At 68.5% G+C, this 57671-nt stretch carries 50 protein-coding genes and 3 pseudogenes (2 of these 53 cut by a window edge); 40 read left to right on the top strand and 13 right to left on the bottom strand.

Annotation, left to right across the window (positions count from 1 at the left end; genetic code table 11):
- The 16 genes and pseudogenes from NGB36_RS09850 to NGB36_RS09775 form a co-directional block, all read left to right on the top strand.
- On the top strand, positions 1-302 hold the 3' portion of the coding sequence (locus tag NGB36_RS09850; RefSeq protein ID WP_255919787.1) for a CoA-transferase. Its footprint begins 1330 nt before the window's first position; only the last 302 of its 1632 coding nucleotides appear in the window; the start codon falls outside the window, past its left edge; its stop codon occupies positions 300-302.
- A 45-nt stretch (positions 303-347) separates the two neighbouring features.
- Positions 348-1505, top strand: coding sequence for an acyl-CoA dehydrogenase family protein (locus NGB36_RS09845; protein ID WP_255919786.1), 1158 nt, complete (start codon positions 348-350; stop codon positions 1503-1505).
- Positions 1506-1815: 310 nt separating this feature from the next.
- On the top strand, positions 1816-2601 hold the full coding sequence (locus NGB36_RS09840; protein ID WP_255919785.1) for an electron transfer flavoprotein subunit beta/FixA family protein: 786 nt from the start codon (positions 1816-1818) through the stop codon (positions 2599-2601).
- A 36-nt stretch (positions 2602-2637) separates the two neighbouring features.
- Positions 2638-3609 carry an electron transfer flavoprotein subunit alpha/FixB family protein gene (locus tag NGB36_RS09835; RefSeq protein WP_255919784.1) on the top strand — a complete coding sequence of 324 codons (972 nt, stop codon included), beginning with the start codon at positions 2638-2640 and terminating at the stop codon, positions 3607-3609.
- Between the two features lie 96 nt (positions 3610-3705).
- Positions 3706-4764: a 2,3-butanediol dehydrogenase gene (locus tag NGB36_RS09830; RefSeq protein ID WP_255919783.1), complete on the top strand. Its 1059-nt coding sequence runs from the start codon at positions 3706-3708 to the stop codon at positions 4762-4764.
- 109 nt (positions 4765-4873) lie between these two features.
- A complete protein-coding gene (locus NGB36_RS09825) occupies positions 4874-5656 on the top strand; it encodes an enoyl-CoA hydratase/isomerase family protein (protein WP_255919782.1) in 783 nt (260 codons plus the stop codon).
- A gap of 32 nt (positions 5657-5688) precedes the next feature.
- Positions 5689-6165, top strand: a pseudogene (locus tag NGB36_RS09820) (DUF993 family protein); the annotation flags it as partial.
- 85 nt (positions 6166-6250) lie between these two features.
- Positions 6251-7606 (top strand): FAD-dependent oxidoreductase, encoded by a 1356-nt coding sequence (locus tag NGB36_RS09815; RefSeq protein ID WP_255919873.1) that lies wholly within the window; start codon positions 6251-6253, stop codon positions 7604-7606.
- Positions 7603-8607 (top strand): zinc-dependent alcohol dehydrogenase, encoded by a 1005-nt coding sequence (locus NGB36_RS09810; protein WP_255919781.1) that lies wholly within the window; start codon positions 7603-7605, stop codon positions 8605-8607. Before NGB36_RS09815 ends, NGB36_RS09810 begins: the two co-directional genes overlap by 4 nt.
- 71 nt (positions 8608-8678) lie before the next feature.
- A complete protein-coding gene (locus NGB36_RS09805) occupies positions 8679-10037 on the top strand; it encodes an MFS transporter (protein ID WP_255919780.1) in 1359 nt (452 codons plus the stop codon).
- Positions 10034-11158 (top strand): Gfo/Idh/MocA family protein, encoded by a 1125-nt coding sequence (locus NGB36_RS09800; protein WP_255919779.1) that lies wholly within the window; start codon positions 10034-10036, stop codon positions 11156-11158. The genes NGB36_RS09805 and NGB36_RS09800 overlap by 4 nt, the downstream gene beginning before the upstream one ends.
- The gene (locus tag NGB36_RS09795; RefSeq protein WP_255919778.1) at positions 11155-12018 is read left to right on the top strand and encodes a sugar phosphate isomerase/epimerase family protein; all 864 of its coding nucleotides are present in this window, start codon (positions 11155-11157) and stop codon (positions 12016-12018) included. The genes NGB36_RS09800 and NGB36_RS09795 overlap by 4 nt, the downstream gene beginning before the upstream one ends.
- Positions 12015-13172, top strand: coding sequence for a DUF993 family protein (locus tag NGB36_RS09790; protein WP_255919777.1), 1158 nt, complete (start codon positions 12015-12017; stop codon positions 13170-13172). The genes NGB36_RS09795 and NGB36_RS09790 overlap by 4 nt, the downstream gene beginning before the upstream one ends.
- Positions 13173-13880 (top strand): SDR family NAD(P)-dependent oxidoreductase, encoded by a 708-nt coding sequence (locus NGB36_RS09785; RefSeq protein ID WP_255919776.1) that lies wholly within the window; start codon positions 13173-13175, stop codon positions 13878-13880. It abuts the gene before it with no gap.
- A gap of 32 nt (positions 13881-13912) precedes the next feature.
- Positions 13913-14340 (top strand): annotated as a pseudogene (locus tag NGB36_RS09780) (transposase); the annotation flags it as partial.
- Between the two features lie 366 nt (positions 14341-14706).
- Complete coding sequence (locus tag NGB36_RS09775; RefSeq protein ID WP_255919872.1) at positions 14707-15171, top strand: MarR family winged helix-turn-helix transcriptional regulator; 465 nt, start codon at positions 14707-14709, stop codon at positions 15169-15171.
- A 188-nt stretch (positions 15172-15359) separates the two neighbouring features.
- Here the strand turns inward: NGB36_RS09775 and NGB36_RS09770 are convergent, their stop codons facing one another.
- The gene (locus tag NGB36_RS09770; protein WP_255919871.1) at positions 15360-15578 is read right to left on the bottom strand and encodes a helix-turn-helix domain-containing protein; all 219 of its coding nucleotides are present in this window, start codon (positions 15576-15578) and stop codon (positions 15360-15362) included.
- A gap of 74 nt (positions 15579-15652) precedes the next feature.
- A complete protein-coding gene (locus NGB36_RS09765; RefSeq protein ID WP_255919775.1) occupies positions 15653-16234 on the bottom strand; it encodes a TetR/AcrR family transcriptional regulator in 582 nt (193 codons plus the stop codon).
- Between NGB36_RS09765 and NGB36_RS09760 the strand changes: the two genes are divergently transcribed.
- The 3 genes from NGB36_RS09760 to NGB36_RS09750 all read left to right on the top strand — a co-directional run bounded on the left by NGB36_RS09760 (position 16233) and on the right by NGB36_RS09750 (position 18394).
- Positions 16233-16577 (top strand): SDR family oxidoreductase, encoded by a 345-nt coding sequence (locus NGB36_RS09760; RefSeq protein ID WP_255919774.1) that lies wholly within the window; start codon positions 16233-16235, stop codon positions 16575-16577. The genes NGB36_RS09765 and NGB36_RS09760 overlap by 2 nt on opposite strands.
- A 197-nt stretch (positions 16578-16774) precedes the next feature.
- Positions 16775-16948 carry a hypothetical protein gene (locus NGB36_RS09755; protein WP_255919773.1) on the top strand — a complete coding sequence of 58 codons (174 nt, stop codon included), beginning with the start codon at positions 16775-16777 and terminating at the stop codon, positions 16946-16948.
- Between the two features lie 243 nt (positions 16949-17191).
- Entirely contained in the window at positions 17192-18394 is a 1203-nt protein-coding gene (locus NGB36_RS09750; protein ID WP_255919772.1) for an MFS transporter, read from the top strand.
- 235 nt (positions 18395-18629) lie between these two features.
- On the opposite strand, the gene NGB36_RS09745 is transcribed toward NGB36_RS09750, so the two are convergent.
- Positions 18630-21497 (bottom strand): SpoIIE family protein phosphatase, encoded by a 2868-nt coding sequence (locus NGB36_RS09745; protein WP_255919771.1) that lies wholly within the window; start codon positions 21495-21497, stop codon positions 18630-18632.
- Positions 21498-22112: 615 nt separating this feature from the next.
- Here NGB36_RS09745 and NGB36_RS09740 point away from each other — a divergent pair.
- The gene (locus NGB36_RS09740) at positions 22113-22505 is read left to right on the top strand and encodes a hypothetical protein (RefSeq protein WP_255919770.1); all 393 of its coding nucleotides are present in this window, start codon (positions 22113-22115) and stop codon (positions 22503-22505) included.
- Positions 22506-23000: 495 nt separating this feature from the next.
- Here NGB36_RS09740 and NGB36_RS09730 read toward each other — a convergent pair whose 3' ends face one another.
- Complete coding sequence (locus NGB36_RS09730) at positions 23001-24293, bottom strand: DUF1479 domain-containing protein (RefSeq protein ID WP_255919769.1); 1293 nt, start codon at positions 24291-24293, stop codon at positions 23001-23003.
- Positions 24294-24384: 91 nt separating this feature from the next.
- On the opposite strand from NGB36_RS09730, the gene NGB36_RS09725 reads away from it, so the two are divergent.
- Positions 24385-25527 carry an ROK family transcriptional regulator gene (locus tag NGB36_RS09725; protein ID WP_255919768.1) on the top strand — a complete coding sequence of 381 codons (1143 nt, stop codon included), beginning with the start codon at positions 24385-24387 and terminating at the stop codon, positions 25525-25527.
- A gap of 43 nt (positions 25528-25570) precedes the next feature.
- Positions 25571-26104 (top strand): annotated as a pseudogene (locus NGB36_RS09720) (HAD hydrolase family protein); the annotation flags it as partial.
- Positions 26105-26263: 159 nt separating this feature from the next.
- Here the strand turns inward: NGB36_RS09720 and NGB36_RS09715 are convergent.
- Both NGB36_RS09715 and NGB36_RS09710 read right to left on the bottom strand, forming a co-directional pair.
- Positions 26264-27256: a LacI family DNA-binding transcriptional regulator gene (locus tag NGB36_RS09715; RefSeq protein ID WP_255919767.1), complete on the bottom strand. Its 993-nt coding sequence runs from the start codon at positions 27254-27256 to the stop codon at positions 26264-26266.
- Between the two features lie 91 nt (positions 27257-27347).
- Positions 27348-28607, bottom strand: coding sequence for an MFS transporter (locus NGB36_RS09710; RefSeq protein WP_255919766.1), 1260 nt, complete (start codon positions 28605-28607; stop codon positions 27348-27350).
- Positions 28608-28984: 377 nt separating this feature from the next.
- Between NGB36_RS09710 and NGB36_RS09705 the strand changes: the two genes are divergently transcribed.
- The 6 genes from NGB36_RS09705 (at position 28985) to NGB36_RS09680 (ending at position 34955) form a co-directional block, all read left to right on the top strand.
- Positions 28985-29746 (top strand): SDR family oxidoreductase, encoded by a 762-nt coding sequence (locus tag NGB36_RS09705; RefSeq protein WP_255919765.1) that lies wholly within the window; start codon positions 28985-28987, stop codon positions 29744-29746.
- The gene (locus NGB36_RS09700) at positions 29743-31317 is read left to right on the top strand and encodes a CoA-transferase (RefSeq protein WP_255919764.1); all 1575 of its coding nucleotides are present in this window, start codon (positions 29743-29745) and stop codon (positions 31315-31317) included. Before NGB36_RS09705 ends, NGB36_RS09700 begins: the two co-directional genes overlap by 4 nt.
- 18 nt (positions 31318-31335) lie before the next feature.
- Positions 31336-32118, top strand: coding sequence for an enoyl-CoA hydratase/isomerase family protein (locus NGB36_RS09695; RefSeq protein ID WP_255919763.1), 783 nt, complete (start codon positions 31336-31338; stop codon positions 32116-32118).
- A gap of 32 nt (positions 32119-32150) precedes the next feature.
- Positions 32151-33314 (top strand): dihydrodipicolinate synthase family protein, encoded by a 1164-nt coding sequence (locus tag NGB36_RS09690; protein ID WP_255919762.1) that lies wholly within the window; start codon positions 32151-32153, stop codon positions 33312-33314.
- On the top strand, positions 33311-34135 hold the full coding sequence (locus NGB36_RS09685) for a sugar phosphate isomerase/epimerase family protein (RefSeq protein ID WP_255919761.1): 825 nt from the start codon (positions 33311-33313) through the stop codon (positions 34133-34135). The genes NGB36_RS09690 and NGB36_RS09685 overlap by 4 nt, the downstream gene beginning before the upstream one ends.
- Before the next feature lie 355 nt (positions 34136-34490).
- On the top strand, positions 34491-34955 hold the full coding sequence (locus NGB36_RS09680) for an ATP-binding protein (RefSeq protein WP_255919760.1): 465 nt from the start codon (positions 34491-34493) through the stop codon (positions 34953-34955).
- 89 nt (positions 34956-35044) lie between these two features.
- Here the strand turns inward: NGB36_RS09680 and NGB36_RS09675 are convergent, their stop codons facing one another.
- Positions 35045-36250: an ROK family transcriptional regulator gene (locus NGB36_RS09675; protein ID WP_255919759.1), complete on the bottom strand. Its 1206-nt coding sequence runs from the start codon at positions 36248-36250 to the stop codon at positions 35045-35047.
- A gap of 98 nt (positions 36251-36348) precedes the next feature.
- Between NGB36_RS09675 and NGB36_RS09670 the strand changes: the two genes are divergently transcribed.
- The 5 genes from NGB36_RS09670 to NGB36_RS09650 all read left to right on the top strand — a co-directional run bounded on the left by NGB36_RS09670 (position 36349) and on the right by NGB36_RS09650 (position 42759).
- Complete coding sequence (locus NGB36_RS09670; RefSeq protein ID WP_255919758.1) at positions 36349-37875, top strand: aldehyde dehydrogenase family protein; 1527 nt, start codon at positions 36349-36351, stop codon at positions 37873-37875.
- 44 nt (positions 37876-37919) lie between these two features.
- On the top strand, positions 37920-39527 hold the full coding sequence (locus NGB36_RS09665; protein WP_255919757.1) for a GMC family oxidoreductase: 1608 nt from the start codon (positions 37920-37922) through the stop codon (positions 39525-39527).
- A gap of 164 nt (positions 39528-39691) precedes the next feature.
- Positions 39692-41401, top strand: a complete 1710-nt coding sequence (locus NGB36_RS09660) for a sodium:solute symporter family protein (RefSeq protein WP_255919756.1) — start codon at positions 39692-39694, stop codon at positions 41399-41401.
- 14 nt (positions 41402-41415) lie between these two features.
- Positions 41416-41718 carry a hypothetical protein gene (locus tag NGB36_RS09655; RefSeq protein WP_255919755.1) on the top strand — a complete coding sequence of 101 codons (303 nt, stop codon included), beginning with the start codon at positions 41416-41418 and terminating at the stop codon, positions 41716-41718.
- A gap of 210 nt (positions 41719-41928) precedes the next feature.
- On the top strand, positions 41929-42759 hold the full coding sequence (locus NGB36_RS09650; RefSeq protein ID WP_255919754.1) for an aldo/keto reductase: 831 nt from the start codon (positions 41929-41931) through the stop codon (positions 42757-42759).
- Positions 42760-43119: 360 nt separating this feature from the next.
- On the opposite strand, the gene NGB36_RS09640 is transcribed toward NGB36_RS09650, so the two are convergent.
- Positions 43120-43965 carry a class I SAM-dependent methyltransferase gene (locus NGB36_RS09640; protein WP_255919753.1) on the bottom strand — a complete coding sequence of 282 codons (846 nt, stop codon included), beginning with the start codon at positions 43963-43965 and terminating at the stop codon, positions 43120-43122.
- Here NGB36_RS09640 and NGB36_RS09635 point away from each other — a divergent pair.
- The 3 genes from NGB36_RS09635 to NGB36_RS09625 all read left to right on the top strand — a co-directional run bounded on the left by NGB36_RS09635 (position 43900) and on the right by NGB36_RS09625 (position 49144).
- The gene (locus NGB36_RS09635) at positions 43900-45420 is read left to right on the top strand and encodes an ISL3 family transposase (protein ID WP_443741213.1); all 1521 of its coding nucleotides are present in this window, start codon (positions 43900-43902) and stop codon (positions 45418-45420) included. The genes NGB36_RS09640 and NGB36_RS09635 overlap by 66 nt on opposite strands.
- 563 nt (positions 45421-45983) lie before the next feature.
- Positions 45984-46685: a tyrosine-type recombinase/integrase gene (locus NGB36_RS09630; protein ID WP_255919752.1), complete on the top strand. Its 702-nt coding sequence runs from the start codon at positions 45984-45986 to the stop codon at positions 46683-46685.
- Positions 46682-49144, top strand: a complete 2463-nt coding sequence (locus NGB36_RS09625) for a site-specific integrase (protein ID WP_255919751.1) — start codon at positions 46682-46684, stop codon at positions 49142-49144. Before NGB36_RS09630 ends, NGB36_RS09625 begins: the two co-directional genes overlap by 4 nt.
- 362 nt (positions 49145-49506) lie before the next feature.
- On the opposite strand, the gene NGB36_RS33395 is transcribed toward NGB36_RS09625, so the two are convergent.
- Both NGB36_RS33395 and NGB36_RS09615 read right to left on the bottom strand, forming a co-directional pair.
- On the bottom strand, positions 49507-49692 hold the full coding sequence (locus NGB36_RS33395; protein WP_255919869.1) for a carboxymuconolactone decarboxylase family protein: 186 nt from the start codon (positions 49690-49692) through the stop codon (positions 49507-49509).
- 9 nt (positions 49693-49701) lie between these two features.
- On the bottom strand, positions 49702-50322 hold the full coding sequence (locus tag NGB36_RS09615; RefSeq protein WP_255919750.1) for a winged helix-turn-helix domain-containing protein: 621 nt from the start codon (positions 50320-50322) through the stop codon (positions 49702-49704).
- A 455-nt stretch (positions 50323-50777) separates the two neighbouring features.
- Between NGB36_RS09615 and NGB36_RS09610 the strand changes: the two genes are divergently transcribed.
- The 4 genes from NGB36_RS09610 to NGB36_RS09595 all read left to right on the top strand — a co-directional run bounded on the left by NGB36_RS09610 (position 50778) and on the right by NGB36_RS09595 (position 53862).
- Positions 50778-51236: an RrF2 family transcriptional regulator gene (locus NGB36_RS09610; protein ID WP_255919749.1), complete on the top strand. Its 459-nt coding sequence runs from the start codon at positions 50778-50780 to the stop codon at positions 51234-51236.
- 188 nt (positions 51237-51424) lie between these two features.
- On the top strand, positions 51425-52663 hold the full coding sequence (locus NGB36_RS09605) for an acyl-CoA dehydrogenase family protein (protein ID WP_255919748.1): 1239 nt from the start codon (positions 51425-51427) through the stop codon (positions 52661-52663).
- Positions 52664-52981: 318 nt separating this feature from the next.
- Positions 52982-53488, top strand: coding sequence for a cysteine dioxygenase (locus tag NGB36_RS09600; protein WP_255919747.1), 507 nt, complete (start codon positions 52982-52984; stop codon positions 53486-53488).
- The gene (locus NGB36_RS09595; protein ID WP_255919746.1) at positions 53485-53862 is read left to right on the top strand and encodes a rhodanese-like domain-containing protein; all 378 of its coding nucleotides are present in this window, start codon (positions 53485-53487) and stop codon (positions 53860-53862) included. Before NGB36_RS09600 ends, NGB36_RS09595 begins: the two co-directional genes overlap by 4 nt.
- A 1672-nt stretch (positions 53863-55534) precedes the next feature.
- Here NGB36_RS09595 and NGB36_RS09590 read toward each other — a convergent pair.
- The 3 genes in view from NGB36_RS09590 to NGB36_RS09580 are tightly spaced (at most 43 nt apart) and all read right to left on the bottom strand, a layout consistent with a single transcriptional unit that may run on beyond the window.
- Positions 55535-56767 carry an NAD(P)/FAD-dependent oxidoreductase gene (locus NGB36_RS09590; RefSeq protein ID WP_255919745.1) on the bottom strand — a complete coding sequence of 411 codons (1233 nt, stop codon included), beginning with the start codon at positions 56765-56767 and terminating at the stop codon, positions 55535-55537.
- Positions 56764-57111 (bottom strand): ferredoxin, encoded by a 348-nt coding sequence (gene fdxA / locus NGB36_RS09585; RefSeq protein WP_255919744.1) that lies wholly within the window; start codon positions 57109-57111, stop codon positions 56764-56766. Before fdxA ends, NGB36_RS09590 begins: the two co-directional genes overlap by 4 nt.
- A 43-nt stretch (positions 57112-57154) precedes the next feature.
- Positions 57155-57671: the end of an aldehyde dehydrogenase family protein gene (locus NGB36_RS09580; RefSeq protein ID WP_372509400.1), read on the bottom strand. Its footprint extends 905 nt past the window's final position; the window shows 517 of its 1422 coding nt (coding positions 906-1422); the start codon falls outside the window, past its right edge — the gene reads right to left on this strand; it ends in the stop codon at positions 57155-57157.

Below are 57671 nucleotides of genomic sequence, written 5' to 3'. Positions count from 1 at the left end.
TCGGCAAGGTCGACGAAGTGACCTTCTCCGCGAGGACGGCCCGCGAGGAAGGCCAGCAGGTGCTGTACGTGACCGAGCGCGCTGTCTTCGAACTCGGCGAAAACGGCCCGGTGCTCACCGAGGTCGCGGAAGGCCTGGACGTCGAGCGGGACGTGCTGGCACACATGGACTTCGCTCCCGAGATCGGAGCCCTGCGTCCCATGCCCCCGGCCGTCTTCAGCAACGGGCCACTGTGGCCTGCCATGCACGACCGCAGCGAACCCTCCCGGTCCACGGTGGGCGCAACGCCCGGCTCTGCGTGACCCCACCTCAAGACCGGACAACCGTCAAGGAACCAGGGAAAAACCATGACCACGATCGCCCTCGCCACGGGCAGCGGAAGCGACCATCACGATGAGCTCACCATGATGGTACGCGAGTTCGCGACCAAGAGAATTCGCCCCGTCACCGAAGACCTGGACGCCACCGAGCGATTCCCGAGTGAGATCTACGAGCACATGGGGCAGCTCGGGCTCTTCGGCATCACCATACCCGAGACCGACGGCGGATCCGGTGGCACGGTCACCGACTACGTCAGCGTCATGGAAGAGCTCTCCTACGGCTACGCGAGCGTCGCCGACCAGTGCGGACTGGTCGAGCTTGTCGGCTCCCTGCTGGCCACCTTCGGCAGCGAACAGCAAAAGGCCACCTACCTCCCTGGCCTGCTCGCGGGAACGACACGCTGCTCCTATGCGTTGACCGAGCCTGGAGCGGGCTCCGACCTGGGCGGGCTGAAGACCACCGCACGCAAGGACGGCAATGACTGGATCCTGAACGGGGAAAAGATATTCATCCACAACGCCCCGGTCGCGGACTTCGCCATGGTGCTCGCCGTCACCGACCCGGACAAGGGCAAGCGCGGCGGCATGTCCATGTTCCTGGTCGAGGCCGACCTGCCCGGAGTGCAGCGCGCCTACCACGAGAAGAAGATGGGCCAGAAGGCATCGCCGGTCGGGGGCTTCATCTTCTCGGACGTACGGCTTCCAGCGGACGCGCTGCTGGGCGCAGAGGGTGCGGGGTTCTCGGCGGTACTCCAGGTACTGGAGAAGGGCCGACTGGGCATCGGCGCGCTGGCCAACGGGATCTCCCGGGCGGCGTTGGACACCGCGCGCGAACACGCGCAGTCCCGCACGCAGTTCGGGCAGCCGATCGGCCAGTTCCAGGCGGTTGCCTTCACTCTCGCCGACATGGCCACCGACTACGAGGCAGCGAGGCTGCTCCTGCGCCGCGGCGCCGAACTCCTTGACCGTGGCGAGCCTGCCGGAATGGCCTGCTCCATGGCCAAGCTGTTCGCCTCGGAGGCCAGCATCCGCACCACCTCACGGGCCGTACAGATCCTGGGCGGCAGCGGTTACATCCGGGGCGTCGAGGCAGAACGCCTTTACCGCGACGCCCGCATCACCACCATTTACGAGGGCACCAGTGAGGTCCAGCGACTTATCATCAGCAGGTCTCTCCTGCGTTGATCGTGCATGCTATATGTCGATTCATCGTGGCAGGCGAGAATTCGCCGTTGGGGCCAGGTGCGCAGACGCGGCGGAGCAATCATAGCGAAGAACCGTTCCTCTTGAGTTTCACTTTGAGTGAGAGCGGATCACGAACCGGCGCACCAAAGCGGGCTTCGGCAGGGTGCCATGCCTGGCACCTAAATCGGCACTGCTGATAAGACTCTTAACTGTGCGCGCTACATGCGCGCGGCGCCACGCGCATTACGAATAGCGTTCCTGCGAAACCGTCGCATATGGCGAAGAAGACTGCTGGAAGGTGAAGACAACCGTGAGTTTGAGGATCGTTGTCTGTGTGAAGTACGTGCCCGACGCGAGCGGCGATCGTCGCTTCGCGGAGGATTACACCACCGACCGGGAAGCCGTGGACGGGCTGCTGTCCGAGCTGGATGAGTACGGCCTGGAGCAGGCGCTGCGCATCGCCGAGGTCTCTGGCGACGCGGAGATTACCGTGCTGACGGTGGGCCCGGACGGCGCCAATGACGCGCTGCACAAGGCTTTGTCGATGGGCGCCGACCAGGCCATCCACGTAAAGGACGAGGCGATCCACGGCTCCGATGTCCTCGGCACCTCGCTGATCCTGGCCAAGGCGCTCGCCAAGGCCGGGTTTGACCTGGTGATGTGCGGCATGGCTTCCACCGACGCCGCCACGGGGATCCTTCCCGCGCTGTTGGCCGAACGCCTGGGCATTCCGCAAGTGACGCTCCTGTCGGAGGTGGCGGTCGATGGCGGCACCGTCACCGCTCGCCGGGACGGGGATGCCGCGACCGAGCAGCTCCAGGCCGCCGTGCCGGCGGTGGTGTCGGTGACCGACCAGTCCGGCGAGGCGCGCTACCCCTCCTTCAAGGGCATCATGGCCGCCAAGAAGAAGGTGATCCAAACCTGGGACCTGTCGGACCTGGACATCGAGGCCGAGCAGGTGGGCCTGGCCGGGGCGTGCACGGCCGTCGAGGCGGTGGCCGCCCGCCCTGCCCGCAGTGCTGGCACGGTGGTCAAGGACGAGGGCGAGGGCGGTAAGCAGCTCGCCGCGTTTCTCGCCGAGCAGAAGTTCATCTAACCCTTACCCACCCGCACCCCTTTGGAGACATCCAACATGGCTGAAGTCCTCGTCTTGGTCGACCACGCGGACGGGGCGGTCCGCAAGCCGACCCTGGAGCTACTGACCCTCGCCAGCCGCCTCGGCGAGGCCTCCGCGGTCGTCCTCGGCGCCGGTGAGACCGCCGCCGACATCGCCGCGAGGCTCGGCGAGTACGGCGCAGTGAAGGTATACGTCGCCGACGCGCCGGAGTTCGCCGGGTACTTGGTGGTGCCCAAAGTGGACGCCCTAACCCAGATCGCCCAGCAGGCCAACCCGGCGGCGGTGCTAGTCACCGCCTCAGGGGAGGGCAAGGAGGTAGCGGCACGGACCGCGCTGCGGCTGGGCTCGGGCCTGCTCACCGACGCCGTGGACGTCACCGCCGGTGAGGACGGGTCGCCGGTGGCGACCCAGTCGGCCTTCGCCGCCTCTTTCACTGTCACCTCTATCGTCACCCGCGGCATCCCGGTGATTGCGATCAAGCCCAACGCCACCAGCCCCGAGCCAGCCGCAGCCCCGGGTGCGGTCGAGCACGTCACGGTGGCCTTCTCGCCCACCGTCACTGGCACCAAGGTGGTCTCCCGCGCCCCGCGCGTCTCCAGTGGCCGGCCAGAGCTGACCGAGGCCGCGATCGTGGTCTCCGGCGGCCGCGGGGTGGGCGGCCCGGAGGGCTTTGCGGTGGTCGAGGGGTTGGCCGACGCCCTGGGAGCGGCGGTGGGCGCCTCCCGGGCGGCAGTGGACGCCGGCTGGTACCCGCACGCCCAACAAGTGGGTCAGACCGGCAAGCAGGTCTCGCCACAGCTGTACGTAGCCGCCGGGATCTCCGGAGCGATCCAGCACCGGGCCGGGATGCAGACCTCCAAGACCATCGTGGCGGTCAACAAGGACCCGGAGGCGCCGATCTTCGAGCTGGCCGACTTCGGCGTGGTCGGAGACCTGTTCGTTGTCCTACCCCAGGCCACGCAAGAGATCGGTGGCCGCACGAGTTGACGCCACACGTGTTCCGCTACTCAGCACGAACCGGTGCCCGTGCCAGCCCTGGTCCGGCATCCCTACCCAAAGCCCCTGTGATCAGAAAGGATGGGCATGAAGGCGGCTCGATTCCACCAACGAGGCGACGTACGCATCGAGGACGTCCCGGAACCGTCCATACGACCGGGCGCCGTGAAGATCAAGATCGAGTGGTGCGGCATCTGCGGAACCGACTTGCACGAGTACCTGCACGGCCCGATTTTCTGTCCGACGCCCCACGAGCCGCATCCGCTGACCCAGGAGACCTCCCCGGTCGTCCTGGGCCACGAGTTCGTCGGGACACTCGTCGAGCTGGGGGCCGACGTCAAAGGCCTCAACCTTGGCGAGCGCGTCACCGTGGAACCCAGGATCGTGTGCGGGACGTGCCCCCCGTGTACGGCTGGCCACCACAACAGCTGTCAGCAGGCCGCGACCATCGGGTTGGCAGGCGGGGGCGGCGGCCTGGCCGAGTACGTCGTCGTCGACCGCCATCTGGTGTACTCCCTGGGGGATCTGCCGAGCCAAGTCGGTGCGCTGGTCGAGCCGCTTTCCGTCGCGCACCATGCCGTCGGCAGGGCAGGGATGGCCCCGGGTGACAACGCGGTTGTATTCGGCGCCGGTCCGATCGGGCTATTGATCACCGCCGTGCTCAAGGCGACCGGCGCTGCTCACGTCACCGTCGTCGAACCGTCCGCAGCACGTCGGCAACGAGCGCTCGGTGCGGGAGCTGACGTCATCCTTGACCCCCGTAATGAGAACGTGGACGAGCGCATCCAAGAGCTGACCGGCGGCACCGGGGCCGACGTCGCCTTTGAGTGCGCCGGGGCCAATGCCGCGCTGGCCAGCTGCGTCAACGCCGTCAAAGCGCGGGGCACGGTCGTCAACGTCGCCATCTGGGGGCACCCCGCGACTCTCGACATGCTCCCCATCGTCCTCAAGGAGGTGCGACTGGTAGGCACCATCTGCTACGCCGGTGACCACCAGCCAGTTATCGACCTCCTACGCAAAGGCAAGCTGTCGGTCGAGCAGTTCATCACCAAGCGCATCGACTTGGACGACTTGATTGCGGAAGGCTTCCAAGCCCTCGTCGACGGCACCGGAGACCAGGTGAAGATCCTGGTGCGGCCGCGATGACGACGCTGCCAGAACCGGTGCTCACGCCGCCTTTGCCACCGCGTGGAAGGCCCGGCGTGCTCACCACCTTTGGCCACTAACTCTCGCCGAGCACCACCTGGAGGGAACGATGGACCTGCGCAGACAGGGGCCGGTCGCCCGTATCACGTTCGGCCGGCCGGAGAAGCTGCATGCGATGGACGCCGCCGGGTGGAGATCCTTGGCCGCTCTGTTGCAGGAGGCGGGTGCCGACCGACAGGTTCGGGCGGTTGTGCTGCACGGTTCGCCGCGGGCGTTTTGTGCTGGCAATGACATCGGCGAGTTCTTCCGGCTGGCCACCCCGCAGGAGGCTCGGGAGTACTTCCTCGGCTTCGTGCTGCCGGCGATGGAGGCCATTGTGAACTGCGAGGTGCCGGTGATCAGTGCGGTTCGCGGCCGGGCCGTCGGCGGCGGTACGGAGATCGTGCTCGTCAGTGACCTCGCCATCGCGGGCACGAAGGCGGCCTTCCGGCTACCGGAGGCCCGGATCGGGGTCTGGCCCACTGTGTTCGCGGCCGCCGCTCCCTACACTCTGGCGCACAAGCCGGCCGGTCTGCTGGCCCTGACCGCTCAGGAACTCGATTCCCACACGGCGCTGCGGTGTGGGTTGGTGCATCAGGTCGTCGACGACGACCTGGTCGGCGATGCCGCGCACGCCCTGGCAGCCACCATCGCCGAGGGCAGCCGGGACGCGATCCGCCGCACCAAGCGCTTCACCACTGCCCGACTGCGTACCGACGGGATGGCCGCCGTCCGAGACGCGCTGACCGAGCTGTCCGACGAGACGCTCGGCAGTCCCGACGCGGTGGAAGGTACCCGCGCCTTCCGTGAGAAGCGCACCCCCGCCTTCGCCGTCACCACCACGTCCGACTGATCCCCATTGATTCTGATCTCCAGGAGCTGCTTGTGCCCCATACCCTCCCCCTTCCGGTTCCCGGCGGTGGGACCGAGCCGTACACCCTCGGCGTCCCGGGGGAGTTCGCCCCGCCAGCGTCCGGCTTCCACAGCCGCATTGCCTACGCGGCGGCGCATGTGGTCGCCGATCCGTACGCGGAGAACACCCCTGGGTCGCCTGCTGTCCTGGATTGGGAGCGCACCCTCGCCTTCCGGCACGAGCTGTGGCGATGGGGCTTCGGCGTCGCTGAGGCCATGGACACCGCCCAGCGTGGAATGGGCCTGGACTGGCCCACCGCTGCGGAGTTGATCCGGCGCTCCGCGGCCGAGGCCCGCTCGGTCGGCGGCAGGATCGTCGCCGGTGTCGCCACCGACCAGCTGACCGCGCCGGCCCCGACGCTTGACCAGGTGACGGTCGCCTACCTCGAGCAGCTGTCCGTTGCCGAGGACGCCGCCGCAACACCGGTGATCATGGCCAGCCGCGCACTGCACGGCAAACGTTTACCTCCACTCTTGCACGCTCATTTTGTTTTGCGGCAAACGTTGTCCGGATTCAACGAAGAGGGTGGCCAGTATGACAGAAGACCGGTTCGATCTCGTCGTCGTCGGAGGCGGAGCGTCTGGGCTCGCCACGGCAAACCGCGCCGTCGATCTCGGTGCGCGGGTGCTGGTGCTTGAGAAAGCGGTGCAGGTCGGAGGCTCCGCTGCGCTGTCGGCGGGCATCCTTTGGACAGCGCCGGATCTCGAGGTCCTGCGGCGCATTCAGCCGGACGGCGATCCCGTGCTCGGCCCGCTGGTGGTCGAAGGCTATGAGCAGGCCGTCGCGGATGTACGCGACGCGGGCGTCTCGGTGAGTCAGGAGTGGACAGACCATCTGGAATGGGGGCGGGCCTGCAAGATCGACGTGAAGGCTCTGTTCGAGGTCTGGGCCTCCAAGGTCGTCGCCTCGGGCGGAGCGGTGCGCACGCAGGTGTCCGACGTGACCTTGACTCGGCGCGATGGGCGCATCTCGGGCATGGGGTACGTCCAGGCAGGGCAGCGAGCGCAGATTGAGTCGGACGCCGTGGTGCTGGCAACGGGCGGATTCCAGGGTGACCCCGAACTCAAGCAGACCTTCATCGGCTTCGGTGCGGACAGCATAGGCGTGCGTAGCAATCCGGAATCCGTCGGTGACGGATTCCGCCTCGGCGCCTCGGTGGGCGCGGCGGCCAGCCGGCATCTGTCGGCCTTCTATGGACACACGCTGCCGAGCCCGCTGCCGGTCGATCCCGAGGTCTTCCTGCGGTTGACGCTCTACTTCTCGGCGTACGGCATCCTGGTCAACCGCGAGGGACGTCGATTCACCGACGAGTCCCTCGGCGATGAGGTCTCCAACCAGCGGCTGCTGCGGCAGACCGCGCACCGCGGCGTGCTTATCTGGGACGACTCGGTGCAGCGGGAACGGGCGCTCGCCGCGCCGTATCCGAGCGGGATCGTCCTAGACCGATACGCGGAGGGCGCGAAGCTCGGAGCCCGTGCGGCTGAGGCGGCGACCTTGGAAGAACTCGTCGGCATCGTCGCTGGCTGGGGCGTGGATCAGGCGGCGCTTGCGCAGACGCTGGAGGGCTACCGGTTGGCCGCCTCGGGCGGCGGGACTGCAGCGCTCGACGCGCCGCTGCCGGAGCGTCCCAGTCCGCTGGCGTCGGCGCCGTTTCAGGCGCTTGAGGTGCAGCCGTGCATCACGATCCCGTTCGGTGGGCTTCGCGTCGACGGCGACGCCCGTGTGCTCGACCGGGACAACCGGACCATCCCCGGCCTGTTCTCCGTGGGAGCCGACGCCGGCGGCGCGCAGGACCTGCGTTACGTCGGCGGCATCGTCTTCGGGCTGGTTTTCGGCCGCCGTGCCGCCGATGCAGCGGTCGGAGCCCGGGACCTGGGTGCTCTGCGATGACCGCGACTGCGACCGCCGCGGTCCGCGCAGTCGAATGGCACGGTGCAGGCATGCTCCGGCTGAGCGAGCGGCACTGCCCGCAGCCGGGCGCCGGCCAGTTGCTCGTCGAGGTCTCCGCGATCGGTATCTGCGGGACCGACCTCGGACAGTGGCGCGGCAACGACGGCAGGACCCGCCCGGGAGTGGTGATCGGTCACGAATTCGGCGGCGTCGTCACCGGCGTCGGCCCGGGCGCGTCCGGCTGGCGACCGGGAGATCTCGTCGCGGTAGACCCGAACGTCAGCTGCGGAACGTGCGAGCACTGCCGATCAGGCGAACGGGCGTCGTGCGCGCAGCGCCAACTGCTGGGTTTCGAGCGGGACGGGGGAATGCAGACCAGCGTCGTCATGCCATCGACTCAGGCGATCCGGGTGGGAGCGGGCACAGACCCGCGGGCGCTCGCACTTGTCGAGCCCGTCGCCGTCGCCATTCGAGCCTGCCGGCGAGCGGGCGTCTCGCATGGCCGACGAGTCGGGGTGATCGGCGGCGGCCCGATCGGGGCGGCCTGCGCGCGGGTGGTCCTCGAGGCCGGCGCGCAGCCCGTTGTCATCGAACGCGACGATGCGCGGCGACAGGCTCTGCTCGAGCTCGGCGCCGAGCTCGAATCGCCGGCAGACGCTGACACCGCGCCGTGGGACCTGGGTATCGACACTGTCGGCTCCTTGCAGACGGCCGAGCTCGCGTTCGCACGGCTGAGGCGTGGCGGCACGCTGTGCACGGTCGGGCTGGCTTCGAGCGGGTCGCTCCCGGCCTCCTCGACGCTCGTGCGTCGGGAGCTGACGGCCCGCGGCTCATTCTGCTATTCGACCGCTGAACTGCACGAAGCGGCGCTTCTCGTGGCCGCGCACGGACTCGCCACAATTCCCACGGAACTCGTGACTGATCTCGATCGGGCGCCCGAGGTGCTGCGCGCGCTCGCATCCGGCGTTCTGCCCCCCGGCAAGGTTCTGATCCTGCCCTGAACATCACTGTCCGCTTTGACACCTCCGGTCAATCTGAATCTGCGACGAAGGAGACTTCAGTGACTTCGACCATGACATCCACTCCAACCCTCGCGCGCAGAGCGACACCGCGGCGCGCGGCCATCGCAAGCTGGGCAGGCGGCACCCTCGAGTACTACGACAACTACGTGTACGCGCTGGCGTCGGCGCTCGTGTTCACGCGGGTGTTCTTCCCGAACTCTGGCCATCTCGGCACTGTCGCCTCACTCGCGACGTTCGCCGTCTCGTACCTCGCGCGGCCCATCGGTGCAGTCCTGCTGGGCCACTTCGGCGACCGGATCGGACGCAAGGCCGTCCTCGTGTTGATCCTCGTACTTATGGGCACGTTCAGCCTGCTGATCGGTTTTCTGCCCGGATACGCCCAGATCGGCGTGTGGGCGCCGATCCTGCTCGTCTTCCTCCGGATCATGCAAGGCATCTCGGTGGGTGGGGAGACCGCGGCGGCGACGACGTTGACCGTCGAGGTAGCGCAGGACAGCCGGCGGGGCTTCTACACCGCGTTCACCTCCAACGGCATCGTCTCGGGCTTCGTGCTGGCCACGGCCGTGTTTGTGCCGATCTCCAGCTTGGCGCAGGATCAACTCGACTCCTGGGGATGGCGGATCCCGTTCTGGCTGAGCATCGTGGTTACGATCGCCGGTCTCCTCATCCGGGTGAACCTCGGCGAGTCCGATGCGTTCGTGGAGGCGAAGCGGGACGACGATCTTACGAAGGTGCCGATCGTTGAAGCGGTCAAGTCCCACTGGGGCGCGATTGTGCGCGTGGTCGTCTGCTCCCTCGCATTCGCCGTCGACACGGTCATCAAGGTGTTCGCCCTTTCGCTCGCCACGAACGTCTACGGCATCTCACACACCACGATGCTGTGGGTGCTGCTCGTCAGCCACCTCGTCGCCCTGGGCACGCAGCCGCTGGTCGGCGCGTTGTCAGATCGCATCGGGCGCAGGCCGGTGTTCGTCGCGGGCAACCTCGGCTGCGCGGTCATGCTCTTCGCCTTCTTCGCTGCGATTCAGGCGAAGAACCTGCCGCTGATGTTCATCACGGGCGTCGTCTCGGTTGCCGGGGCGTATGCGTGCATTAACGCGAGCTACCCGTCGATGTTCGCGGAGATGTTCGCGTTGAAGGTGCGCCAGTCCGGCATGGCGCTCGGGCTGCAGGTCGGGCTGATCGCTGCCGGCTTCGCGCCGAGCGTGTACAGCGCCTTGACCGCCGGCGACCCCGGCAACTGGATGCCCGTCGCCGTCGTCTCCGCCGTGATCTGCGTGATCGCCGCCGGCGGCGTGCTGAACGCGAAGGAGACCGCGCGCACGCCGCTGGACGAGCTCGGCGCGCTCCGGCAAGCGGACGCGGGGACGCGTCCGGCCGCCAGCGAGGTCGAAGCAGGGAACGTATGAGCACCGAGAACGTCAGAGTCGGCATTGTCGGATGCGGCAACATCGCTGACAACCACTACCAGGCCTACCAGCAGATCCATGGCGTCGACATCGTCGCAGTGTGCGACGTCGACCTGGACCGTGCGCGAGCGTTCGCCGCCGAGCGTTGTATCCCTCACGCTGTCGCCTCGGTCGCAGAGCTCGTCGAGCTCGATCTCAACGCGATCAGTGTCTGCACGCCGCACCCGACCCACGAGGCTGTGGTAACCGCCGCTGCCCGCGCGAAGGTGAACGTGCTGTGCGAAAAGCCCATCGCCGCCGATGTCGCAGCGGCCGAGCGGATGGTCGCCGCCGCGCGAGAGGCGGGGATCACCCTCGGCGTGGTGTTCCAGCGCCGGTACTGGCCAAGCATGCAGCGCCTGCGCCGGGCGATCGACGACGGCCGTTTCGGGCTCCCCATGCTCGCCCACTGCCAGGTCCTGCTCCACCGAGGATCCGAGTACTACGGCGCTGCACCCTGGCGTGGCACCTGGGTCGCGGATGGCGGCGGCGTGCTGATGACCCAGGCGATCCACAACATCGACCTCCTGCAATGGTTCCTCGGCGATCCCGTCGAGGTGAGCGCGAAGGCTGGCACCTTCGTCCACCGAGGCATCATCGAAGTCGAGGACACGGCCGCCGCGCTCGTCACCTTCGCGTCGGGTGCGATCGCCACCGTGACTGCGACGGTGGCGGCCCGCCCGAATCTCGGGACTCGACTGACCGTCACCAGCGACCGCGGCGCAACGGTCGTGCTCACCGAGTACCCCGAGGGCGCCGATGCGCTCGAAGAGGTCTGGACGGTCCGCGGCGAGCAAGCGCTCACGCCGTCACTGGCCGGTGCCCTCCAGCCGGACATGCCGGTCAGCGAGGTCAACGCCCGTCTCCTGCGGCTGCACAGGCGGCACGTCGCGGACTTCATCGACGCGCTGCGCACCGGCCGGGAACCGTTCGTCACCGGCGAGGAGGCGCTGAAATCGCTGCGCATCGTGCAGGCGGTCTACCAGTCCACCAGAACCGGCCTTCCGGTCGCCATCGGCGAGTGCTCCGTCAATCCCGCATTCCGGCACCTCGACGCCGCCGCCCAGGAGACCCTCGCGTGAGCCTGCCCGAGCTGAGCCTCAACCAGGCAACGACGCGACCGTACGCACTGCCGGAGACCGCCGCGGCGCTTGTCGAGTCGGGCATCGGCTGGATCGGACTGTGGGTCGACCCCATACAGGAACTCGGTGTCGGGCCGACTCGTGCGCTCCTCGCGGAGAGCGGATTGTCGGTCAGCTCACTGTGCCGCGTCGGCTTCGTCGCCGACAAGCAGGGCGCCGACCTGCGAACCGCACTCGACGACACCCGCCGCGCCCTCGAACTCGCCCACGAACTCGGCGCGCTTCAGCTCACGTTCATGGCTGGAGCCTTGCCCGCATGGGACCGTGATCTCCGCGCAGCCGAGCACCGTGTTCGCGACGCGCTGGAGAAACTGGCCCCAGAGGCGCAATCGGCAGGAGTCCGCCTCGCGCTTGAACCGCTGCACCCCTTGTTCGTCAACAGCCGCAGCGCGGTGACCACAGTCGCACAGGCGCTGCGCGTCATCGAACCGCTCCCACACGATGCCGTCGGCCTGCTCGTCGACGCCTACGCCGTCTCCTGGGATTCGGAGCTTCGTACATCTCTGCAGGCGGCAGGGCCCCGAATCGCCGGGTTCCAGGTCAGCGACTTCGCACTCCCGCTTCCGTTGCCGGAGAACATGAACGGCCGTCTCCTGCCCGGCGACGGCGAACTCGACCTCGCCCGCCTCACCGCGGACGTCGTGGACGCCGGCTACCTCGGCCCCGTGGAGGTCGAGGTGTTCAACGACGCGGTGTGGGCGCTGCCCCTCAAGGAGATAGTGACGCGCACCCGATCCGGATTCGACGCCGCCGTCACACACCGACTCACACTCGCGCAGAAGAAGGAGACCGGCGCATGATCACCGCCAGCACGGTGCGCATCCCCTCAGCCGAAGGGACCCGAACGATCACCCTGGCCGAACCAGCCGCCCTGCAGACCGCATTCGCCCCAACGTCCAGCCGCATCGCCTTCGCAGCGGGCCACGTCGTGCCCGATGCGCGCACCGCGAGCGCCGGCGCCGCGACCAGGATCGACTGGGAACAGACCCTGCGCGTGCGGCACCGGCTGTGGGAGCTCGGACTCGGCGTCGCCGAGAGCATGGACACCGCCCAACGCGGCATGGGACTGGGCGCCGTCGCAGCCCTCGAACTCGGCAAGCGGACGTTGACGGAAGCAGCCGCCGTCGGCGGACGCGTCGTCGTCGGCATCACCACCGACCAACTCCCGCCAGGTCCAGCACCGCTGACGGCGATCGCACAGGCCTATCTCGAACAGCTCGACGTCATCGAGTCGATGGGCGGATCCGTCGTCCTCATGGCCAGCCGCAACCTCGCGCATTCCGCAAAGCACGCACAGGAGTACGTGACCGTGTACGACACGGTCCTTCAAGCAGCGACCCGCCCGGTCATCCTGCATTGGCTCGGTGCGATGTTCGACCCCGAGCTGGAGGGCTACTGGGGCAGCGCCGACCTCGATATCGCGGTGGGCACCGTGCTCGAGTTGATCGGACGGCACGCGGAGTCGGTCGCCGGCATCAAGGTCTCGTTGCTGGACGCAGAACGGGAGATCGCGCTGCGCCGCCGGCTGCCCGACGGCGTCCGGCTCTTCACCGGCGATGACTTCAACTACGCCGAGTTGATAGCGGGCGACAGCCAGGGCCACTCCGACGCGCTGCTCGGCGCGTTCGCCGCGATACCACGCTTCGCCTCCGCGGCCCTGGCAAGGTTGGACGCAGGCGACGAGGCGGGCTTCCGCTCGATCCTCGACCCGACCGTGCCCCTGAGCCGGCGCATCTTCAAGGCACCGACGCAGTACTACAAGGCGGGGGTCGCTTGGCTGAGCTTCCTCTCCGGTGCGCAGGAGCAGTTCAGGATGCTCCGGGGTTTCGAGAGTGGGCGCAGCGTCCTGCACCTGTCCGATGTCTTCGCCGAGGCGATCTCGATCGGCCTGTTCGAAGACCCGCAGGCGGCAGCGGATCGGGCCTCGCGGTACTTCACGGGACTGGGGTTCTAAATGCATGCATTGCGTTGTCTCGTCATCGGTGCTGCCTCGGGGATCGGCCAGTCGACCGCGGCGAGGCTCCTCGCCGACGGCCTGCACGTGGTCGCCGCGGACCTGCCGTCCGCGACCTGGGACACTGACAAGGACGGATGCCTGGCCATCGACGTCGGCGACGAGGACTCGGTTCGCGTCGCCCTCGAACGCGCCGAAGCGCTCACCAGCGGCATCGACGCGGTCGTCAACTGTGCCGGGCTTCTCGGGCCGGTACAACCGGCCGCGGAGCACTCCGTCGCCGACTTCGAGCGCATCCTGCGCGTCAATCTCACCGGCGCCTTCATCGTCTCGCGCGCGGCACTGCCGCCCATGGCCTCCCGGGGCTACGGTCGGCTCGTCCATTTCGCCTCGACGGCCGGCAAGGAGGGCGTCGCAGGGATGACCGCCTACTCGGCGAGCAAGGCGGGCGTGATGGGGCTCGTCAAGGCGCTCGCGAAGGAGTACGCCGACTCCGGCGTCACCGTCAACGCCATCGCGCCGGGCAAGATCGCCACGCCCCTCACCGCAGGACTTCCCCCCACCGAAGAGGAACTCGCCCGCATCCCGCTGCGTCGCTACGGCACCCCGCAGGAGGCAGCGGCGCTGGTGCGGTGGATCATCTCGCGCGAGTCGTCCTACACCACCGGCTCCGTCTTCGATCTCTCCGGAGGGAGGGCCAGCTATTAACGGTAGTTTTGACGGCGGAACGTGTCGGCGCTATCACTGTTTGTAGCGGTGAGTCATGGCCGGTCGTCTACCGGTGTCCGCCAGCTCGGGTTCCGCTGGAACACTACGCCACTTGCTTCGACGACTTGTTCGGCACGCTGGCCCAGCGCAGGCTCTTTCGGGAGTGCCTGACGAGGTTGTCGCGCTGCGGGATCGAAACAAGACACTGACATGTCTGGCAGGCGCCGAACCGGTCGTCGGAGCACAACACCGGGCGGTGCAGCGGCTGCAGTTCTTCTTGTCCGAGTCATGTTGGGACGACGAACGCATCAACGCCCGACGTCTGGAGCTGTTGATGGCAGACCCGGCGACCGCACCGCACGAGGGCGGTGTGCTGGTCATCGATGACTCCGGTGACCGCAAGGACGGTAAAGCGACCGCGCATGTGGGCCGCCGGTGGCTGGGCCGCTACGGCAAGACGATCTCCTCCAGGGTGAGCCCAGATTCCATCCCGCCCATGATGGCTTTCGTCCGCCTCATCGCCAGGGTCGGTCAGATGCCGGCCATGGTCGGGCGTCGGTGCTGCGCCTGCACAGCGGCTGCAGGGAGGACAGACATAACGAAGCGCATAGGGTCAGCCGCAACGTCCGTGGAGCCACGCGACCGCAAGGCGCCGGGCGGCCAGCAGTACGGCCGCGGTGGATTCCTCCGGGCAGGCAGCACTTCTCCGCGAGCCACCGCTCAGCTCACCTCATTACGTAGCCTACTAATTGCATGCGCGGTATGTTGTCGTGTGTACGGTGTTGGGTTGCACGGGAGTGCTCAGCTGTCACGGAGGAGGGAAACGATGACCGCCACGCACGTCGCCGCGACCGGCCTTGTCCACGGCTGGTATGCCCTCTCCCTCTTGCATGGCCGGATCGAGGCGCACATTGAGCGCGCCCTGCAGAGTGGGCATGACCTCAGTGTGCGGGAGTACTCCCTGCTCGATGTCCTCAGCCATCAGCACGGCGGTGAGGGCGGTCACCTGCGCATGAACCAGGTCGCCGACGCGGTGGTGCTCAGTCAGAGTGCGACCACTCGGCTCGTCACGCGTCTGGAGGATCGCGGGCTGCTGACCCGCTACCTGTGCGTGACCGACCGCCGGGGTATCTACACGGACGTCACCGAGGCCGGGCTCGCCCTGCTCGCCGCGGCGCGTCCCACCCATGATGCGGCACTGCGCGAGGCCCTTGACCGTGCCAGTCAAGATCCCCGGCTGACGCCTCTCGTGGACGCTGTCGAGACGCTGGACGGTCCCGCGGCTTCCTGACGCCGCCTCGGCCGGCAGGCCGGGTATCTCGGGCCCGCCGCGGTGGGGTTGAGCCTTCGCCTCGCGGGTCGGGCTGCTTTGCGAGGAGCCGCCCGACGTCCATTGCGCCGGACGCCGGAAGCACCTCCCTCTGCCGGGGCCGTCCCGCAAGGGTTCCGGCGGTGCCCCTGAGCTGCGACGGTGCTGGGCTACGCGGGTGCTTGGGTCTGGCTGGGGACCCTGCTGAGGTGGCGGTCGATGGTGGGGCGGGTGACGCCGAACTCGTCGGCGATCTGCTGGATGGTGTAGTCGACGGAGTCGTACATCTCCCGGGCGAGCTGCACCACCTGGCGGGGTCCGAGCTTGAGCTTCTGGCCGCCGGTGCGGCCCCGGGGGCGGGGGTCCCTGGTCCGCTCAGGTCTTCGTATATCACGAACGAGCGTTATCGGACGATCCGGGGAGTGTTGCGTGGCTCTCGCGGCCAGCGTGGCTCGGGGTCGCGTCAGCCGACGGGCGCGGGGAGTGTCGCGGCGAGGACTTGCTCGGCCAACTCAGTCATGTGCTGGGCCGGGTCGGCGCTTCCCAAGGCGGTCGCCAGGACTTGCGCACCGTCGAGGATGATCACGAGCTTGCTGGCGGTGTCCTCTGCTTCCGTGGCGCCGGCTTCGCGTAGTTGGTCGCACATCCACGCATGTACGTCGGCCTTGTGGGCGACGGCGGCGACGTGGGCGGGATGGTCCGTGTCGGGGAACTCGCTGGTGATGTTCAGGGTCGCGCAGCCCCGGAAGCCCGGGGTGGCCATCTCCTGGGTGGTGAAGTCGAACAGCATCCGGATCCTGGCGCGGGCGTCGGGCGCGGCGGCAGTGGCCTCGCGCAGGCGCTCCCACCAGTGTTCGTTGCGGTCGACGAGGTAGGCGGTGACCAGCTCGTCTTTGGTCGCGAAGTGGCGGTAGAGCGTGGCGTTGGCCACCCCAGCCGTGCCGATCACCAGGTCCATGCCCACCGCGCGGACGCCGCGCGCGTAGAACAAGTCCCCGGCGACCTCCAAGTCCAGCGAGACCGCCATCGACACCCCGCTGGACATGGTCCACTACGGCATGACCAAGACCGCCCTGCTCTCGGTTGCCAAGGGCCTGGCCACGGCCGCCGCCGGCACCGGCGTCACCGTCAACTCCGTCCTGCCCGGCCCCACCCACACCGAGGGCATTGAGGAGTACATCACCGCCATGTTCCCCCAGGCCGAGTCCTTCGACGCCGCCCAGCGCGAGTTCATGTCCCGGGTGAAGCCCACCTCGCTGCTCAAGCGGCTGATCGAGCCCGCAGAGGTCGCCAACCTCATCCTCTACACCAGCTCCGACCTGGCCTCCGCCACCACCGGTGCTGCCCTCAAGGTCGAGGGTGGCACCATCACCTCGCTCCTGCCCTGACCATTCCGGGCCCTCGCGCGGCAGCCTGTCGTCGCCCGCATGCCGCTACGGAGATCACAATGCCCGTCATGCATAGCGGCTGGGCCAAGAGGGGGGTGTCACGAATCCATTCGTGACACCCCCTCGGGATGCCGTGCTTCGGCGGTGGACAGTCAGGTAGGGCGAATGCCGCTGGCGGTCACCGTGACCGAGGAGGCATGCCGCCTGCGGTTCTTTCCTCAGTGCGCGGCGCAGGTCAGGCACCACGCCTGCCCGTTCTGCTGCTCGGGCTGGCAGCGCCGCACGGCGCCTTCGCGGGCGTAGTGGAGCTGGCGCCGCAGGGAGTGAAGGGACTCGCCTTGTTCAGCTGCCGCGCGATCTTCCGCCTGTAGCTCTCGTCCGACAGGGACTTACTACGAGGAGCGTTCCCCAAGTCCGGTCCGCTGCACGGCCTCCCCTCCGGCCGCGAGACGTGGCCCCGGGCGCCGGGAACCCGCTGTGGCGAGTCCTGCCCGGGATGCTCTTCCTTCGGACTTCAAGAGCTCATCTAGCCCGCGCTTGCAAGTATGTGGCGCTTGCAATTATTGTCGAAGCTCGTTAGGCGCTCGCTCAAGCAACACGGAAGGGTTGAGCCCATGCCTCTCGCGCTTCTCGCACTCGCCATCGGTGCCTTCGGCATCGGAACCACGGAATTTGTCGTCATGGGGCTGCTGCCCCAGGTTGCTGCGGACTTCCACGTCACCATCCCCACCGCCGGACTGCTGGTCACCGGCTACGCCCTCGGCGTCCTGTTTGGCGCGCCGCTGATGACCGCACTCGGCACGAAGATCCCCCGCAAGCGGATGCTGATGCTGCTGATGGGCCTATTCGTCCTCGGCAACCTGCTGTCCGCGCTCGCCCCCAGCTTCGGGCTGATGCTGGTCGGACGCATCGTCACCTCGCTCGCGCACGGCGCCTTCTTCGGCATCGGGTCGGTCGTCGCCGCCGAGCTGGTCGCCCCGGAGAAGAAGGCCGGCGCCATCGCCACCATGTTCACAGGCCTGACCGTCGCTAACGTCGTGGGCGTCCCGCTCGGCACCTACATCGGCCAGGCCGCCGGCTGGCGCACCACCTTCGCCCTCGTCGCCGGCCTCGGCGTGGTCGGCCTGCTCGGCATAGCCAAGCTCGTCCCCGCCCTTCCCCGCCCCGAAGGCCTCCACCTGCGGCACGAGCTCGCCGCCCTGCGCAACCCGCAGGTTCTGCTCGCCATGGCGATGACCGTGCTCGGCTTCGGCGGCGTCTTCGCCGCGATCACCTACATCGCCCCGATGATGACCCACGTCGCGGGCTTCTCTGACAGCGCGGTGACCTGGCTGCTGGTCCTGTTCGGCGTCGGCATGGTCATCGGCAACCTCGTCGGCGGCAGGTTCGCCGACCGTACGCTGATGCCGATGCTCTACACCACGCTCGGCGGACTGGCCGTGGTGCTGGGCGTGTTCACCCTCACCGCACACAGTGAGATGCTCGCGGCGATCACCGTCCTGCTGGTCGGCGCGCTCGGCTTCGCCACCGTGCCGCCGCTGCAGAAGCGCGTTCTCGACCAGGCCCACGGTGCCCCCACCCTGGCCTCCGCCGTCAACATCGGCGCCTTCAACCTCGGCAACGCTCTGTCCGCGTGGCTCGGCGGCCTCGTCATCGCCGTCGGCTTCGGCTACACCTCCCCGAACTGGGTCGGCGCACTCCTGGCCGCCTCCGCCCTCGGGCTCGCCTTGTGGTCCGCAGCCCTGGAACGCCGCGACCAGCGCACCGCCGTGAATGCTGCCCCCGGCCTGGTGCACAGCGAGCTCAACAGCCGCTGAGCCGCCCTCCGCCCCTGGCAGCCTCTCTTCCCTCACCTGTCCACCACCTGGCTTGGGGGTCACCGTGAACGCCCACACCCCGCTCACCACCAGCGACGCCGAGGCCCTGATCGATGATCGATTCGGCGCTCGCTCCGAATCGGGCGACAGTGATCCCACACTGCTGGCGGTCCCGGTCCCGGTCCCGGCGGCGACGACCGCGCTGGCCGACCGTGTCGGGTGCCGCCAGCTGTGCTCAATTCGCGATGGGGAGGTCCTGTTCGGCCCAGATGGTCTTGCCGTGCCGGGTGTGCCGAGTGCCCCACCGCTGGGTGAACTGGGCGACCAGGAGCAGGCCGCGTCCGCCCTCATCGAAGACACGGGCTCGACGCAGGTGCGGGGCCGTGCTGCTGCCGTCGGAAACCTCGCAGATAAGGCTGCGGTTGTGGATCAACCGCAGCTGGATCGGAGGCTGACCGTAGCGGATGGCGTTCGTGACCAGCTCGCTGACCACCAGTTCGGTGGTGAACGCAGCCTCCTCCAGTCCCCATGCAGCCAACTGGTCGGAGGCGCACTCCCGCATCCGACCGACGACCGCAGGGTCGGATGGGACATCCCACGTGGCAACCTGGTCCGCCCCCAGGGCGTGGGTACGGACGAGAAGCAATGCGATGTCGTCGTTTGCGCGGGCAGGGAGTAGCGCGTTGAGTGTGGTGTCACAGATGGCATCCAGGGATGGAGCCGGTTGAGCGAGTGTGTGGCACAGGACGTCGAGACTCTCATCGATGGTGCGCTCGCGGCTACCGATCAAACCGTCGGTGTAGAGGGCCAGCAGGCTGTCCTCGGGCAGTGCGACCTCAGCGGTTTCGAAGGGGAGGCCGCCCAGGCCGAGAGGGGGGCCGGCGGGGAGGTCGAGGATTTCCGCGCCGCGGTCCGGGGTGACCACGGCGGGTAGGGGGTGGCCTGCGCGGGCGAGAGTGCATCGACGGGAGACCGGGTCGTAGACGGCGTAGAGGCAGGTCGCGCCGATGGCTCCCGTGGTTTCGGTGTCAGCCCCGATGGTGGCTTCGGTCGACAGTCGGATGACGATGTCGTCCAGGTGGGTGAGCAGTTCGTCGGGTGGGAGGTCGATGTCGGCCAAGGTGCGGACCGCGGTGCGCAGTCGGCCCATGGTGACGGACGCCTGGAGCCCATGACCGACCACGTCACCGACGATGAGGGCGACGCGGGCACCGGAGAGCGGGATGACATCGAACCAGTCGCCACCCACGTCGGCTTGGGCGCTTGCGGGCAGGTATCGAGAGGCGATCTCAAGCGCCGCCTGCTCCGTCAGCCCCTGTGGCAGCAGGCTGCGTTGGAGCGTCACCGCGGTGGTGCGCTCTCGCGTGTAGCGGCGAGCATTGTCGATGCAGACAGCAGCGCGGGTGACGAGCTCTTGGGCGAGGAGCAGGTCGTCGTCCTCGAAGGGTGTCGGTGTTGCGGAGCGGTAGAAGCTGGCCACGCCCAGCACGACTCCACGGGCAGTCACGGGAACCGCGATGAGGGAGTGGACTCCTTGCTGGAGGATCAGCTCGGCGCGGGCGGGGTCTTGGGCCGACCAGCCGCCTGCGGCCTTCAAGTCCGGCTCCAGCGCTGGCCATCCACTGACAAGGCACCTGGCCTGTGGTGTGGTGGGGGCGAAGCTGACCAGCTCATGCTCTGCGTAGAAGGGACATCCCTCTTGGATGCCGCGCACCGCGGTGCGGCGCATCGGTGCGCTGGCGGCGACAGGCTCCTCGCCGCGGAACACGGGGTCGTGCAGGTCGACGGTGACAAAGTCGGCGAAGGCGGGGACCGCGGTCTCGGCGAGTTCTCCGGCGGTTCGGGGGACGTCCAACGTGGTGCCGATGCGGAGGCTGGCTTCCCACAGCAACTGCAGGCGGTTCCGTGCCTCGACGGCGAACTTCCCCACGCTCGACTCGCCGACCATCAGTGGAAAGCGGTGAATCAGTGCTCTGGTCGTATCCGCATGCAAGATCTCTTCGACGCCTCCCGGCGGACAGGCCGTCTCGCCTGTCGTAGCTCCGGCCCGGCTCGAAGCGGCCTCGGGAGCTTGGCCCTGCTCGGGAAGGGCATGCCTCCAAGGGAGGATCACGGCGCCCTGCGCCGGGGAAGCAGCGACAGAGTCGTGGGCCTGCGGGGGGCCGTCAGGAAGGAACATCTCGACGACGACGCCCTCGAACGGATCCGACACCGGCTGAGCCACGAGTGTGCCCTGCCGACCGTGGGAAAGGGGCACTTCGATGACAGCCTTGCGGCCTGCGGCGATCATTCTCGCGGCCATCTCCTGCAGGAGGTCTTGGTCCCTGGAGTCCACAGCGCTGCCTGGCGGCACACGGAAATCGTCCGGATCCACCCTCACGGGGATCCCAGGTATCCCGGGGTGCTGTCTGGCATGCAGGTATGCCTGGAGCAATGCCTGCTCGCGCTGCGAGCTCTGCTCCAGCAGACGCCCTTCGACAGCGCGGGCCGCTTTATGCACCAGTGAGGCCATCGCCGGGTTCATCTTGGTGTGCGAACAAGAATAGTCGAGGACGCCGACGATGCGTCCGCTAAGAGGGTCTGTGATGGGCACAGACACGCATGCCTCTGCGTGCAGGTTTCCCACGAAATGCTCGTGGCCGAAGACGTGACAGGGGCGCCTTTCCACCAGGGCCATTCCGATGGCATTGGTGCCGACGAATCGTTCGGCGAGACTGAAGCCGGCGGCAGTTTGGAGTGCCTCGAGATATCCGGTCAGCGGGCGTTCACCGACCAGGCGCCGGAGCACCCGGCCCTGTGCGTCGGCGAGGGCCACGCTTGCCCAGGTCCCGGCGATTCTGGCTCCCAGCCGGTCGAGCACCGGGTCGGCCGCGCATACCAGGGCACTGTCCAGTTCGAGATCCTCCTCGTAGGGGACATCCAAGCGATCTGGGGAGAGCCCCAGGTCCTGGCACCGCCGCCACGAGGACAGGATCGCGCCGCGCGGGCCTCCTTCGACAGGCTTGCCCGCCAAGACGCGTTCACGGCTGCTGGCGGTGAGCCAGCCGTCCTCCATGTGATCACTTCCCTCGGCCGGGGCGGCGTCTTCAAGGGCCAACGCCATCGAACCAATAATCATAGTATTAGGTGTATTTAGCTTTATGAATGCTTAAATATTTAACATAGAGTATATATATGTAGTGCCCTTGGGGCGCGAGGTCCACGACGGATCCGGTGACCGAGCTATCGCGGAGCACCTGGACTCTCCATTCCCGCGGGACCGCGAAGGCGATCAGGTCATGAACGGCGAGAAACGGAGGGGGTGGTACAACTCCAGTGCGTTGCCGGTCAGGCTCACGCGACGATGCGGCACAACTTCCCCGTCAGCACCTCCCGTGCACCTGGGTCCCAGGGTGAATCTGCGGATCGCGCGGAAAGGCCGGTAGGCGCGCTGCGGACGACAGCGGCGGCGGACGACCCCCGGGTATGGTGCCTTGTCCAGGGCGACGTGAACCCCTGACTGAAACTGGTAACTCGGGCCCGCCGGCCTTCTACGTGCCGGAGGCAGCCGGACTCGAGACCTGGCTGGTCAGCGCTCGGGACGTCGAGCACCTGCCGGGTCGGCCCAAGAGACCGACAAGCTCGACGTGGTGTGGCTGTGCAAGGTCGCCGAGCGGCAGATGATCCGTCCGAGTTTCGTGCTGCCCGCTCCCGGCCAGTTCGCCGGCGGTACGCGACCGTGACCGCGCCGACAGCCGCATCGCTGCGCGGGAGGAAGGCCAAGTGGGCCCAGGTCAAGGCCAATAAGGCGCGCGCTGCCGCGGACCTCGCTGCGGTCTGTGCCTCGCATACGCGTCCCTGGCAGCGTTCCGACTTCAGCTCCGGCGGTATCGTCGCCGTCCGTACCCACCGCACGTGCACGGACGTAGGCGTCCGTGCCCTTACAGCCGGTTTGATGCACCACCACTCGTCCAGCCGCGGAGCCCTGTTGCCAGCCCGACGCCGCGGAGCGCTGATCGTTGAGCGCGGAGCGCTCGTGGTCGTCACCGGAGACTTCTTCGACGCGGTGCCAGCCGGGTCGGGCGTGTATCTGCTCAAGAGCGTCGTCCACGCCTGGGACGGCAACCGGTGACCACGATCTTCGGCTACGTGCGGGCGTGATCCCGCCCGAGGGCCGGCTGCTGGTCGTCGAGCCGGTGCTGCCGCAGAGCGTCGACGGGTCGCTGCCTCGCTGATGTACCTCGGCGCCCTTACACGCTGGTCAACGTCGGTGGTCGCGAGCGGACCGAGGCCTGGCCGTCGCGGCTGGCTCGTACCGCTCCCACAGCGAGGCGTGCGCCAGGCGCAGCGGCACGCGGCGCCGCGCGGCCTCGCGTCCGCCGCCCACGCCGCGGCCCGCCTACTCGGCTCCGAGCTGTCCACCGCGGCCACCACGTCAGCCATCGCGCCGCAGCCCTCCACTCGCTGGGATCCTCAGTCCACCGCGCGCCGGCCACCCGCACCAGGGGCCGTCTGGTCCGGTCTCTGTGGGCCGTCACATAGCCCGCTCCATGCCCGAGCAGGGGGAAGCCAGAAGGTGCACCTGCGTCGGCGGCCGCATCCGGTCGCCGACGCAGGCCCAGCCGGATCAATCCAGGCCCATACCGCGGCGGCCGGTGTCGTTGAGTTCGTCGAGGCCGAAGCGGTCTGCCCAGGCGCGTTCGTAGTGCTCCTCGGGGAAGTCGCTGGGGCTGGAGCCGGTGACGAAGGCTTCGCGGACGTTGGCCGCGTACTGCTCGTTGCGGCGGCACCAGGGAGCGGCTGGGATGTACATGACGTTGCCCCAGCCCTTCTGGGCGGTGACCGGTGCGACGCTGTGGATCATGTCGCAGTGCCACCAGACCGAGTCGCCGGCCTTGACGTCGGGGATGCCGGTGAGGGCTTCCAGGAGCAGCGGGTGCCACTTCGTGCTGGCCGGGAAGACCTGGTTGGTGGTGACGCCGCACATGTCGTCTTCGGGGACGTCGGGCAGCAGCGGGCGGAGCATCAGGTAGGCCATGGCCTCAGGGATGGGCACCGTGTGCAGGACGCCCTGGTCGTGGTCCATGTCGGACAGGGCGGTCCAGCCTTGGAAGGTGCGGAAGGCCGAGCACATGGTGGAGCCGGGGTACTGCGGGCCGGTGGTCCGGTAGGCGGCGTCCCACGGGTCGTAGTGCTCGATGCTTCCGTCGAAGAGGTGGCGGAAGGCTTGCTGGTTCTCTCGGGTCATCCACAAATCGAGCGTGCCGGGGTCGCAGTGCGTGCCCAGGCCACCGGAGTTGGTGCCGGGCGGGCGGCGTCGAATGCGGTCCGGGTACATAGCATCGCGCTCCGGGTCGAACCACTGAACCCCCTCGGACTGGTGCTTCCACAGCGAGTTGAGGAACGACTGGACCCGCGCCATCCGGTCGCTTTGTCGGGCCTCCATTTGGGCATGGGACCAGTAGATGGGGTAGATCTCCGGCTTGGAGCCGACACTGCCGAAGAAGTCATCACCGGGACCGGTATAGCTTTCGAAGAACTTGTTCCGCTCGACGTAGTCGACGATGTCCGCGTCCCACCCGAGAGCCTGCTCGCGCTCGAAGTGGCCGCGCACGACCAGGCAGCCGCGCCGCTTGAGCTTGTCGAGCTGCTCGGCGGCCACCGTGCCGGCCTCGATGTCCGCGTAATCGATGACCGGCCAGACCTCCTCGCCGCGCTTGTTGTCCGCGTTGATCTCGGCGATGCGGGCCGCGATCTGCTTCTCCACCACGGCGAAGACCTCTTCGACACTGCGGCCGGATGCCTCGATCCGGGCGCGCAGCGCCGCCTTGATCCGGCGGATCGCCACAGGCAGGTCCTCTGGGACGCTCTGCCACTGCGGCAGAGAGGGGAGAGCTTGCTGGTCGGTTGTGGTGGACATGAGACACCCGCTTTGGTCAGGACTCCTGATTTATTCGTAACCGTAACCAGTGCCTCAGTCTTTAGGCAAGACTCCTGACTAAACTGGTGGCATGCCAGTGGAGAAGCCCTCCCTCGACCTGCTGCGCTCGATCACCGACGAGCACGTGCTGCGTGCGCTCATGGAGCACGGTCGGCTGACCCGGGCGGACATCGCGGCCCGGACCGGTATTTCCAAGCCGACGATCTACGACAGCGTGCGGCGCCTCGCAGAAGCCGGAGTGCTGGCGGACACCGGGGAGCGGACCACTGGCCGGGGCCGGGTCGGCTTCTACTACTCTCTTGCCCCGGACACCGGGGCCGCGCTGGTGGCGAGCATCAGCCCCCGCGGCCTGGTGGCCGAGGCGGTGAACGCCTTCGGGGAGCTCGTCGCCCGCGAAGAGACCGTGTTGGGCAGGTCCGCCAGCCAGGAGGAGGTGGCGCAGGCGCTCGCCCGCGCGGCCGGAACCCTGCGCGCACATATCCCGGGCGGGCTTCGGATCGCCGTGATCAGCGCGGCCGACCCGGTCGACCGCGGGACGGGCAGGCTCGTGCAGCTGCCAGATGCGCCGTTCCTGGTAGGCGACCTGCACCCGGTCGCGATTCTTGAGCCCCTCATCGCCGGACAGGTGCTCGTGGACAACGACGTCAACTGGGCCGCCCGTGCTGAACGCGGTAGCGGGTGCGCTGTCGGCATCGACGACTTCGTGTACGTGCACCTGGGCGAGGGCCTGGGCTGCGCGGTGGTCAACGATGGCAGGGTCCGGCGGGGGCATCGCGGTCTGGCCGGCGAGATCGCCCACCTGCACACCGCGGGCCCGGACGGCACCGCGATGCCACTGACCGAGGTGTTCGCCACACTGGGACTGCGCCGACAGGAGTCCACCGCCATCGACGTCGAAGCGCTGCGCGCGGTGACAAGCGGAGCCGACGAGGCCGCGGCCCGCACCCGCACCATCCTGGCCCGCGCGGTGTGCGGCGTCCTGGCAGCCGCCGTCGCCCTCGCCGACCCCCAACTCGTAGTGATCGGAGGCACATGGGGCGCCGACCCCGCCATGATCGAGACGATCCGCGAGCAGTTCGCGCGGAGCCCGCGCCACGTGCCGATCGCCACAGCGCTGGTCCAGGCGCCCGAACTCGCCGGCGCCCGCGCTCGGGCCGCGGACGAACTGCGCTCCGCCATCATCACCACTGCGCGCTCAGGCCACGCCCGCTGACGCAAAGGACCTGTCCCTCTACCGGCCTCTGCTGCCCTCAGCCGCGCATCGTGCGGACATCGGCACGGTCGTGTGCGGGAAGCGTTCCGCCTACGTCGAGCGGACCGATCCGGCGTTCATCGCCGAGGCCGCCACGTACTACGCCAAGCTCACCACCGTTGAAGACCTCACCGCGGTCAACGACGAGATCTTCAAGATCGCGCTGTTCGACTTCGGCTCCGCCGAGCACAGCACCGCCCCCGCGCTCAAGGAGTTCGCCGCCACGCACCAGGTCGTCGTTCCCGGCATGCACTGGATCGACATCATGAACACCACCGCGAACAAGGGCGCCGCAGTCCACCGACTCCAACGCGACCTGGGCATCACACCGGGGCAGACCATGGCCTTCGGGGACTACCTCAATGATCTGGAGATGCTGGACGCCGCCGCATGGTCCTTCGCGGTGGCCAACGCCCACCCGGAGGTACTGCGCCGAGCCCGTTACCGAGCCGCGTCCACTCACGACCTTGGAGTCATCCGCACCATCAGCAAGCTCCTCCCATGCCTGGGCAGTTCGGGCAACGCCGTCAGCGGGTGAACGCAATCGTGGCCTCTCGGCCATCATTGTGCTGTGGTTGGTGACGGCCGCGCCGGGTCGGCGCCCCGGGCACCATCGCTTCTCTCGGCTGCGGTCGAGGTGGCATCTTCCGTATGCCGCAGTCCGGTACACCGCGCAAGATGCAGGCGGCCGCGTTCGCTAACGTTCTGGAGACGGAGCGACGGTTTCGCGGTGCTGTACTTCCGCACTGATGGTCTGAAAACCCACTGGTGTCTCACCGGCGAGCAGCGAACTGAGAACCTGCCAGGCCAGCGTGCCGAGCTCGGGTTGCGGGCTGCGCACGGAGGTCAGCGCGGGGACGGCGAGCCGCGCGTAAGGGATGTCATCGAATCCCGTAACGGATACGTCTTCGGGGACCTTGATCCCCAGCTCGCGCAGGCGTGCGAGGGCAGCGAAGGCGACCAGATCATTGAAGGCGAGCAGAGCTGTGGGACGGGCGGCCAGGGCCTCGTCCACGGCTCGCACGACGTCCTCCGCGGTGGCCCCGGCGGACACCACGGTGACCTCGGCACCGAAGTGACGTGCCGCGTCCAGCGCACGGCGGCGTTCCTGGTCCGACCATGCCTGCTCGGGTCCGGCCAGGTAGGCGAGCCTGCGATGGCCGAGGTTCATCAGGTGCCCGGTGAGTTCGAGCATGGCGCTATGCGAGTCGACCGCGACCTGGGGAGCGGGCACGGCGGGGGCGCAGCGGTTGACCAGGACGGCAGGGGTCAGCCGGGCGACGGCCTCGGCGAGGACCTCGTCGGGGGCGTAGGGAGAGCAGATAATGATGCCGTCGCAGCGCTGGCGCACCGCGCGCCATACGTCCAGTTCGGGTGCGATTCCGCTGTCGCCGACGAGCAGGTGGTATCCGGCGCTCTGGGCTTCGTGCCCGATGCCTTTGAGGATCCCGGTGAAATAGGGGTTCTCGAGGTCCGGTACGGCGACCCCGATGGTGCGGGTCCTGCCCTGCGCGAGATCCTGCGCGATGACGTTGGGCCGGAATCCGAGCTCTTCGACCACGGCGCGGACGCGCTCGGCGAGCTCGGGCCGTACCGTCTTGCCCGCCAGGAATCGGGAGACGGTCGCGGGGGAGACCTGCGCAGCCTCGGCCACGGCGCGGATCGTCACCGTCCCCCTGGTCCTCGCCACTTTCCTCGGGCTCCTTTCCCCGGTGAGAGCGCTGTCCCGGCCCTCGCGCAATCCCGTGTGCGGCTGACGATCGGCCGCACACGGGTTCACCTTAACCGGCCGTGAGATCGCGTCCCTTCGTCTCCGGGACGGTGAAGGTCGAGGCGAACGAGATCCCTCCGAGTACGACGATGTACGCGGCCAGGGCCCAGCCTCCGGCCCACAGCAGCAGGGCCGCGCCCAGTACGGGCGCCAGGCCGCCGCCGAGCACCGCGCCGATCTCCTTGGAGATGGCCAGGGCGGAGTAGCGGTGCCGTGCACGGAACAGTTCCGGGAAGTACGCCGCCTCCACGCTGTACATGCCCCACACGCCGACGGTCATGGCGAGGGTGAAGGCGGAGTAGACCAGCCAAGGCACGCGGGTGTCCAGCAGCCAGACGAACGGGAAGGCGAACAGCGCGAGAAACAGCGCGGTGTACCGGAACACCGGCCGACGTCCGACCAGGTCGGACAGCCACCCCCAGAAGGGGAGCAGCACCAGGCCCACCGCGGAGGAGACCACCAGCGCCTGCGCGCCGACCGGCCCGCCCATGCGGAGGGTGTGTGCGACGTAGCTAAGCGCGAGCACGCTCACCAGGTAGGACGTGCCGTTCTCGCCGATCCGCAGCCCGAGCACGCTGAGGATGCGACGTCCCTCGGACCGGACGGCGTCGCCGATGGGATTGGAGGCGACGTCATCGGCCTCCTTGACGTGTTCGAATGCCGGGCTCTCGCGCAGCCCCACGCGGATGTAGATGCCGATGGCGATCACCACAGCGCTGAGCAGGAAGGGGACGCACCAGCCCCATGCGTAGAGCGTGCCCTGGGGAAGGTTGGCGACCCATGAGAAGACCAGGGCGGCAAGCAGGGTGCCCAGGATGATGCCCGCGAAGGCCAGCGAGGCGATCAGACCCCGGCGCTTCGCGGGTGCGAACTCGGCGCACACCAGCGAGGCGCCGGCCTGTTCGGCGCCGCCCCCGAAACCCTGCAGGATCCGGAGCACCAGGAGGAGCACCGGCGCCCAGAAGCCGATCTGCCGATAGGTGGGCAGCACGCCGATGGCGAAGGTCGCTGCTCCCATCAAGACGATCGTGGCCAGCAGTACCCCTTTCCGTCCGTAGCGGTCACCGAGATGACCGAAGAACACAGCTCCGATCGGGCGGGCGCAAAAGCCGATCGCGTACGTCCCCACCGCCGCGAGCAGTCCCAGCTTGGCGTCCACCTTTGGGAAGAACAGGTCACTGAACACCAGCGCCGACGCGGTGCCGTAGATCGAGAAGTCATACCACTCCAGCGCGCTGCCGATGAAGGCAGCGGCGACTACACGGCGCAACCCACGTGGCTGTATCTGTCGTGCATGGTCCGCGGCGACGCCTGGTGCGGATGTCTGCATGCGGGTCTCCAGATCGGAATCAGATTGGGGAAGGCCGTCTCCGGCCCCAGTCCACGTCGTCGGCGTGGTGCCTGCACGACCACTGACGCGATGCTTGCCGAGGACGGTACGTCAACGATTCTGAAACCGGTATCTCCACCGTCGAGATTTTTAACCAGCTGCAGACCCTGGGGAGCCCTAGGGGTCGCGGTGAATTTTATGCCCGCATATGCAGCTATTTATGCCGATTCTGAGTGGTCGAACGTCTTGCGGAAGGCGGCTCGGGCATGCTCCACTGGGGCATTAACTGAAACCGCAATCAGCAGATCGGAGGCGGCATGAGACTCGGCGGGAAGACTGCCGTGGTGACCGGCGGGGCTTCAGGGATCGGGCGCGCCGTCGTGGAAGCGTTCGTCCGGGAAGGGGCGCGCGTCGCCGTCGTCGACCGGGCGGCGGAAGCGGCCGGGCAGTGTGCCGGCCAGCTGCGCGTGTCCGGCGGCGAGGCGTTCGCGGTCGCCGGGGATGTCGGCTCTCAGGACACGTGGCAGGAGGTGAGCGGTCGGGTCATGGAGCGCTGGGGGCGCCTTGATGTGCTGGTCAACAACGCTGGATACGGGATCCGGGCGACCGTGACCGACACCTCGTGGGAAGACTGGCAGGCGATCGTTTCCACCAACGTCAGCAGCGTCTTCCTCGGCTGCCGCACCGCGATCCCGCTGATGCGCAAGGCCGGTGCCGGCAGTGTGGTCAATATGGCCTCGGTCGCCGGGCAGATCGGCATGGCCGAGCGTGCCGCGTACTGCGCGACCAAGGCCGCGGTCGTGGGCTTGTCCAAGGCGATGGCTGTGGACCACGCATCCGAGGGGATACGCGTCAACTGCGTGGCGCCCGGCACGACGGATACCCCGTACTTCGCGAAGATCTCCCGGCATCTGCCCGACGAGCAGGCCTACCGGGCCGACCTGGCCGCGCGACAGCCGCTGGGGCGGCTCGGCCGACCTGAGGAGATCGCCGCCGCAGTGGTGTTCCTCGCCTCCGACGAGTCGTCATTCGCGACCGGCTCGGTGCTGACCGTCGACGGCGGAATGAGCGTGTGGTGAGCGAACCGTCACAAACCCTGGAGACGACCACCGTGGCCCCTCGTATCTGCGAACCGGATGAGCTCGCCCGGCTCGTACCCGACGGCGCGACGATCGCCATCACCGGCACCGGCGGCGGCGTCCTCGAGCCGGACGCGGTCTTCGCCGCGCTGGAGGAGCGTTTCCTCGCCGAGGCCACCCCGCACGATCTGACGCTGGTCCATGCTCTCGGGGTAGGCGACCGGGACCGGCGCGGCACCTGTGCCTTCGCCCATGCCGGGATGGTGCGCCGGGTCATCGGCGGGCACTGGACCTGGTCCCCGCAGATGGCCCGGCTGGCGGCAGACGAGGCGATCGAGGCCTATGTCCTGCCCGGAGGCGTGATCAGCCTGCTGCTGCGCGAAATCGGGGCCCGGCGCCCGGGGTTGATCACCGCCACTGGTCTCGGTACCTTCGTCGACCCCCGGCAGACCGGCGGGCGGGCGAATTCCCGCGCCAAGGACACTCTGGTCGAACTCGTCGAGTTCGACGGCCAGGAGTTCCTGCGCTACCGGCCGCTGCGGGTGGATGTGGGCATTGTGCGGGGCACGGCGATCGACCCGAACGGCAACATCACCTTGGCTGGTGAGGCGGCTCAGCTCGACGCGTTCGCCGTCGCCCAGGCCGCCAAGGCATCCGGCGGAATCGTCCTCGCCCAGGTCCAGCGGAAGCTCGACACCCCGCTCAACCCCAGGGACGTGCACCTGCCGCGCTTCCTGCTCGACGCAGTGACGGTCGTGCCCGGACAGCAGCAGACGTACCTCGGCGCACACGACCCGGCGCTGTGCGGCGACGCCCCTGCGCCGCCCTTCGAGCCCGCTCCTCCCGCGTCGCCCGTGCGACGACTGATCGCCCGCCGCGCCGCGGCCCAGGTGCGCCGCGGAGATGTGATGAACCTGGGTTTCGGCATCTCCAGCGAGGTCGCCGACGTCCTGGCCGAGCAGGGCCGGCTGGGCGAGGTCACGATCTGCATCGAGCAAGGACACACCGGCGGAGTCCCGCTGTCCGGGGACATGTTCGGAGTCTGCGCCGGGCCGGAGATCACACTGCCCTCGACCACCCAGTTCGACCTGTTCGGCGGCGGCCTGCTGGACGCGACGTACCTGGGCATGGCCGAGGTGGACGCCACCGGGTCGGTGAACGTCAGCCGCATCGGCGGCGGCATCATCGGCCCCGGGGGATTCATCGACATCTCGCAGTCGGCTCGACGAGTGGTCTTCTGCGGCCAGTTCACCGCCAAGGGCACCCGCCTGCAGGTAGCCGACGGCGCACTGCGCATCGAACGCGAAGGCAGCGTGGGCAAGTTCGTACAAGCCGTCGACGAGGTGACCTTCTCCGGACCCCAGGCACTCGCCCGCGGCCAGGACGTCCTCTACGTCACCGAACGCGCCGTCTTCCGCCTCACCACTGCAGGTGTCGAACTCACCGAGATCGCACCCGGCGTCTCGGTGGAACGCGACGTGCTTCCGCACATGGGCTTCACCCCGATCGTCCGCGCCCCCCGGCTGATGGACCCGCCCCTGTTCACCGCGGTCACCGCCGGCGCCCGCTGAACCACCCCAGGAGAAGAAATGGACCTGCGCAGACAGGGGCCGGTCGCCCGTATCACGTTCGGCCGGCCGGAGAAGCTGCATGCGATGGACGCCGCCGGGTGGAGATCCTTGGCCGCTCTGTTGCAGGAGGCGGGTGCCGACCGACAGGTTCGGGCGGTTGTGCTGCACGGTTCGCCGCGGGCGTTTTGTGCTGGCAATGACATCGGCGAGTTCTTCCGGCTGGCCACCCCGCAGGAGGCTCGGGAGTACTTCCTCGGCTTCGTGCTGCCGGCGATGGAGGCCATTGTGAACTGCGAGGTGCCGGTGATCAGTGCGGTTCGCGGCCGGGCCGTCGGCGGCGGTACGGAGATCGTGCTCGTCAGTGACCTCGCCATCGCGGGCACGAAGGCGGCCTTCCGGCTACCGGAGGCCCGGATCGGGGTCTGGCCGACCGTGTTCGCGGCCGCCGCTCCCTACACTCTGGCGCACAAGCCGGCCGGTCTGCTGGCCCTGACCGCTCAGGAACTCGATTCCCACACGGCGCTGCGGTGTGGGTTGGTGCATCAGGTCGTCGACGACGACCTGGTCGGCGATGCCGCGCACGCCCTGGCAGCCACCATCGCCGAGGGCAGCCGGGACGCGATCCGCCGCACCAAGCGCTTCACCACTGCCCGACTGCGTACCGACGGGATGGCCGCCGTCCGAGACGCGCTGACCGAGCTGTCCGACGAGACGCTCGGCAGTCCCGACGCGGTGGAAGGTACCCGCGCCTTCCGTGAGAAGCGCACCCCCGCCTTCGCCGTCACCACCACGTCCGAGTGATCCCCATTGATTCTGATCTCCAGGAGCTGCTTGTGCCCCATACCCTCCCCCTTCCGGTTCCCGGCGGTGGGACCGAGCCGTACACCCTCGGCGTCCCGGGGGAGTTCGCCCCGCCAGCGTCCGGCTTCCACAGCCGCATTGCCTACGCGGCGGCGCATGTGGTCGCCGATCCGTACGCGGAGAACACCCCTGGGTCGCCTGCTGTCCTGGATTGGGAGCGCACCCTCGCCTTCCGGCACGAGCTGTGGCGATGGGGCTTCGGCGTCGCTGAGGCCATGGACACCGCCCAGCGTGGAATGGGCCTGGACTGGCCCACCGCTGCGGAGTTGATCCGGCGCTCCGCGGCCGAGGCCCGCTCGGTCGGCGGCAGGATCGTCGCCGGTGTCGCCACCGACCAGCTGACCGCGCCGGCCCCGACGCTTGACCAGGTGACGGTCGCCTACCTCGAGCAGCTGTCCGTTGCCGAGGACGCCGGCGCAACACCGGTGATCATGGCCAGCCGCGCACTCGCCGCGGCAGCGCGCACGCCCGAGGACTACCTCGCCGTCTACGACACGGTCCTCAGCCAGGCCTCAGGGCCCGTGGTGCTGCACTGGCTCGGCGAGATGTTCGACCCCCAACTCAAGGGCTACTGGGGCTCCGACGACCTCGATTCCGCGACCGAGACCGTACTCGCACTCCTTCGCACACATGCGACCCGTGTCGACGGCATCAAACTCTCGCTCCTGGAGGCCGACCGTGAGCGCGCGCTGCGTAGTCGGCTCCCGCACGGTGTCCGCCTGTACACCGGCGACGACTTCCACTACTGCGATCTCATCCGCGGCGACGGCCAAGGCCATAGCGATGCCCTGCTCGGTGTCTTCGCCGCCATCGCCCCGGCGGCCTCTCAGGCACTGCAGGGGCTCGACGCCGGAGACCACGACGCCTTCCAGGCCGCGATGGAGCCGACCGTCCCCCTAGGGCGGCACTTGTTCGCCGCGCCCACCTTCCACTACAAGACCGGCGTTGTCTTCCTCGCTTGGCTGAACGGTCACCAGGACCACTTCACCATGGTCGGCGGAGGGCACAGCGCACGCTCGCTGATCCACCTGGGCGAGCTGTTTCGGCTGGCCGACCGCGCTGGAGTACTGCGCGACCCCGACCTGGCCGCCGCCCGCATGCACATATTCCTCCAGATCAACGGAGTGCAGTCTTGAGCGACTTGAGCCGTTTTTCCTTCAACTCCGAAACTGCCAGACACTGGCCGCTTCCCGAACTCATCGACGCCGCCGCCCGCAGCGGACTCGGTGGCGTCGGGCTGTGGCGCGAGCCGGTCCAGGAGACCGGAATCGACCGCATCGCCCGCCTCGTGCGCGCGGTGGGTGTGGTGGTGACCAGCCTGTGCCGGGGCGGATTCTTCACCGCCGCGGACGCTGCCGCCCGCCGGGACCGTATCGACGACAACCGCCGAGCCGTCGAAGAAGCAGCCCGGCTCGGCGCCCGAACCCTCGTCCTGGTCTGCGGGGGACTGCCGCCGGGCAGCCGGGACCTGGCAGGGGCGCGTCGCATGGTCGCCGACGCCATCGCCGAGCTCGCCCCGTTCGCGGGCGAACACGGCGTCGTGCTCGCCATCGAGCCGATGCACCCCATGTACTGCTCCGACCGCAGCGTGATCTCCTCGCTGCGCCAGGCCCGGCTGCTGGCCGAGCAGTTCCCGGCCGACCAGGTCGGGGTGCTTGTTGACGCCTACCACGTCTGGTGGGACCCCGGCCTCTTCGACGAACTCGCACTGCTTGGACAGCGAACCGCCGGATTCCAGGTCTGCGACTGGATAACCCCGCTGCCCGCCGGCGTGCTGACCGGCCGCGGCATGATGGGCACCGGCTGCATCGACCTGCGCACCCTGCGGCAGGCGGTGGAACGCAGCGGCTACCGCGGACTTACCGAAGTGGAGATCTTCAACGCCTACCTGTGGGAGCTGCCCGGCCACGAGGTCCTCGCCCAGGCATGCCGAAGGTACCTCGCCCACGTGGTATGACCGCCGGCCCTGACGTTTGCTGCAGCACTCCCGTGTCTGCCTTCTCCCTGCTGTGGACGGGGAGGGGCTGCGGCCCATTCCCTGTGACTTCTCGCTGATCACGTCCAAGACCGCCCTGGGCCGCTAGGAGTCGCGCCCGGCACCAGGGCAGGCACCGGTCCTGCAGCTTCCTAGCGCAGGGCCGGTGCCACCCACACCATGCAGCTCATGAAATGGCGCTGGTCGGTGGTGTCCAGTCGTCGGCCCGCATTCGTGCAAAAAATCATGGTTTATCTTCCTCTTCCCTCTTGCCGGGGCGAGCGTCCGAATGGATTATTTAGTCAGGACTCCTCCCTTACTAAAGGAGGGTCGGACGATGACCTCCACGACAGCGAAGCGGGCAGAGATTCGAGAGCGAGAAAACCCCCCCACGTCGACCTACGAAGACAACGGGATGCGCTACCGGCGCCTGCAGGTCCGCGTGCGCCGCGACGACCCTGCTGCCCTGAGTGGCGCTCGAGCAACGCTGTGTGAGTGGCTGCGCGGCTGGGCGCTGGATTCGGTGCGCGACACCGCGGCGCTGCTCGCTTCCGAGCTCATCACCAACACGCTCCAGCACTCCGGCGGGTCTGCCGTGCTGGCGGCCTTGCCACTGGTGGATGTAGTGCGTCTGGAGGTCTACGACTCTTCGACTAGGACACCGCGCAAGCGCGAGGCGGACGAGGAGGCCACCTCGGGGCGTGGGCTGATGCTCATCGAGGCTCTCGCCGAGTCGTGGGGCGTCGATCCCAGCAGTGACGGCAAGTGTGTGTGGTGCGAGATCCCCATCGAGCCCCGCTGACGCCCTCGGCTCGTGCCCCCGTCCCGCGCCAGCCCGGCACGGCTCCCGGGACTGTCACCGAGGTGATGTTGACCTGGCTACACGGGTGGTCACGACGGCTGTCGACTGACCCCGGCCCACAGGTCGGCACGAGCCCGCCGCAGGGCGAGGGCGAGGGCGCCATGGAGAACAGCCGCGTCGCCGAGCGTGCCGACTTCGATGGCAGGCGGCAGGGGCGCAAGATCCTGGACCGTGGCGCGAACCGGCTCCAGAAGAGCCGGATGCAGCCCGATGGGACCACCGAGCAGGACAAGTTCGGGGTCGACGACTGCGCAGACCGCGGCGATGGCTTCGCCGATGGTGCGACCCTCCTCTTCCACCACGGCCTTGGCCTCGGCGTTGCCCTTCGCGGCGCGGTCGAAGACCTGGCGGGCGACGTCGACGGCGACCTGGTCGCTGCCCGGCTCGCGGGAAGGGTGGAAGCCCGCAGCGGCGATGGCTCGGGCGAAGCCGTGTCGGCCGTGCAGCGGTCCCGGGGGCTGGGAACTGACGCTGAGGTAGCCGATCTCGCCGGCGACTCCCCGTGCTCCGCGGATCAGTTGGTCGCCGATCAGCAGGCCCATGCCCATGCCGGCGCCGATGTAGACGTAGGCGAAGCTGTCGGCGGTGCGTGCCGCGCCGTGCCAGCGCTCGGCGATGGCGGCGAGGTTGACGTCGTTCTCGACCAGGATCGGCGCGTCGATCAGACCGTCGAGTGCTTCCTGAGGCTGGATCAGGCCCTCCGGGTAGGGGGTGTCGGCCAACGGGATGACCCGCGAGGTTGCCGGGTCGACCGGGTTGGCCACCGATACCGCCACCGCCAGGGGTCGCCCACGGCCGGGATTGCCCTCGGCGATGGCCTTGCTCACCAGCTCCCGCAGCTGCTCGGCGACACGGGCTGGTTCGCGGGGCTGTACAGGCGGGTGCGCGCTCTCCAGGAACGGCTGGCCAAACAGGTCGGCTGCGCACAGCCGGATCTGGGTCGGGTTGAGATCGACGGCTACGACGAAGCCGGCCGTCGAGGCGACCTTGTAGTAGGTCCCCACCCGTCCCTGCCTGCCGCGTTGTTCCCCAGCCGGCAGCAGCAGGCCTGCACCCTCCAGACGGCGTACCGCCTCGGAGACGGTGGTCTTGGAGATGCCCGTCTGCTGCGCGATCTCCGCCCGCGTGATGGGGGCCTGCTCGAACACGGTGTCCAGCACGATCTGGTCGGTCAGCTCGCGCAGCAGCGTCATGCTCGGCAAGGCCTGCAGGCCGAGCCCCTTGCGGATTTCCATCTCACCCCTTGTGGCCGGATGTCGCTGCTGTTACGTTAACGCGAAATCTTTGGTCAGGACTCCTTCCTAACTAGACCCGGCATCAGGACTTGATACCCATGAGCACAGCTCACGACCACATCCCAACCAATTCCGAGGATGCGAAGGTCCGCGCGTACGGCCAGTACCTGGACGGGCAGTGGACGCCTGCGCCCGGCCCGGGAGAGGGCATCGAGCGCATCGCCCCCGGCAGCAACGGTCGCGTGGTCGCCAGGTTCGCCGCAGGCGCGCCGGACGATGTCGCCGCCGCGGTCGGTGCTGCCCGCCGGGCGTTTGACACCGGGCCGTGGCCGCGGCTGACCGGTATGGAGCGCGGCCGGGCACTGCTGCGCCTGGCCGGTCTGCTGCGGGAGGAGGCCGAGCGCTTCGCACGTCTGGAGGCCGAAGAGGTGGGCAAGCCGGTGCGGCTGGCCCGCGGGGACGTCGCGGCCAGCATCGACATCATCGAGTACGCGGCCGGGCTGGCGATGGCCGCTCACGGAGACGTCTACACCAACCTCGGCGAGGACTTCACCGCGTGGACGGTACGTGAACCCGCCGGGGTCGTCGGGATGATCACACCGTGGAACTTCCCGCTCCTCCAGGTGGCGCAGAAGCTCCCCTTCGCCCTCGGCGCGGGCTGCACGTCGGTGATCAAACCGTCCGAGCTGACCTCGGGCACCACACTTGAACTCGTCCGCCTGGCCGAGCAGGCCGGTATCCCGGCCGGGGTGGTCAACGTCGTCACCGGCTACGGCAAGCAAGTCGGCCAGCCACTGGCCGAAAGCGGCGCGATCGACCTGCTCTCCTTCACCGGCAGCACCACCACAGGACGTGCCGTCATCTCCGCCTCCGCGGCCCACGCCACCCGGCTCTCCCTCGAACTCGGCGGCAAGGCAGCCAGCGTCGTCTTCGCGGATGCCGACCTCGACGACGCCGTCGAGGGTGTGCTGTTCGGGATCTACTTCAACCAGGGCGAATGCTGTGTCTCCGGTGCGCGCCTGCTGGTCGAGGAGAGCATCGCCGACGCCTTCGTGGCCCGGCTGGTCGAGCGCGCCGGGCGTATCCGGGTCGGTGACCCGCTGGACGAGGCCACCGAAGTGGGGGCGCTGATCAGCCCGTCCCACGTTGCCAAGGTGCTGGGCTACCTGGCCGACGACGTCCTGGACGGTGCGAAGATCGTCGCAGGGGGAGCGGTTCTGCCCGATGCCGCGCACCCCGGCGGCGACTACCTGCCCCCGACCATCGTCGACGGTGTCGGGTCCGACAGCCGTCTGTTCCGCGAGGAGATCTTCGGCCCGGTCCTGACCGTCACCCGCTTCAACGACTTCGAGCAGGCCATGAGCCTGGCCAACGCGGTCGAGTACGGATTGGCGAACACGGTGTGGACCAAGGACGTCGACAAGGCCATGCGCGCGGCACGCCGACTGCGCAGCGGCCGCGTGTGGGTCAACACGACCATCGACGGATCGCCGCAACTGCCCGCAGGCGGCATGGGCGCCAGTGGCTACGGCCGCGAGCTGGGCCAGGCGGGATTCGACGAGTTCACCGAACTGAAGTCCGTCCAGCTGCGCACCGGGTCCCGCCCCCCCTTCTTCGCCCGATAACGATCCCACCCGACACCGATCCGATCCCGATGGAGCACCCGTTCATGTTCACTGACGACGAGTACGACTACGTCATCGCAGGTGGTGGCACCGCCGGTTGCGTCCTGGCCAACCGGCTCTCGGCCGATCCCGCCGTCCGGGTGCTGCTGCTCGAAGCCGGACGAAGCGACCGCAACCCGCTCATCCACGTCCCGGCCGGATTCGCGAAACTCACCGCCGGCCCCTACGAATGGGGATGGCGCAGCCAGCCTCAAAGGCACTGCAATGACCGCGTCATCCCACTCGCCCAGGGCAAGGTGATCGGCGGAGGCGGATCCATCAACGCTCAGGTCTTCACCCGCGGAGCCCACGAGGACTACGACGAGTGGGACAAGAAATACGGCTGCACCGGCTGGAGCTTCAACGACATCCTCCGGTACTTCCTGCGTTCGGAGGACAACGACCGCCTCTCCGCCCCCTGGCACGGCAACGGCGGCCCGCTGGGAGTCTCCGACCCCGTCAACCCGCACCCGCTGTCGAAAGCGTTCGTGCGAGCAGGCCAAGAATTCGGACTCCCCTACAACGGCGACTTCAACGGCGAATCACAGTACGGCGTCGGCCTCTACCAGAACACCACACGCGGCAGCCGCCGCTGCAGCGCCGCCGTCGGCTACCTCCACCCAGCCAAGAAACGGCCCAACCTCACCGCGAAGCCGGGCCACCTGATCGCCCGCGTCATCCTGGACGGAAAGCGGGCGGTCGGAATAGAGACCACCACCGGCAAGAGCAGGCACCGCTACCGGGCCCGGCGCGAGGTCATCGTCTCCGCCGGCACCATCGGTTCGCCGAAGATCCTTCAGCTGTCGGGCATCGGCGACCCGGCCGATCTGCGCGAGGCCGGCGTCGACGTGCGGCATGCCCTGCCCGGTGTGGGCAAGAACCTGCACGACCACTGCGACCTCGACATCATCTACGAGCTCAACACCTACCAGAGCATGGACCGATTCGCCCGGCCCCGCCCGGCAACGGTGGCCGCCGGCATCGAATATGCCGCCTTCCGCAAGGGACCGCTGGCCTCGACGGTCGTCGAGGGCGGCGCCTTCTCCTACGGCAACCGCGAAGAAGCCACACCGGATCTGCAGTTCCACTTCCTGCCCGCCGCCGGAGTGGAGGCCGGAATCGCGGGCGTACGACCCGGTTACGGCTGCACCCTCAACTCCTACTTCGTGCGCCCCCGCAGCCGCGGCACCGTCCGAATCGCCTCCGCCGACCCCGCACAGCCACCGCTGATCGACCCCAACTACCTCGCCGACGACTACGACCTCGAAATGAGCATGGAAGGCGTCCGGCAGAGCCGCGAAATCATGGCGCAACCCTCCATGGCACGGCACGTCAAGGCCGAACACCTGGCCGGGGGACAGGCACTGAAGTCCAAAGACGACCACATCCGCTTCGTCCGCGGCCACGGACGCACCTCGTACCACCACGTCGGCACCTGCGCGATGGGGGACGCCGACTCCTCCGTCGTCTCCCCGGACCTGACAGTCCACGGCCTGGACGGGCTCCGCGTGGTCGACGCATCCGTCATGCCCAGGATCGTCAGCTCCAACACACAAGCACCCACGGTCATGATCGCCGAAAAGGCATCCGACCTCATCCTCGGAAACACCTGAGCCCCCACATGGTCACGTGGACCTCACCCCAGAAAGTAGGGACAGAACCATGATCAAGGCCGCGCAGGCCCAGCCGCCATGGGCCCCAGCCGGACCACCGCCCACACAGGCGGCGCCGGCTGCAGTGGAGTCGACCATCCTCCGTCAGCCGGGAGGTGCCACCGGTGTATGCGCTCGCTGACACCAACCTCCGGCTGAATGCCCAGCCGATCGACTACGTGCTGATCGCCGTGTACTTCACCTTCGTGCTGGGCATCGGATTCCTCGCCCGCCGGAAGGTCGCCTCCAGCATGGACTTCTTCCTCTCCGGCCGCTCCATGCCGGCGTGGGTGACAGGACTTGCGTTCATCTCGGCCAACCTGGCCGCCGTCGAAATCCTCGGCATGACCGCCGACGGAGCCCAGTACGGCGTACCGGAGGTCCACTACTACTGGATCGGCGCCATCCCGGCCATGGTGTTCCTGGGCCTGGTGATGATGCCCTTCTACTACGGCTCCAAAGTCCGCAGCGTCCCGGAGTTCCTGCTACGGCGCTTCGGCCGCTTCGCCCACCTGGTCAACTCCATCAGCTTCGGACTCGCCCAGGTGCTCATCGCAGGCGTGAACCTGTACGCCCTGTCGACTGTGGTGAATCTGCTGCTGGGCTGGCCGACATGGGTCTCGATCCTCGCCGCCGGCGCGATCGTGCTCGTCTACACCCTCCTCGGCGGGCTGTCCGCGGCGATCTACAACGAGGTCATGCAGTTCTTCGTGGTCCTCGCCTTGCTGATCCCGCTGACCCTCGTCGGACTGCACAAGGTCGGCGGCTGGAGCGGTCTGGTCGCCAAAATCAACCACGCGGGCGCCCATGGCGCGCTGCAGACACACTCCTGGCCAGGCACCAACCTCACCGGCATCGGCAACTCCACGCTCTCGGTACTGGGCATCGTCTTCGGCCTCGGCTTCGTGCTCTCCTTCGGATACTGGACGACCAACTTCACCGAGGTGCAGCGCGCCCTGTCGGCCAAGAGCATGTCCGCCGCCCGCCGCACCCCGCTGATCGGCGCCTACCCCAAGACGCTGGTCATCCTGGTGATCATGATCCCCGGAATGCTCGCAGCCGTACTCTCCCCACAACTGGCCGAACTCAAGGCCGCCAACGCCGCCAATCCCGGCGTGCAGAGCCTGGGCGGCGTGTCGTTCAACAACTCCCTCGAACTACTCATGCGCGACCTGCTGCCCAACGGCATGCTCGGGATCGCCATCGCCGGCCTGCTCGCCGCGTTCATGGCCGGCATGGCCGCCAACGTCAGCTCCTTCAACACCGTCGTCACCTACGACATCTGGCAGACGTATGTGAAGAAGGGCAAGCCGGACGGCTACTACCTGCGGGCCGGCCGCATCCTGACCGTCATCGGATGCCTGGTGGCCATCGGCACCGCGTTCATCGCCGGGAACTTCGGCAACATCATGGACTACCTCCAGACGCTGTTCGGGTTCTTCAACGCGCCGCTGTTCGCCACCTTCATCCTGGGCATGTTCTGGAAGCGCATGACCCCGGCAGCCGGCGGGATCGGCCTGATCGCCGGCACCATCGCGGCGGTCAGCGTCGACATGCTCAACCGCACCGGTGTGCTGCACGTCTCCGGCCAAGGTGCCAGCTTCCTCGGAGCCATCGCGGCCTTCGTAGTCGATGTCCTGCTGAGCATCGCCGTCTCGCTGCTCACCAAGCCCAAGCCTGACGCCGAACTGACCGGCCTTGTCTGGTCGCTGACTCCGCGCAGCCAACGCACGCACACTGCGACGGGCGACGATGCCGGCTGGTACCGCAAGCCCGCGGTACTCGGCGCGGGCGTCCTGCTCCTGGCCACCGCCCTCAACATCGCCTTCTGGTGAGAAAGGCAGAACCGATGCACGAGAACACCCACCAGCAGCCCTCGAATGGAAAAGGCATAAACCTGCTCCTCGACCTGCGCAGCATCATCGCGGCGCTGTTCGGGATCTACGGAGTCGTGCTCACCACCATGGGTGCAGCTGGCACATCCAAGACAGAGCTGCACAAGGCCGCCGGCTGGAACGTCAACCTGTGGTGCGGGATCGCCATGCTCGCCGTTACGGCCATCTTCACGGGCTGGGCGCTGCTGCGGCCGGTGCGGCTGCCGACCGAATCCGCGCCTGACGAGCTCCTTGATGCGCTTGCGCAAACAGCCTGAGTCTTGCGGTCACAGCTCCGCCCGGCGGCTCCCCCGCCGGGCGGAGGGCCGATCACCCAGCCGCCGCTCCGCCTTCGGATCCCCTCCGGTGAACGCCGAGGAGGCCAATCGCCGCGGGTCCTTCGACGTTGCCTGTCACCGCCGCAACGCATTTCCAACCCATAGAGTCCAAGTCCATACGTCGCATTCACTTCGAGACTGAGAGTCCCCATGAGCATGGTGCCGTCACGTGTTCTTTCGGACGGTGTGTCGATCCCCGTCATCGGCTTTGGGACATACCCGCTGGCCGGTTCCCAGGCGGAGACAGCGGTACGAGGCGCGCTTGAGGCCGGCTACCGCCTGATCGACACCGCAGCCAGCTACGGAAACGAGAATTCGGTCGGCCGGGCCGTCGCTGCAAGCGGCCTGCCACGTGAGGAGGTATTCCTCACGACCAAGCTGCGCGGCAGAGACCACGGCTACGACCAGACCCTGGCTGCCTTTGCCGATTCCGCCAAACGCCTCGGCGTGGACTACGTCGACCTCTACTTGATCCACTGGCCCCTTCCCCGTCTCGACGCATACGTCGACTCCTGGCGCGCCATGATCAAACTTCGCGAGCAAGGCCTGGTCCGGTCGATCGGCGTCAGCAACTTCACCGCCCGGCAGATCGACCGGCTGTACGACGAGACCGGTGTCCTGCCCTCGGTCAACCAGATCGAGATGCACCCCTACTTCCCCCAGCCGCAGCAGCGCGCGGTGCATGCAGCCCGGAACATCACCACTCAGAGCTGGAGCCCCCTGGGCCGCGGCAGCGACCTCCTCGCCGAGCCCGCCGTCGTCGAGACGGCCCGACGGCACGGCGTGTCCCCCGCTCAAGTGGTCCTGCGCTGGCACCTCCAACTCGATGCGCTGCCGATCCCCAAGTCCGCCTCCCCGGCCCGCCAGCGCGCCAACGTGGACCTCTTCGGTTTCACCCTGACCGAGGCCGAAGTCGCGTCCCTGTCAGCCCTGATGCGGAGCAGGACCGGCGGGGATCCGGAGAAGCACGAGGAGTTCTGATAGCGCACCAGTCAGCTCCAGCAGCCGCGGCAGGCAGCCACTGCGCCAGCCCGACGGTGGGGTAGCAGTGACGCGGGCTCAGCTCCTCGACCTGCTCGACGAACGTCATCCGCCGACACCTACGCGGTCGCGGAAGAAGCGCCGCACCCGCAGTCGGACCAACAACTCCTGCCCGTGGCGGCCGCGACGACAGGGGGAGGCTCAGGTGGCCAGTGCGGGCCAGTGCTCTGGCTGACAGCAGCAGTGCGAGGGTGGGGACGAAGGCCCCGATCAGCAGGAGAGACTCGGTGAGGACGGCCACGGCCAGCAGCGCGTACGCGGCCGCGGCAAGGAAATGGCCGAGGGCGCCGGACGGGCCAGTCACCGGCCTGTCCCGCTCTGGGCGTGCTGTGGATCCGGGCTGAGGGATGACGGCTGTGCGGGGCTTTGCAGCTGCCAGACCCTTGCCGGGGGCAGGTTGGCCCACACCGTCCAGCAGACGGTGGCGTACTGGCGCTGGTAGGCGGCCATCACCTCTTCGACGGACTTGTGCCGGCGCGCTTCCGTGCGGGAGGCCAGCAGGGTGCGGGCTTGTCGGCTGCCGAGGTAGGCGAAGTAGGTCAGGGTGCCGCCGGGGTGTAGGAGTTCCAGATAGCGATTCATGATCGCTTCGACCTGGCGGGGGGTGAAGTTGGTCAGCGGCAAGCCGGAGACGATCACGTCGTAGTGCCTGCCGGTGTCCAGATGCTCGACGTAGGTCTGGTGAATGCGGACCTGCTCGGGCGCCAGGTGCGTGTGGTTGCGCACCTGGCGCCGCAGACGGTTGGTGAAGCGCGGGTTGGCCTCGGCCACGTCCAGGCGGCTGCCCGACGACAGCCGGGAGACCAGGGCGCGGGTGACCGCTCCGGTTCCCGCTCCCGCTTCCAAGATGGTCAGCGGCCGCTCGGCCTGTGCGCGCACCGGATCGGTCAGTGCACGAGCCAGGGCCCTGCTGCTGGGAGCGAGGGCGCCGGTGGTGCGCAGGTCCCGGGCCGCTTCGAGGAGGAACAACCAGCCCTCGGCATGGCGCTGCGCGAGGACACGGTCGTGCGAGGGGGTCCATTCGTCGGCTCTGGCCCGTAATCGGTGGTAACCAAGGGTGACGGGCGTCGTTGGTGTGGTGTGCGGGATGTCAACGAGCTTGTGGCTGTGGTGTTTTCGGGCCTGTCGGCGCTGGTTGTGGAGCATGTGTCGGACGAGGGTGACGTGATCCGGGTGATGGCGCGGACCCGGGATGATCCGGTGCCGTGCCCTGTGTGTGGGGTGCCGACGTCGAAAGTGCACGGCTTCCACTGCCGGACGCTCGCGGATGTCCCGGTGGACGGGCGGCGGGTCATCGTCTCGGTGCGGCTGCGGCGTCTGGTCTGCCCGGTGCTCGGCTGCCTGTGGCAGACGTTCCGCGAGCAGGTACCGGGACTGGTGGAGCGCTACCAGCGCCGCACCAACCCCCCCGACCAACTCGGCTCCGTGGTCAAGGAGTTAGCGGGACGGGCGGGTGCCCGCCTCTCCCGCGTCCTGGCCTGCGGACTCTCCCGTTCGACGGCTCTGCGGATGCTCATGCGCCTGCCCATACCGCCGCTGCGCGTGCCGCGGGTGGTCGGTATCGACGACTTCGCCCTCAAGCGCCGGCACCGCTACGCCACGATCGTCATCGACGCCGAGAGCGGCGAGCGGATCGACGTCCTGCCTGATCGCAAGGCCGAGACGGTGACGAAGTGGCTGCGTGAGCACCCTGGCGCCGAGTATGTCTGCCGTGACGGCTCCGGCTCCTACGGCGAGGCGATCCGCCAGGCCCTCCCGGAAGCGGTGCAGGTCAGCGACCGGTGGCACATCTGGTCCAACCTGTGCGACAAGGCCCTGGCCGAGGTCCGCTCGCACACCGCGTGCTGGGCGACCGTGAACCGGGCCCGGCCGGGCGGCGTGCGCGAGCAGACCACCCGGGAACGCTGGCAGCAGGTTCACGACCTGCTCGGCAAGGGCGTCGGCCTGCTCGAATGCGCCCGCCGCCTCAATCTCGCCTTGAACACCGTCAAGCGGTACGCCCGCATGAAGGAGCCCACGCCGGAGCGCCGCGCACCGCAGTACCGGCCCACCCTCGTCGACCCCTACCGCGATCACCTGCGCACCCGCCGGGCCGCCGACCCGGCCATCCCCGTGAAGCAACTGTTCCGGGAGATCCAGGAGTTGGGCTACACCGGCAGCTTCAACCTGCTCTACCGGTACATCACCCAGGGCCGCGCCGAGGGCGACAAGCCGGTCACCACCCCGCAGCGCTTCACCCGCCTCCTGCTCACCCGCCCCGAGAACCTGCGCGACAAGGACACGGCACTACTACGGGAACTCGCCGAAGCCTGTCCGGAGATGACCGAACTCGCCTGCCTCGTTGGCGAGTTCGCGCAGCTGCTGACCCCAGCCGAGGGCAACGACGCCAAACTCACCGACTGGATCACCACGGTTCGCGCCGCTGATCTGCCCCACCTGCACTCCTTCGCGAACGGCCTCGAACTCGACCGCGCCGCCGTCGACGCCGGACTCACCCTCCCGTACCGCAACGGCCGCACCGAGGGCGTCAACACCCGCACGAAGAAGATCATGAGGCAGATGCACGGCCGAGCCGGCTTCCCGCTCCTACCTGTTGACTGAACTACTTGGGGAGTTTCCGCAGTTCAGTGACCTGGTGGCGGACTGGTCGTTGGGCTGGCCGTGGAAGCGTCAAGAGACCTGGCGTCGCTGGCCGTGCCTCTGTCCGGCGAGCTCGTGGCCACCGGTGATCAGTGGGAGCCGTACCGGCTCGTCGATCCAGGCGGCGAGCTGGTCGAGGGGGCCGCTGCCTATCTGCGCGACTTGCAGGGGGCCGGGCGTCCGCCGGCTACGGCCCGCTCGTATGGCATGGACCTGCTGCGCGGTTCCGCTTTCTGTGGGCCGTCGATGTCCCGTGGGACGGGGCAACTCGCATCGAGGCGAGGGACTTCTCCCGGTGGCTGCAGGTCGCGGGGCAACCGGCGCGTCCGCACTGGCGACATCGGACTGCCGCCCTGTGGACTCCGGGCGGGAAGCCGTATGCGGCATCGGTCCGCGCACACAGCGAGACAGTGCTGCGGAACTTCTACGACTTCCACCGCGATACAGGCACCGGACCGATCCTCAATCCCTTCCCTCTGGACCGATCGCGCCGCGGGCGCCGGGCCCACGTTCATCACAACCCGATGGAGCCGCACCACAACGAGCGCGCCGGTCTCTACCGGCCCACGGTGCCCAAGCGGGTGCCCCGCAGCGTCCCGGACGAGGAGTTCAACGAGATCTTCACGCGGCTGCCCTCCCACCGGGACAGGGCCATGGTCGCCTTCTACGTGTCCACCGGAGCCCGCGCCAGCGAGCTGCTGTCCGCCACGCAGGGCGGGGCCGATCCGGGGCGCCAGTTGATCACGGTGGTCCGCAAAGGCACCGGTGAGATGCAGGAACTGCCGGCCTCGACGGACGCGTTCGTCTGGCTGCGGCTCTACCAGCTGGAGATGGAGGAGATGATCCCCCGCGGGCGCCGGCTTCCGCTGTGGTGGACACTGCGTTCACCGTCCCGGCCACTGACTTACCACGCGGCCCACCGGATGTTTGAGCGGGCCAACGCTCTGGCCGGGACCTCGGCGACGTTGCACGCGTTGCGGCACACGGCGGCCTACCGGATGGCGGAGGATCCCAGTCTGCCGCTCACGAATGTCCAATTCGTCCTTGGACATGTCCAGTTGACCACCACGCAGATTTACCTCACGCCCCGCAAGGAGGAGGTGATCCGTCGCGTGCTGGCCCATCATGCCGAGCAGACTCGGCAGGCGGCAGCGCGGACCGCTCCGACACCGGCCGTCGGCTACCGCTCCGAGACGCTCAGCGTCCTCTTCGGTGGTCAGCCGTGACGGCCACGATACTGACGCACCGGACGCTGAAGGCGGCGAGTTCGGCTGCGGCACTGAAGCTGCCGCGCGATCGGTTCCCCGCGCGCTCGGCCTCCAGCGCCTGGCCCGCCACCGAACTCGGGCGCGTGGATGTGTGGGAGCGGACGACCGGCACGCCGTTCGTCCTCGCGAACCCTGTCGTCCAGGGCAAGCGGGTCCGCGGTCTGGCTCATCTGCTGGACTGGCTGCACGACGTTCCGGGCGAGTCCTGGCAGCGGCGATGGCTGGCCAGCGGCGCCGAGGCGCTCGGTGTCCAGTGGCGACGGGCGCCCCTGGAGTGGCTCAGCGAACGTGGTCGATGCTCTCAATGGCTGCCGTCCGAGCTGTCCAACGGGATGAAGGTCTTGATCGGCGCCGATGTCATCCGCCCCTCGCTCGAGTGGCTGGTGTCCGCGCCTTCCTTGAAGAGCGACCTTGCTCCAGGGCTTGCCCTCGTGCGCGACCCGCACGGATACGCGCGACTGCGGGCACACTGCGACAGCCGGACCGACCTGTCGGCGTCTTCCCGTCGGCTCATCCTGCAGCGGACCGCCGTGATCCTTGCGGCCAAGGGCGGCCTGGTCGACGACATCACCCTCGGCGACGTCCTGGAACTCGCCGAGACCGAGACCGCAGTGCGCACGTCCTGGCCGAAGGACCTGCCCGTCTTCTACCGCACACTGCGCGACCTGGACGTCCTCGGCCCTCAAGCGCCCGCGGGCTGGCGCGAGTTGCGCACCGGAGGACAGCGAACTCCCGAGGAACTGATCGACCGCTACGAGATCGAGTCCCGGCCCGTCAGAGACCTGCTCGTGGACTACCTGCGAGAACGCCAGCCGGGACTGGACTACAACAGCCTGCGCGACCTTGCGTACTTCCTCGGCTGCCGCTTCTGGAAAGACCTTGAGCTCCACCACCCTGGCCTCGACAGCCTCCACTTGCCCACCGAGGTGGCCACCGCCTGGCGCCATCGCCTGCTGACCCGGCCGGAAACAGTCACCGGGAGGGACGGCGAGAAGACCGTCGTCCCCGTCGCCCGGATCAGCTTTCGCGAGTGCCTGATCAAAGTACGGGCCCTCTACCTGGATCTCTCCCAGTGGGCCATCGAAGATCCCGGACGTTGGGCACACTGGGTCGCCCCCTGCCCCGTCAGCCAGCAGGACATCGGGACCCGCAAATACAAACGACAGCACAAGTCACGCATGGATGCCCGCACCCGCGAGCGGCTCCCGGTCCTGCCCGTGCTCGTCCGCACCGTCGATCAGCGACGCAAGACCGCCGAGGCCCTCCTCAACGCGGCCCGGCAAGCCGAGCCCGGGGCCGCATTCACCGCCGGCGACCAGACCTTGATTCGCTCCGTCCTTCGCCCCGGCGCGTCCGTGACCACGGTCTGGGCGGACGACCCGAGCAGCGGCAAGCGCCGCGACCTACGGCAGGAAGAGGAGTACGCGTTCTGGGCCTGGGCCACAGTGGAAGTCCTCCGTCTCACCGGCGTCCGTATTGAGGAGTTGCTGGAGATCAGCCACCACAGCCTGGTGCAATACCGGTTGCCGACCACGGGTGAAATCGTGCCGCTGCTACAGATCGCTCCGTCCAAGACGGACGTGGAACGACTGCTGGTCGTCAGCCCCGAACTGGCCGAGGTGCTGTCCACCATCATCAGCAGAATCCGGGAACCTTCCGGACCCGTCCCGCTGGTCCCCGCCTACGACTGGCACGAATGCGTGTGGATGCCACCGGCCCCGCTGCTGTTCCAGCGCCGCTTCCGCACCGAGTTCCGCGCCATCAACCACGGAACCATCCGTAAAATGCTCCAGGCCGCTCTGGTCGGGACCGGCCTCGTCGACCCTGGCGACGGCCGCCCCTTGAACTACACCCCCCACGACTTCCGCAGGATGTTCATCACCGACGCCATCATGAACGGTCTGCCCCCGCACATCGCCCAAGTGCTCGTGGGCCACCAGGACATCAATGTCACCCTCGGCTACAAAGCCGTCTATCCAGACGAGGCCATCCAGGCCCACCTGGCCTTCCTCGCCCGGCGCCGCAGCCAGCGCCCCACCGAGGAATACCGGGCGCCCACGGACGAGGAGTGGGAGGAGTTCCTCGGCCACTTCGAACGCCGCAAAGTCTCCACTGGCCTCTGCGGCCGGGCCTACTCCACCCCCTGCATCCATGAACACGCCTGCCTGCGATGTTCCATGCACTGGCCCGACCCCGCCCAACGCTCCCGCATCGTCGAGATCCGCGACAACCTCATTGCCCGCATCGCCGAGGCCGAACGCGAGGGCTGGCTCGGAGAGGTCGAAGGACTACAGATCAGTCTCGCCGGCGCCAGCGACAAGCTCGCACAGATCGACCGACGTTCCACCACGACACCGATCAACCTCGGGATCCCGTCGCCGAGGTCACAAGAGTCGCCTCCGAACCAAGATCGCTAGTTCAGAGAATACGCCAGCGGATCCTGCTCCAGTGATCAACCCGAAGCGTTACCACCGATTACGGGCCAGAGCCTAAAACCTGATAGTCCCGCCTCGAGGACGGGCGTGGCGGGGCAGGCGGCATCGCATCGGTTTAGGGGGCGACCGGGTAGTGGCTGGTGATGGCGACCCGGTTCCAGGCGTTCATGACGATCGCGAGCCAGCTGATGGCGGAGACTTGCGCGTCGGTGAGGGAGCCGTCGTCCCAGGTGCGCCGCTCCGGGACGGTCAGTTCGGTGACCTGTTCGGCCAGGGCGACGGCGGCGCGTTCCTGGGGAGTGAAGCATTGCGACTCCCACCAAGCGGCCAGGACGGCGAGGCGGTCAGTGCTTGGCGAGGGCGTCGCGGGTGTGCATGCGCAAGCAGAAGGCGCAGCCGTTGAGCTGCGAAACACGATTTTCACCAGCTCGGCCAGCAGCGGGTCGAGCCCCGCCTCCTGCACGGCGGTGTCGGCCTGCGCGCCGAGCGCCCCCAGGTTCTTGTAGGTGGCAGGGTCTGCTTGCCGAGATTCACGCTGGTCATGGTCTTCCTTTTACGAAGGCGGTGTGCGTCGAGCGGTAGCTGGCCTGGCCGTCACCTCGGGGCGAGGGCGGGCCATCCTCGGTCAGCGCAGCCGAATCGGCTTTGGTGCCCGGCGACCATCCGCGCGGATGCGCCGACCGTACGCGGGTGGAACCCGCAGGTATCGAAACGTGCCGTACCAGCTGCTCACGGGAGTGGACCTGCTCGGGGCGCTCCACGAGCCGGGCCAGCAGGGCGAACTCCATGTAGGTGAGGTCCAGTTCGGCCCCGTCCAGTTCCGCGACATGCCGGCCGGTGTCGATGCGGACCGGCCCCTCCGACGGGTACGGCCCGCTGCGAACCGGCGAGTTGTCCCCTACGCGCAAGGAGCCGAGCACGTCGAGCGAGGGGTTCGGGATGTCGTCGAGGTCCACGGAGCGGATGTGCGGCCGCAACCCCGTACGGGCGAACAGCGCGACCGGATCGGTGTCCTCGGGCAGCAGAACCAGGTAGGCGACGAGCGGTGACGCACCGTCACTCGCCGGGCGGGATGGCTCCTCCTCGGAAGCGAGGCGCAGACGGCGGGGAGCAGGATGCAGGGTGGGAACGGGGGCGGGGGAGGGCAGCGCCACGGTCATGGCGGTCGTCCTTTTGCTGGGTGGGGTCGGATCGGTACGCGGTTCGGCGCGAGCGGGCGGGGACGGGGCGGTCGTGTCAACCGCAGGCCGGCCCCGGGCGCTGCCCGACCGGAGGGGCCCACACAGTCCGCACGGGGACGCGTGAGGCTGGGACGCGGGAATGCTCACGGGCGGGCGGCAACGCCCGCCTCGGCTTCAGGCGCGTCGGCAGACCACGCGGCGACGCGCCGGTAGTCGACGTGCCGACGGCGTACGAGCGGCTGCTGCGTGCGGGACATGACCCCATGGTCGTCGCTGGTGTTGCCGCCCGTCAATAGCTTTCCTACGAAATCGATAGGGATAGTGAAGTATGCCACGCCGCGGCCTCGGGCGGTCCTCCAGCGGGCCTCGGGCAGGTGCCTCGGCGAGTACCGCCGGTCGAGTTATGCGGCGTGCCCGTGCCCGATAATGCGGCCATGCGGATCTCGGCCAGGGCGGACTATGCAGTGCGGGCTGCCGTGCAACTCGCGGCGGCTTCGGAGGCCGGCCCGCTGAAGGCGGAGGCGATCGCGGACGCCCAGGAAATCCCGCACAAGTTCCTCGAGAGCATCCTGGGCGACATGCGGCGGGGCGGGCTCGTGGCGAGCCAGCGAGGTCTGCGCGGCGGCTACCGCCTCGCCAGGCCGCCCGAGTCCATCAGCGTCGCGGACGTCATCCGCGTCGTCGACGGACCGCTGGTGTCGGTGCAGGGGGTGCGTCCGCCAGACCTGTCGTACTCCGGCCCAGCCGCATCGCTGCTCCCGCTGTGGATCGCCCTGCGGGCCAACGTCCGCCAGATCCTGGACGGCGTCTCCCTCGCAGACGTCGTCTCAGGGCAGCTGCCTCCCCAGGTCATGGCGCTCGCCGACGACCCGGCCGCCTGGACGAACCCGTAGCGGCGGGCGCGGGCCGCACCCGTGACCACTGTCCCGTCTATCGAAACGGGCGTGTCCGTCTGGTGGATCCCCCCTTGCTCACAGCCTGTCGCACACGCAAGCTAATCCCTACTAAATCCATAGGAAAAATAGGGAACGTGTGAGGTGGCCGTGAGGGCGCTGGTTCCGTACGACCCCCGGGTGCGGCGATGAGCGGCACCGCGACCGATGCCATCGCCGCAAGCGAGGACTTCTGGCAGCGCGTCGCCTGCGAACTCGCGGACGACCTCGCGGTCGACGCACTCGACCGGGACAGGGCCGGCAAGCCGCCGGACGATGAGGTGGCGCGGCTTCGCGAATCCGGCCTGCCGGCCGCCCTCGCTCCGCCCGGCGCGGCGGGTGGGGGCATGGCCTGGCAGGACGCCTGCGCCGTCGTTCGCCGGATCGCCGCCGCTGACGGCTCCATGGGTGAACTCCTCGGCCGGCACTACGTGTTGGCCTGGAGCCCCCGGTTCTTCGCCACTGCGGAACGCGCCGCCGTGCTGGAAGACCTCGCCGTGCGGGAGCAGTGGCTGTGGGCGGGCGGCGCCTCCCCGGACCCGTACGACGGCCCCCGCCTCAACGACGAAGGCGCCTCCCTCGCCCTCACTCCCGCCGCCCACGGCTATCTCCTCAGCGGGCACCGAGCCTTGGCCGCGGCGGTCACCGTCGCCGACCGGCTCGTCCTCGACGCCGTCTGTACCGCCACGAACGAGACGCTCGTCGTACTCGTGGACCCGCGCCGCCCCGGCGTCAGCCGGAGCCTTCGGCACGACCGGTTCGGCCAGCGGCTCACGGGGGCGGGCACCGTCCACTTCGACGACGTCGTGATCGACCCGGACGAGGTGGTCGGACCCGCCGTACGCGACGAGGACGTGATCGCACCCTTCGCCGCGCTCGCGCCCCTCGCGATGCGGCTCATGCAGGCCCACGTCGCGCTGGGGATCGCCGAAGGGGCGCTGGTTGAGGCCAGGGACCTCAGCCATGTCGCGTTCCGTACCCGGCCGACCGTCGGTGGCGCGGATACCGCTATGGGCGCGCTCGCAGGTGGCCTGGACTCCGATCTCCTGCTGGCCTTCGGTCGGCTTGCCCTCGCCACCAACACCGCGTCGGCGGTCGTCGACCGCGCAACGGCCGCCATGGCCGGGGCACTCGGCGCAGGATGCGGGTTGGACCACCGGCAGTTCGCGGACACGGCCGCACACGTGGCGACCGCCGAAGCCGTCACGGTCGAGGCGGCCCTGCTCACCGGCGAGCGGGTGCTTGAACTCACCGACACCGAAGGGCTGGACCGCTATTGGCGCAACATCCGCGCCCTGGTGGGCCCCCGTCCCTGCGCCCCCACACTGCGCTCCATCGGCGACCACTTCCTGCACACCACAGGCAGCCTCCGCGCACCATGGAGCTGACCTACGACGTCTCGGGCGCCGCATGCTCACCGGTCTCGGGCCCAGGCCCGAGACCTCGACGGCGCCGACGGCGCCGACGGCGCGACTACGAAACTCAGTGGCGAGCGCGACACAAGCGCCGACTTGACCAGCGGCCCGCCCCCTGCGAGCCTGCCCCCATGTCGACCAGCAGGCGCTTCTTCGAGCGACACCACGTGGACCTCGTCCGCGTGGCCAGCGCGCTGTGTCGCAGCGGCCGTCCCTGACGGCCGCGCCGGGTGTACCGAGGCGCGGCATTTCCTGCGTACCCGTCCGCCTCGACACCCCCAAGGAACCCTCGTGTCCATCGCATCGCCCTCCATCGGCGCCTCCCTGCCCCATGCCGCCGCGCTCAGCCCCGCCCAGCTCGCCGACCTCGCCGACCGTTTCGCCGAGCGCCGGGGGCTCTGGCTGCCGCACGTCCGCTACCAGAGCCCCGACCGCTACTACACCCGCTTGGAGCTCTCGCAGACGTACGAAGTGTGGCTCCTGACCTGGCTGCCCGGCCAGGGCACCGAGATCCACGGCCACGGCGGCTCCAATGGCGCGTTCACCGTCATACGCGGCGAGCTGACCGAACGGACCTTTCCGCCCACGTCCTACCCGGTGCATCCGACGCCGCGCCGGCTGCGGGCCGACGAGGTACGGGCCTTCGGACCTCGTCACGTCCACCAGGTCACCAACGAGGCCACGGCCCCGGCCGTGAGTGTCCACGCGTACTCCCCGCCGCTGGCCACGATGTCGTACTACCGCCAGCTGCCCGACGGTCGGTTGATGACCGAGCGCATTGACGGAGTCGCCGAATGACCGGGATCGACCGCCATCTCGCCGACGTCCGCACCGGCCTCGACCGCCTCGAACCCTTCGAGGCCTACCAGGCGGTGCGTGAGGGCGCGCTGCTCGTCGACACCCGGCCCGCCGGAACACGTCGCGTCGAGGGCGGCATCCCTGGTGCCATCGTCATCGAGCGCAACCACTTGGAGTGGCGCTGCGACCCAGCGAGCGACGGCGCATTGCCGCAGGCCACGAACACCGACATCCAATGGATCGTCTTCTGCGACGAGGGCTACGCCTCCTCGCTGGCCGCGGCGTCCCTGCGGACCATCGGTCTGTCACGCGCCACAGACCTCGTCGGCGGCTTCCGCGCGTGGCGCACGGCTGGGTTGCCGGTGACCGACTGACCGACCCAGATCCGGGGGCGGCCGCCAGGAGTTGAGTGACGGCGGGAAGTGAAGTCCCTCGACTTCCCGGTATTCATGGGGCGGACCTGGTGTCACCCGTATGTGTCATCTCTTTTCTGACGCATCGTCGGCGATGGCGCCTTTGTGTGAGCCTGGCGCTTATGGGTGCTCATGATGACGCTGGCGGCCGGTGTGGTGGCACGGGTGATGCTGCCAGAAGTCGGCCGCTGTCCTTCCGGTTTGAGATCTGCGTGGTCGAGGCTCAGAAGGACAGGGCGGAAGCGGCGGCCTTGGCCCGGCAGCAGGCCGCTGCGATCCGTGATGTGCTTCTCTGGGTCGCCGAGCATTCGGGGTGGGCAGCTGCGCCAGAGTCGCGTACGGGGGATGAGGCCGGCTCGGCATCCCGAGAAGTCGGCTGTCAAGCGCCGTGCTCGCACCGACCGGATGATGGATCCGTGTGATCAGGGAGTATCACAGAGTGCGGCCCTGGTGCTAGCTCCAGTTACCCCCTATGACTCGAACCTGCGGCGGTCCCAGAAGGCAGGATCGCCCGCTGATCTGGCCTTCTACCTGCGATAATGCGTTCCGGCGCGCATTGATCTTCTAAGCGGACTCTGCAGTTCATCGCACTCATCGGTAGGGGCGCCGGTAGTTCAGATGGCCCCTCTGACCTGCGGAAACACGGTCAGTGAGCGTTGTGCACCCAACTTGCCACAACGCGAAAACCGACGTTCTCGTGGAGGGCCCGGTTTTGGCGCTCCCACCAGTCCACGCGAAGCAGCGCCGAGACGGCTATCGGCGCGACGACTCCAAGGAGGCGTAGGTCTGTCCCCGGACAGAATGTCAACAGAACCCGGCGCACAGGTCGACTCATCCGCCATTGGGCCCCTGACCAGGTAAAACGCGCTGGTCGGGGCCAGCGTCCTACTATGCGTGTGCCCCTGTCTACCTGCGATTTCCCGGGAGTTCCCGCGTGACTGTGCAACCGTTGTGCTATGGGCCTACAGGGGCCGCCATGGCTCAATACAAGCTCGGTACGGGGCACGGTGGGGATTACAGCTCCCGCGCATGACTGACGCACGCCACCCCGCACCTCACCGCGCTCCCCGCCGCTGTGATTAGACGGGCCCGGCGGTGGCTCCCCGTCGTCCCAGAACAATTGCTCCGGCGACGCGGCCCGTTGCGGCGCATGGGCCCTATTAGGGCGCCGGGCGGCGGAACGGAGTTGCTCCTGGCCGCAGGTTCGAGTCCTGGGTAGGAGCAGCAAATCATGGGAAGCCGAATCATTGCAGTTCAGCGCGCCATCGCTGGTGGTTACGGCGACCGTCTCGCTCTGATTGGGTACCCGCGGGCAGCCGAGATGCTCTGCGCAGGTCCCGTTCATCTCATTCTTCTTCCGCCTGGTGAAGACGGTGTACTCGGTCTCGGCGTCGGAGACCATCTCGCCGGTGTCCGGATCGACGAAGGCATCCGGGTAGCGAATCGGACTCCAGGCGTCCTCATCGCCGCCGCGATCGCGGCGGCGATGGCAGGGTTCATGCCGGTGGTCAGCACCTTGTGCCGGTCGGCCTGCACCTCCGTGCTCCCACCAGCGAACACCCTTCCGTCACATGGTAGTTGACACCAGTTTGGAAAGCCCCGGGCCGCCTGTGGCGGGCCCAGGGCGCGAACTTCAGCTCTTCGCCGCGGCCGCCGTGGCCCGGGCGGCAGACGCCCGGGCCACTTCGAGCGCTTCCTCCCAGCCGGCCCTGCGCCCGATCAGCCCCTGGTACTTGGCGTTCTCGGCCGGGCGGTTGACGGTCAGGGCGCCGATCAGCCGGTCGCCGCTGCGGTAGAGCGCGGTGAACTTGCGGTCGGTGACCTGGCCGGAGACCACCTCCATGTGCTCCGCGTCGGGCAGCCCGGCGAACTGGATCTTCCGGTCGTACCAGTCGGACCAGAAGTACGGCACGGTTTCGTACGGCTGCTTGCGGTCGGGGTCGATCGCGTTGCGCGCGGCCTCCGCGCCCTGCTCCGACGCGCTGGTCCAGTGCTCCAGGCGCATCGACCGGTCGAAGAGCGGGTTGTGCCACCTGGCCACGTCACCTGCGGCGTAGACCCCGGGCACGCCCGCGTTGAGCGTCTCGTCGCAGACCACGCCGTTGTCGAGGGTCAGCGAGGAGGACTCAAGCCAGCCGGTCTCCGGCGCGGCCCCGATGCCGACGACCACCAGATCGGCGTCGAGGACGGTGCCGTCGGAGAGATGGACGTGCTCGACCCGTCCGTCGCCGCTGAGCTTCGTCACCGCGGTCCCGCACCGCAACTCCACCCCGTTGGCGCGGTGGAAGTCGCCGACCGCCACGCCCATTTCCTCGCCGACCGCGCGGGCCAGCGGCGAGGGCAGCGCCTCGACGATGGTGACCGGCAGGCCGCGCTTGTGCGCGGCCGAGGCCACCTCGGAGCCGATGAAGCCGGCCCCGACCACCACGGTGCGCGCGCCCGCGTCGAGCGCGGTCCGCGCCGCACGGGCGTCGTCGACGGTGCGCAGGGTGAGCACGCCAGCGAGCCCGTCGGTGCCGGGCAGCGCCCGCGGGGTGGCGCCGGTGGCGATGACCAGCGCGTCGTAGCCGATCCATTCGTCACCAACGGCGACCCGCTGTCCCTCGGTGTCCAGCTCGGTCGCCGGGGCGCCGAGCCGCAGGTCGATGTCGAGCGCGCCGAACTTCTCCGCGGTGCGCAGGAAGGGCGGCTCCGGCAGCGGTCCCGCGTTGAGGAACTGCTTGGACAGCGGGGGCCGGTTGTACGGCTCGTGCTTCTCGGACCCGATCAGGGTGATCGTGCCCGTGAAGCCGGCCCTGCGTGCCGCTTCCACCGCGTGCAGTCCGGCGAGTGACGCGCCGACCACGACGAGGCGCTGTGCGGTCATGTGGCGGGATCTCCTTCGAACGCGGCGACCAGTTCGGTGTCCACGCCGAGCGGTCCGACGACCCCGGCCCCGCCGGGCGCGCCGAGCGGCTCGTCGCGTCCCGGCAGTGGCTCGGTGAAGAACCGGGCGTTGTCGGCGATGAACGCCTTCTTCGCCTCGGGCACCTTGCGGTCGCTCTTGATCGCGCTGACCGGGCAGACTGGTTCGCACGCACCGCAGTCGATGCACTCGGCCGGATTGATGTAGAGCTTGCGACTGCCTTCGTAGATGCAGTCGACAGGGCATTCTTCGATACACGTGCGGTCTGTGACGTCGATGCACGCGTCGGTGATCACGTAGGGCAAGACGGCCTCATCTCTCCGGCCCCAGGTCTGGGAACTGGCTATGTCACTTACGGTTGCGGTAGATCACCTGAAGTTCGGTGAACTCTGCCAGGCCCCACGGGCCGTTCTCCACGCCCACACCGCTCCACTTACTGCCGCCGAAGGGCAAGTAGGGCTGGAGGGCGAGGTGGTCGTTGACGAAGGCGGTGCCCGAGTCGAAGCGGGTGGCGACCTCCGCGGCACGGTCCAGGTCCGGGCTCCACACCGAGCCGGACAGGCCGTAGTTGGTGTTGTTCGCGCGCTCGACGGCGTCGTCCAGGTCCCGGTAGGGGATCACCGGCAGCGCGGGGCCGAACTGCTCCTCGTCGACGATCCGGGTGCCCTCGGCGACACCGGTCAGGATGGTCGGTTCGAAGAAGTAGCCGTCGTGGTCGAACGGCTTGCCGCCGGCCGCGGCCACCGCGCCGTTGTCGAGGGCGTCCGCGACCAAGCCCTTGACCCGCTCGAACTGCGGCAGGTTCTGGATCGGGCCGAGCTGCACACCCTTCTCGGTGCCGGCTCCGACGCGCACCGAACGGGCG

This window comes from Streptomyces humicola (assembly GCF_024436035.1).
GTDB classification, from domain to species: Bacteria; Actinomycetota; Actinomycetes; order Streptomycetales; family Streptomycetaceae; genus Streptantibioticus_B; species Streptantibioticus_B humicola.
This window is presented reverse-complemented; position numbering and strand designations above follow the sequence as displayed.

What these genes read in the sequence shown, in the direction of transcription:
- NGB36_RS09630 (WP_255919752.1), top strand. Translation starts at nt 45,984, where the DNA reads ATGGAGCCGCACCACAACGAGCGCGCCGGTCTCTACCGGCCCACGGTG.
- NGB36_RS09830 (WP_255919783.1), top strand. Translation starts at nt 3,706, where the DNA reads ATGAAGGCGGCTCGATTCCACCAACGAGGCGACGTACGCATCGAGGAC.
- NGB36_RS09805 (WP_255919780.1), top strand. Translation starts at nt 8,679, where the DNA reads ATGACATCCACTCCAACCCTCGCGCGCAGAGCGACACCGCGGCGCGCG.
- NGB36_RS09760 (WP_255919774.1), top strand. Translation starts at nt 16,233, where the DNA reads ATGGTCCACTACGGCATGACCAAGACCGCCCTGCTCTCGGTTGCCAAG.
- NGB36_RS09790 (WP_255919777.1), top strand. Translation starts at nt 12,015, where the DNA reads ATGATCACCGCCAGCACGGTGCGCATCCCCTCAGCCGAAGGGACCCGA.
- NGB36_RS09825 (WP_255919782.1), top strand. Translation starts at nt 4,874, where the DNA reads ATGGACCTGCGCAGACAGGGGCCGGTCGCCCGTATCACGTTCGGCCGG.
- NGB36_RS09605 (WP_255919748.1), top strand. Translation starts at nt 51,425, where the DNA reads ATGAGCGGCACCGCGACCGATGCCATCGCCGCAAGCGAGGACTTCTGG.
- NGB36_RS09725 (WP_255919768.1), top strand. Translation starts at nt 24,385, where the DNA reads ATGCCAGTGGAGAAGCCCTCCCTCGACCTGCTGCGCTCGATCACCGAC.
- NGB36_RS09695 (WP_255919763.1), top strand. Translation starts at nt 31,336, where the DNA reads ATGGACCTGCGCAGACAGGGGCCGGTCGCCCGTATCACGTTCGGCCGG.
- NGB36_RS09705 (WP_255919765.1), top strand. Translation starts at nt 28,985, where the DNA reads ATGAGACTCGGCGGGAAGACTGCCGTGGTGACCGGCGGGGCTTCAGGG.
- NGB36_RS09775 (WP_255919872.1), top strand. Translation starts at nt 14,707, where the DNA reads ATGACCGCCACGCACGTCGCCGCGACCGGCCTTGTCCACGGCTGGTAT.
- NGB36_RS09810 (WP_255919781.1), top strand. Translation starts at nt 7,603, where the DNA reads ATGACCGCGACTGCGACCGCCGCGGTCCGCGCAGTCGAATGGCACGGT.
- NGB36_RS09755 (WP_255919773.1), top strand. Translation starts at nt 16,775, where the DNA reads ATGCCGCCTGCGGTTCTTTCCTCAGTGCGCGGCGCAGGTCAGGCACCA.
- NGB36_RS09610 (WP_255919749.1), top strand. Translation starts at nt 50,778, where the DNA reads ATGCGGATCTCGGCCAGGGCGGACTATGCAGTGCGGGCTGCCGTGCAA.
- NGB36_RS09665 (WP_255919757.1), top strand. Translation starts at nt 37,920, where the DNA reads ATGTTCACTGACGACGAGTACGACTACGTCATCGCAGGTGGTGGCACC.
- NGB36_RS09590 (WP_255919745.1), bottom strand. Translation starts at nt 56,767, where the DNA reads ATGACCGCACAGCGCCTCGTCGTGGTCGGCGCGTCACTCGCCGGACTG.
- NGB36_RS09815 (WP_255919873.1), top strand. Translation starts at nt 6,251, where the DNA reads ATGACAGAAGACCGGTTCGATCTCGTCGTCGTCGGAGGCGGAGCGTCT.
- NGB36_RS09640 (WP_255919753.1), bottom strand. Translation starts at nt 43,965, where the DNA reads ATGCTCCACAACCAGCGCCGACAGGCCCGAAAACACCACAGCCACAAG.
- NGB36_RS09835 (WP_255919784.1), top strand. Translation starts at nt 2,638, where the DNA reads ATGGCTGAAGTCCTCGTCTTGGTCGACCACGCGGACGGGGCGGTCCGC.
- NGB36_RS09745 (WP_255919771.1), bottom strand. Translation starts at nt 21,497, where the DNA reads ATGGCGTTGGCCCTTGAAGACGCCGCCCCGGCCGAGGGAAGTGATCAC.
- NGB36_RS09785 (WP_255919776.1), top strand. Translation starts at nt 13,173, where the DNA reads ATGCATGCATTGCGTTGTCTCGTCATCGGTGCTGCCTCGGGGATCGGC.
- NGB36_RS09845 (WP_255919786.1), top strand. Translation starts at nt 348, where the DNA reads ATGACCACGATCGCCCTCGCCACGGGCAGCGGAAGCGACCATCACGAT.
- NGB36_RS09765 (WP_255919775.1), bottom strand. Translation starts at nt 16,234, where the DNA reads ATGTCCAGCGGGGTGTCGATGGCGGTCTCGCTGGACTTGGAGGTCGCC.
- NGB36_RS09615 (WP_255919750.1), bottom strand. Translation starts at nt 50,322, where the DNA reads ATGACCGTGGCGCTGCCCTCCCCCGCCCCCGTTCCCACCCTGCATCCT.
- NGB36_RS09675 (WP_255919759.1), bottom strand. Translation starts at nt 36,250, where the DNA reads ATGGAAATCCGCAAGGGGCTCGGCCTGCAGGCCTTGCCGAGCATGACG.
- NGB36_RS09750 (WP_255919772.1), top strand. Translation starts at nt 17,192, where the DNA reads ATGCCTCTCGCGCTTCTCGCACTCGCCATCGGTGCCTTCGGCATCGGA.
- NGB36_RS09655 (WP_255919755.1), top strand. Translation starts at nt 41,416, where the DNA reads ATGCACGAGAACACCCACCAGCAGCCCTCGAATGGAAAAGGCATAAAC.
- NGB36_RS09650 (WP_255919754.1), top strand. Translation starts at nt 41,929, where the DNA reads ATGAGCATGGTGCCGTCACGTGTTCTTTCGGACGGTGTGTCGATCCCC.
- NGB36_RS09730 (WP_255919769.1), bottom strand. Translation starts at nt 24,293, where the DNA reads ATGTCCACCACAACCGACCAGCAAGCTCTCCCCTCTCTGCCGCAGTGG.
- NGB36_RS09680 (WP_255919760.1), top strand. Translation starts at nt 34,491, where the DNA reads ATGACCTCCACGACAGCGAAGCGGGCAGAGATTCGAGAGCGAGAAAAC.
- NGB36_RS09595 (WP_255919746.1), top strand. Translation starts at nt 53,485, where the DNA reads ATGACCGGGATCGACCGCCATCTCGCCGACGTCCGCACCGGCCTCGAC.
- NGB36_RS09670 (WP_255919758.1), top strand. Translation starts at nt 36,349, where the DNA reads ATGAGCACAGCTCACGACCACATCCCAACCAATTCCGAGGATGCGAAG.
- NGB36_RS09800 (WP_255919779.1), top strand. Translation starts at nt 10,034, where the DNA reads ATGAGCACCGAGAACGTCAGAGTCGGCATTGTCGGATGCGGCAACATC.